The organism is uncultured Mediterranea sp., assembly GCF_902493215.1.
Classification (GTDB): domain Bacteria; phylum Bacteroidota; class Bacteroidia; order Bacteroidales; family Bacteroidaceae; genus Bacteroides.
The window spans coordinates 1-54136 of record NZ_CABUOL010000020.1 but is presented as its reverse complement, the minus strand read 5'-3'; the positions used below and the strand labels follow the sequence as shown (position 1 = coordinate 54136).

Below are 54136 nucleotides of genomic sequence, written 5' to 3'. Positions count from 1 at the left end.
CAACGTACATTTGACACACAGCTTGCTTTGTTTTGAATTCGTCGAACTCACGTTAATATAATAAAGTTATTACAGGAATCGACTATTCCTTATTGTATTCAGGAAAACAGACAAAATAACAAATATTACTATGCTCAATTTAGTTTTGAGTTCGCTCCACGTGTTGGCGATCATTTGTTTTACCGTAAGTCAGATGGCAAAAGCTTTTTCTTTCGTCAGACGACGGAGGGTGTGGTACTCAATCCGATGTATTTCTGTGACGACTTCCTGTTGTCTTTGGCCTCTTATGAAGATATGGAAACTTACAAGCATGTGCTGGATGAACAGGAATTTGCCAAATTGAAGGGTCGTACCGAGGAGGACAATCCGTTTCTTGTAAAATGTTATTTCAAATGAGAAAATTGTTGTCTGTTGTATGTGTGCTGGGATTGTTGTCAGTCTTCTTATCGTGTAAGGAGAAAACGGAGAAAGACCAGATTGGACAATTGCTGAAGGAATGGAGTGGAAAGGAAATTAAATTTCCGGAAGGATGCGTGTTCAGTGTTTACGGTAAGGATTTTGTGTATGACACGGTACCCCGGACGGAATATAAGATTGTCACCTACATTGATTCTTTAGGATGTTCCAGTTGCAAGTTGCGGCTTCCGGCTTGGAAGGAGTTCATCCGTCAGCTGGACTCTCTGGAGCTGGATGTTCCTGTCTTGTTTTTCCTGTACCCGAACAATGTCCGTATCATGAAGGGCGTGCTGAGAATGGAAAAGTTCGATTATCCGGTTTGTCTGGATTTGGAAGATAAAATGAACCGGTTGAATCATTTCCCTTCAGAATATCCTTATCAAACATTCTTGCTTGACAAGGACAACCGGGTGGTTGTTGTGGGCAATCCGGTGTACAGTTCGAGAATGAAGGAATTTTATTTGAACAGGTTAATGTCTGTTCCTAATAGAAGGGTACAAGCGCGGACTACCGTTTCTGTTCCATCACAGGTGATAGATTTCGGTGAGTTCCATCAGGAAAAACGGGACACAACGATTTATCTGAAAAATGTGGGGGAGAATCCCTTGATTGTTTTGGATGCTGTTTCTTCCTGCGGTTGTACGATTGTTGATTATGAGCGGAAACCTGCCTCGCCAGGTGATAGTTTGGCAGTTCATTTGTGTTATAAGGCGGAACAAAAAGGCTTATTTTATAGAACGGTTCATATCTATTGTAACATTGACGAATCGGTTTTGCAATTTGAACTTACCGGAAAGTCTGTTTAATATGGATTGCAGTATGTGTGTTTTGTATGATTACTTACATACGGAGTATTGATGAGAAGCCGATTTTGCCAGGTGGGAGGAAATGATAATAAGAGAGGAATGAGTGGGAACTGCCTGAGGTTAGGGCTCATAATGGGTTGAGAATAAGCTTGCTGTATCTTAATTAAATACATCTTGTTTTTTTGAGATACAGCATCTGTCTTAATGTTGTAAAAATAGTTTTATGGTTAACAAAATATGGATTTTAGCTTTGACCTTCATTGTTTATGCTTGTGATGTTCAAAAAGGAAATCGTACTTATGTGGATTTGTTTGACGAAGCGGAGGAGGTCACTTTATCTGAATTTTATTCAGAGTTGGTTGATTCATTAGGACAGCCAAATATGTTACTTTCTTGTGGTGATTTTGTCATTTTCTCAGAGCCTCAGTTGCCAATGTTATTGATGGGTTATAATATTAAAACAGGTGATATTCAACGTGTTCTTCCTCATGGTCAAGGACAGAATGAGGCATTGAGTATTCAAACAATCGGTGTAGGAAATGAATCAACTTCTTTTTATGCTTATGATTTGTCATTATCTTCTGTTTTCCATTTTATACAAAAAGGCGATAGTATACAATTTGTAAAAATAGATAATAGAGCACCTAAGCATTCATCTTGCGCGGTAGCATATGATGGAGATATGGCTTTCTTTTTAAATATAGCGGATGAAAAGAGATTTACTTGTTATCATAAAGAGAAAACGGTTAAATTCGGAGATATGGTAAATCTTTCCAATTTATCATCTTTGGCAGTTTCTCATGCTTTGCAAGGACCTTGTTTGGTTAACCCATTCACTAAAAAAATCGCATGGTTTTCTGTATATGGGGATGTCATGGAAATTTATAATTATTCGGATATAAATCAGATAAAACTGGAACTTTCAAATGTGATTTGTCCACCTGTATTTGCATCGGCTTCTATGGAAGCAGGAGTAATGGACCCGAAGACAAAACTAAGTGTTTCTTCTGTCGTTTCAGATGGGAAATATATATATGCTTTGTATAATGAGAAAACATTGCTTGAAATTATGCAGAACAATAGGGAACAAGCTTTTTTTGCCGATAAGATTTTGGTGTGGGATTGGCAAGGAAATGCCTGTAAGATGTTACATTTGAATAAACAGGTAAAAAGTATAACTTATAGTCCTTCTGAAAATATAATTTTGTGTTTGGGTTTGGATTCTGATTTGGATTATGCACTCTACGGATTCCCTGTTTTGGAATGAAATATAAATTATATAAATAAATTGTTGTATTCAAAGTGTTTAAATTGGATGGTTAGAATGAAATTTTAGTTTATAATTTTATTATTTCTTCTTTTCTTTTTTTCGCCCGAAAAGGAACGGGATATTATAAGTATGTTGCATATGAATGATTTTACTTATCCTATATGTATTGATCAAAATAATAGGTTAAATGAAATGAAGGCGGCATCCGCTGGTGATTTTCGACACTTATGTTTCGTGCGGCTGCACGCGTGTGGAGTACGACGGGAAACCGGCCCGTCCGGGCGAAAGCCTGGTGTTGCGGGTGACTTACAAGGCGGACAATCCGGGACATTCATAAGAAGCTATTTGGTCGTCATCCACTTCCAGGCAGGAACTATTTCAATGCTTTTCCCAGACGGAGTTGTAATGGCATCTTCTTCTTCCAGTGTTACGATTGTCATCTTTTCAAGGGATTCGAGTTGGTCCAGTTTTGTCAGTGCACCGATTTCTCTGTTTTTTGTTTCTTCATCGTGCAGAGTTACGCACGCTTGAATGGCGTATTTTTCTTCAGGGACATAAAAGTCCACTTCTATGTTTTTATTGTAGAAATACAACTTTTCTTCATATTTCCGGTATAGATGGATGACGCATAGATTTTCCAGTAGTGGGGCTGTTGATTCGGAAAGGAAAATGCTGAGAAGGCCGTTATCGATGAAATAGTGTTTCTTGATGGTTTCCTTTTCCACAAATTTCGATGCGTAATTTTCAAGTGCCAGAATTATGCAGGCCTCTTTGGCAAACTCTACATATTGGATGACGGATGCGGTTGATGTGTTTACGCCTGTCCCCTTTACCAGATTGGCAATTTGGTTCCCAACCGTCTATATTCTGAATTTCGTCAAACAGAAGTATCGGTTTGTACGGATATACGGCTTTATAAGTTTGTAAAATGGTATCGAAGTCGTCGGAAGTCATTTCAATCAGCCGTTCGTCATCAAAGTATTTCTTTGGATATAGCCATATTTCTTTTAATTGTTACTTGCTGTAAAAGTAAGGATTTTATTTATTGGAAACAAATAAATGAGTATCTTTTTATTTATTGTCAATAAATAAATTGAGTCTCTATTTTAAGCAATGCATAAAAAAACAGGTGGCCTTTGTAACAAAACACTTCGTCCCTACGTCTGATGGGTATAGGACTGATAAAAGAAGAATAGAAGAAAGAGCACATGGATGCCGAGAGTTTCAAACGAATGTTTCTGCCCTGCCACGCCAAGCTGTACGGAGTGGCCTGCAGGTTGCTGGAGAACGCCGAAGACGCCGAGGACCTCATTCAGGAAGCTTACCTGAAGCTGTGGAGCAAACGCGAGGAGTTGACGCTCATCAGCAATCCCGAAGCTTTTGCCGTCACGCTGGTGAAGAACATGTGCTTCGACCTGCTGCGATCGGGCAAATACCTTTCCGACAGGCAGCACCTGCCCCTGACCGAAGCACAGAACGCACTGCCTGCCGACGGCCGGGAAGCGAAGGACGACGCACAGCTGGTGAGGATGCTGATAGCCCGTCTGCCCCAGCAGCAGCGGATGGTGATGATGCTGCGCGACGTGAAGGGATGCTCCTACGAAGAGGTGGAGAGGCTGACGGGACTGAACGCGGTGAACGTCCGTGTGCTCCTGTCGAGGGCGAGAAAGAAGATACGTGAAGAATTTACTAAATGGAACAACTATGAAAGTCGATGAAATGGAACGGTTGCTCGCTGCCTACTACGACGGGGCGACGGATGAGCATGAAGAAAACAGGTTGAAGGAAGCCTTGCGTACGGAGGACGTACCCGAACATCTGGAGGCCGACTGCAGGCTGTTGGCGGCTCTGGAGGAGGAGAGTCCGCAGGAAGTATCCGTGCCTGAAGGGTTGGAAGAGAAGCTGTCGCGCCTGATAGACCGCAAGGACGAGGAGCTGCCGCACTTCCTCCGTCCCAACCGCACACGCCGCAACTGGCGTTGGGTGGCTGGCGTGGCAGCCACGTTCCTGGTGCTGATAGGCATCGGGTGGGGCGTGGCCACGATGGAGAAGAAGTCTGTGCCGCCTACGCCGCTCGACACCTTCAGCGACCCGCAGGACGCTTATCGTGTGCTGCAGGCTACGTTCAGTGAAATGTCGAGCAACTGGAGGGCCGGTATCGAGCAGATGCAGGAAGTACAGTCGCAGATGGACGTGGTGCAGCAGGAAGTGAAACAAGAATTATCCAAATAAAAAAACATCAATTGTTATGAAAACCATCAAAATGCTTTTGGTCAGCCTACTGCTGGCATTACCGCTGCTGGGCCAGGCCCAACAGGAGTTGTTCAAGAAATACAGTGACAGGAAGAATGTGTCGTCCGTCTATATCTCCAAAGCCATGCTGGAGATGAACCCCAGCTTATTCACGAAGGACATCTACATCGGCAAGGCGGCTTCGCAGTTGAACTCGGTGCAGATTGTCTCGACGATGGATAAAATGATCAAAGTGGATTTGCTGAAAGACATTCGCGATTGGGTGAAGTCCTCGCGCTACGAGCTGCTGATGAAGCAGAAGGGAACGGTGTCGTCTTCCGAGTTCTACGTCAACCGCAAGGGCGACAAGGTGAAGGAGCTGATAATGGTAACCAACGGGCCCGCCTCGCTGAAATTCGTTTACCTGGAAGGGGAGATGACAACCAAGGACGTGCAGAACATCCTGCTCTACCAGAACACCAGTGGATACGTCACCCCTTCCCGAGTCTATCGTTTGGAAGACTTGCAGGCCATGGGCATTCAGGGATCTCATATCGATTTGAAGGATCTGGAGCGTGCGTTCAGCTCCGACGAGTGGAAGAAATTCATTGAAGACATGAAGAAGCTGGGCGACGACATGAAGTCGCTTCAGGATTAAATGGGTCCGGCAACAGTGCAGTGTTTTTACGTTCGCTGATACTCCTGCGGCGTCATGCCCGTCATCCGCTTGAAGAACTTGCTGAAGAACGAAGGGTTGGGGAAGTGTAACTCGTCGGCTATCTGATAGGTGAGCAGGTCGCTGTGCTTCAGCAGTACTTTGGCTTCGAGGATGATGGCCTGGTTGACCCACTCCACAACGGTGCGCCCGCTGACGTCGCGGATGACGGTGCTCAGGTAGCGGGGCGACAGGCAGAGGCGGTCGGCGTAGAAGGCGGTGGTGCGCTGTGTCTTGCAGTGCTCGTTGACCAGCGTGATGAAGCGGCGGAACAGTTCTTCCTGACGTGACGGACGAAGCTGCTCGTCGCGGTGGTTGTCGGCCTGCAGGTAGTGGAAGTGGTAGAACAGCGATGTGACCAGATGGCGTACTGCTTCACGCCGGTATGGGTACAGATGGACGGCATCCCATATCAGCGAGAAATAGGTACCTGTCCGTTGCCATTCTTCCAGATTGTCGCTCATGCAGAAGGCTTGTCCTGTATATTGGTCTGTCAGGACGACGTGCTGGGGCGTAGGAATGAAGTTGCTGTCCACAGCCAGCACTTGGAAGTCGAACTCTTCGTCGAATTCGAGGAACTCCAGGAGAGAGTCCGGCGGGATGATACCGAAGGAGTGTTCTCCCAGCGTGTGCTCGATGAGGTTGACCGAAGTACGTGCCTTGCCCTGCTTCACGTGGAATATCCGAACTTCCTTGGCCCGATAGGGCTGGCCGGTCTTGAAGAGGCGGTTGTTCATGCCGCACATGCTGCTCACAATGCCCATTTCGCGGTTGATGAAGGCGTAGTCGTTGTTGGCGGCTACACCGATTCCGTTCAGAAAGTCGAGTGTCAGGTGGATGGGTTTCTGGTGTTCCATGATGCTTTCGTTTGGTAATGATGCCGCAAATATGCGGATAAAAACAGAAAAAGGGGAATGTCGGCGGACATTTCTACCGAAAATCGTACAAATGGGACAGAGATACTGCGCGAAAGAATGTATATCTGTCCCGTTTCCTTTTATCTTTGCAACATGATTGGTTTACTTAACCCTTGTTGTTTATGAAAAGAAACAGATTGTTCCTCTCTTTATTATTGTCTGCTCTGTGCCTGCCGCCGCTCCGTGCGCAGCTCTCGCTGGAAGAATGCCGTCGTCAGGCACGCGACAATTATCCCCTTATCCGCCAGTATGGCCTGATTGAGCAGGCAGCGCAATACGACGTGGCCAATGCCGCCAAAGCCTATCTGCCGCAGGTCAGCCTCTCGGCCAAGGCGTCCTATCAGAGCGACGTAACCAAACTGCCTTTCGAATTGCCGGGCATCGACGTCAACTTCATGCCCCGCGACCAGTATCAGGTGACGCTGCAGGTGCAGCAGTCCGTGTGGGACGGCGGCGAAACGAAATGGCGCAAGCAGTTGGTGAGGGCCGGAGCCGAGGTCGATACGGAGAAACTGAACGTGGACCTCTATGCGCTGGACGAGCGGGTGAATCAGCTCTACTTCGGTATCCTGCTGCTGGACGAACAGCTGGAGCAGAACCGCCTGTTGCAGGACAACCTGGAACGGACGCACCGCACCGTGAGCGCCTGTGTGGACAACGGAACGGCCAACCGCAGCGACCTGGATGAGGTGGTTGTGGAACAGCTCAGCACTCGTCAGCAGCGTGTGGCGATGGAGGCTTCGCGCCGTGCCTATGCCGAAATGCTCCTGCTTTATCTGGGCCGTCCGTCCGAAGAAGAGCTGATGCTGGAGAAGCCCCTGGCCGCGGAACCGGAGGACGGGGAGAACCGTCGCCCCGAGCTGAGGTGGTATGACGCACAGACGGCCCGGCTCACAGCGCAGGACGCTTCGCTCCGCACGGGCTATATGCCCCGGCTAGGCCTCTTCGTACAGGGCGGATATGGCAACCCCGGCCTGAACATGCTGGAGGACAAGTTCAAGGCTTACTACGTGGCGGGCGTCAGCCTGTCGTGGAACCTGGGACGGCTCTACACGCTGAAGAACGACCGCCGCCTGATAGAGAACAACCGCCGGATGCTGGAGGCGGGGCGAAGCACCTTTCTCTTCAACACCGGCTTGGAAGCCACCCGTCAGGAAGCCAATGTGCGTGCCCTGCGCCGCCAGATGGCGGATGACGACGAAATTATCCGCCTGCGGACCCGTATCCGTCAGGCTTCGGAAGCCAAGCTGCAGAGTGGCACGTACACGGTGAACGACCTCCTGCGAGACATCACCGCCGAGAGCCTGGCCCGCCAGCAGAAAGCCATCCACGAGATACAGTGGCTGATGAGGCTGTACGACTGGAGGCACACGCTGAATAATTGAGAATTGAAAATTGAGAATGGAGAATTAATCGTTCGTCATAAACCATTTACCATTGATCATTAACCATTAACCATTTTGTATGAAACCCTTTGCAACAATTTTTATTCTTCTGACTTTGGCCGCCTGTTCGGGCGGCGGCGACCGTTACGACGCTACGGGTACCTTCGAGACGACCGAGGTCGTTGTGTCTGCTGAGGCTTCGGGCAAACTGCTCCGCATGGATGTGGAGGAAGGCATGAAGCTGGAAGCCGGTCAGGCGGTGGGGCTGGTGGATACTGTGCAGCTCTACTTCAAGAAACTGCAGCTGGAGGCCAGCGCGCGTTCCGTATCGGACCAGCGTCCTGACATCCGCAAGCAGATAGCCGCCACGCAGGAACAGATTCGTCAGGCCGAACGGGAGCGCGACCGCGTGAAGCGTCTGCTGGAGGCCGATGCGGCCAACCGCAAACAGTTGGACGATGCCGAGTCACTGCTCCAAGTGCTGCGCAAGCAGCTGGCGGCGCAGAACTCCTCCTTGCAGAACAGCGACCGCAGCCTGTCGTGGCAGTCGTCGTCCGTCGATATCCAGGTGGCGCAGGTGGACGACCAGCTGGCCAAGTGCCGTGTCTGCGCTCCCGTGGCAGGAACCGTCTTGGCGCAGTATGCCGAGGCGGGCGAGTTCGTGGCACCCGGCACGCCGCTCTTCCGGCTGGGCGATATGGAGCGGATGTACCTGCGTGCCTACGTCACCGGCGAGCAGTTGGCCGAAGTCCGGTTAGGGCAGACGGTGACCGTCGTGGCCGACTACGGTGGCGGGCAGCAGCGTGAATACGAGGGGCAGGTGACGTGGATTTCGGACACCTCGGAGTTTACGCCCAAGAACATCCTGACGCGTGACGAACGGGCCAATCTGGTCTATGCCGTCAAGGTAGCCGTGCGCAACGACGGCGGACTGAAGATAGGCATGTACGGCGGCTTGCGCTTTTGAGTCATTGTAAATTGCATGATGATGGAAACCATACTGACAGCAGACAGACTGACGAAGAGCTACGGTGCGTTGAAGGCTGTGGATGGCGTATCGTTCGCGGTGCGCCGTGGCGAGATCTTTGGGCTCATCGGTCCCGACGGGGCAGGGAAGACCACATTGTTCCGCCTCCTGACCACCCTGCTCCGGCCGGACAGCGGACGGGCCATGGTGGCGGGCTTCGACGTGGAGCGGCAGTACAAGGAGATACGCCGCCGTGTGGGCTATATGCCCGGACGCTTTTCGCTCTATCCCGACCTGACGGTGGAGGAGAACCTCCAGTTCTTTGCCACCGTCTTCGGTACCTCCATCCGTGAGAACTACGACCTGGTGCGCGACATCTACAGTCAGATAGAACCCTTCCGCACACGCCGTGCCGGAGCCCTCTCGGGCGGCATGAAGCAGAAGCTGGCCTTGAGCTGCGCCCTCATCCACAAGCCTGAGGTGCTGTTCCTGGACGAACCTACCACGGGCGTGGACCCTGTGTCGCGCCGGGAGCTATGGGACATGCTTCGCCGCCTGAAGGAGCAGGGCATCACCATTGTTGTCTCCACCCCTATCGTGGACGAAGCGCGTCAGTGCGACCGCATCGCTTTCCTCAACCGGGGACAGGTGCACGGCATTGACACGCCCGACCGCATCCTGACGTGCTTTGCCGCCATTCTCTGTCCGCCGGGCCTCAGTCACGACGAGACGCGACATGCCGACCGTCCGGTTATCGAGGTGGAGGAACTGACGAAGCAGTTCGGCTCGTTCGTGGCTGTGGACCACATCTCGTTCAGCGTGGGGCGGGGCGAAATCTTCGGCTTTCTGGGTGCCAACGGGGCGGGGAAGACTACCGCCATGCGCATGCTCACGGGCCTGAGCCGGCCTACGGGCGGACGGGCTACGGTGGCTGGCTTCGACGTGGAACGGCAACCCGAGGAGGTGAAGCGCCACATCGGCTACATGAGCCAGAAGTTCTCGCTCTACGAGGACCTGAAGGTGTGGGAGAACATCCGCCTCTTCGCGGGAATCTACGGCGTGAAGGAGGCCGACATCGCTCCGCGTACCGACGAGGTGCTGCGCCGCATCGGGCTGGAGGCGGAGCGCAACACACGGGTGGGCAGCCTGCCGCTGGGCTGGAAACAGAAGCTGGCCTTCTCGGTGGCCGTGTTCCACGAACCGGAGATTGTTTTTCTGGACGAACCGACGGGTGGGGTGGACCCTGCCACGCGCCGCCAGTTCTGGGAGCTCATCTATCAGGCGGCCGACCGCGGCATCACGGTCTTCGTCACTACCCATTTCATGGACGAGGCAGAGTATTGCGACCGCATTTCCATCATGGTGGACGGGCGCATCCGTGCCCTTGACTCGCCCGACGGACTGAAACGAACCTTCCATGCCGCCACGATGGACGAAGTGTTCCGGCGGCTGGCGCGCGAGGCGGAGCGGGTGACTTGAAACGATGCATACGACTATCGGCCTCTAACTCCCCCTTAACTCCCTCTAACTACTTTAACTCCTGATTGAAATGAAACAGTTTCTCATATTTGCCGGCAAGGAATTCCGCCACATCTTCCGCGACCGCAGGACGATGCTCATCCTGCTCGTGATGCCTGTGGTGCAGATTATCCTGTTCGGCTTTGCCATCACCACCGAGGTGCAGAACGTGCGCATGGCCGTGCTCGACCCTTCGGACGACGTACTGACGCGCCGCATCGTCGAGCGGCTGGACGCTTCGGAGTATTTCACGCTGACGGCCCGCTTCCACACACCGCAGGAGATGGATGAGGCCTTCCGCCGCTCGCAGGTGGATATGGTTGTGGTGTTTAGTCCGGGCTTTGCGGACGGGCTCTATACGGGCGACGCCGCCGTGCAGCTGGTGACCGACGCTACCGACCCCAACACGGCCACCATGCAGACCAGCTATGCCACGGGCATCATCACCGCTGCGACCCGCGAATTGCTGCCTGCCGGAGTGAACGTCCCTTTGCTGCAGCCCGAAGTGAAGCTGCTCTACAATCCGCAGATGAAGAGTGTCTACAACTTCGTGCCCGGTGTCATGGGGCTCATCCTGATGCTGATTTGTGCCATGATGACGTCCGTCTCCATCGTCCGCGAGAAGGAGATGGGCACAATGGAGGTGTTGCTCGTCTCGCCCGTGCGGCCCATCTTCATCATCCTGTCCAAGGCCGTGCCCTACTTCGTGCTGTCGTTCGTCAACCTGACGACCATCCTGCTGCTGTCGGTCTACGTGCTCCATGTGCCTGTGGCGGGCAGTCTGCCGTGGCTGGTGGCCGTGTCGCTGGTCTTCATCTTCGTGTCGCTCTCGCTGGGGCTGCTCATCTCTACCCTGACGCAGACGCAGGTGGCGGCCATGCTGGCTTCGGGACTGGTACTGATGATGCCCACCATGCTGCTGTCCGGCATGATTTTCCCGGTGGAGAGCATGCCTTGGGTGCTTCAGGGCATTTCGGCGGCCATTCCGGCGCGGTGGTACATCCAGGCCGTGCGCAAGCTGATGATACAGGGCGTCGATGTGGTGAATGTGCTCACCGAGGTGGGCGTGCTGCTGGGTATGGCGGTGGTGCTGGTCACGGTCAGCCTCAAAAAGTTCAAGAACCGGTTAGAATGAAAGTCGTATGATAAAGTATCTGATAGAAAAAGAATTCAAGCAGCTCTTCAGGAATCCGTTCATCCCGAAGCTCATCCTGCTGTTCCCCTGCATGATTATGATTCTGATGCCATGGGCGGCCAGTCTGGAAATCAGGAACATCCGGCTGGACATTGTAGACGGCGACCACAGCCCCCTGTCGCGGCGGCTGGTGGAGAAGGTGGCGGCATCGGACTACTTCCGTGTGTCGGCCTTTCCTGCGACTTACGATGAGGCCCTGCGGCATGTGGAGGCGGGTTCGGCCGACATTGTGCTGGAGATTCCGCGCGATTTCGAGAAGGACTGGATGCGTGGCGGAGCGCCCCGTGTACTGGTGGCTGCCAATGCGGTGAACGGCACGAAGGGCGGTATGGGCAGTTCCTATCTGTCGTCCATCATCTCGGATTACGCCCGCAGCCTGTCCGCTACCGAAGGGCGTTCCATGGCGCCCGCTTTCAGGTTGCCGCAAGTGTCGGTGCGGACGCTGAACCTCTACAATCCGCGGCTCAACTACAAGCTCTTCATGGTTCCGGCTCTGATGGTGATGCTGCTTACCCTTATCTGCGGTGCCCTTCCGGCCTTGAACGTGGTGGGCGAGAAGGAGGCGGGCACCATCGAGCAGATTAACGTGACGCCTGTGCGCAAGTTCACCTTCATCTGTGCCAAGCTGATACCCTACTGGCTGACGGGACTGGTGGTGCTCACCATTGCCTTCGTGCTGGCGTGGCTGCTCTACGGCATTCTGCCTGTGGGCCATTTCGGGACGCTCTATTTCTTTGCAATCATCTTCCTGTTGCTTGTGTCGGGCTTCGGGCTGGTGGTGTCCAATTATTCGTCCACGCTCCAGCAGGCCATGTTTGTCATGTTCTTCTTCATGCTGATTCTGGTACTGATGAGCGGTCTGTTCACCCCCATCCACAGCATGCCCCGCTGGGCGCAGTCCCTGACTTACGCCAATCCGTTGCGTTACTTCGTGGAGGTGATGCGTACCGTCTACCTTCGTGGAGGCGGTGTGGCCGACCTGCTTCCGCAGCTGGGCATGCTTCTGCTCTTTGCCGCAGGCTTCAATCTGTGGGCGGTGAAGAGTTACCGCAAGAGCGGTTGAGTGCCTGTTTGCAGAGAGAAACGGGCACGAAAGGTCTGGTTTCTGGGGATGATATCCGTTTCCTCTATGTGGAAACGCCCGTTTCCTGTACAAGGAAACGCTCGTTCCCTTTAAAGGAAACAGGCGTTCCCTTTGAATGGTAACGACCGTTCCCTTCAATGGTAACGGCCGTTTCCTCCTATAGGATACGCGTTCCCCTCTGAGGGAACGGGTACATCCATACGAATTTATGCCGGACTGACGAGCTTGAAGCGGATGCGCCAGCGCTTCTCCGCTTCGTCCCAGTCGTGGCTGATGATGCGGAAGGTTCCGATTTCTGCCGTGTTGGCCACGTGCGTGCCGATGCAGAGGCATTCGTCGTAGTCGCCTACCTTGACGATGCGCACCGTCTGCGAGGCGTCGTCGGGCAGACGTTGCAGGTCGAAGCGGCCGCGGGCCTCCTCCTGCGTGATGAATTCCGTAGTGACATCCAGATGCCGGCCGATGACTTCGTTCACGGCATCCTCCAGCCGCTTCACGTCTTCTTCCGTCGGCTGCTGCTCCAGGCGGTAGTCCAGCTTGCTCTTCTTCCGTTCGATGTGGGCTGATACCGACCTTCCGCACCCGAAGAGGCGTATCATGGTTTGGTTGATGATGTGTTCGCAGGTGTGCATGGGCGGGTATTCCTGCTTGTTGTGCTCGTTGAGTTGGGGTTGTTGTTCCATATTTAACTGATTTATTCGGTGCCAAAAGTACAATATTCTTTCAGACAGAAGAATAAAAGAACGTAAATTTCAGATAGAAGAACAAAAGAACAGAAGAATATTATATCCTCCATAAATAATTATGTACTTTTGTTCTTCTGTCTAAACCTTCATGCATAATTATTTTTGTGCTTCTGTTCTTTTGTCTGAACGTAAAATTCCATAGCTTTGTACCATCGAACCATTTAAATAAAGAAAGAATATGTTGGCATATACCTATGTGGAGCACGGGCACTTCGAATTGCAGGAGAAGCCCGTGCCCCAACTGAAAGACCCGCATGACGCCCTGGTGCGCGTCACGCTGGGCAGCATCTGTACGAGCGACCTGCACATCAAACACGGCAGCGTGCCCCGTGCCGTGCCCGGCATTACCGTCGGCCACGAGATGGTGGGCGTTGTCGAACAGGTGGGCGAGGGCGTCACCTCCGTAAAGCCCGGCGACCGGGTGACGGTGAACGTAGAAACCTTCTGTGGTGAGTGCTTCTTCTGCCGTCACGGCTATGTGAACAATTGCGAAGACCCCGACGGAGGCTGGGCACTGGGCTGCCGCATCGACGGCGGGCAGGCCGAGTACGTGCGTGTGCCCCATGCCGACCAGGGACTGAACCGCATCCCCGACGGCGTCAGCGACGAGCAGGCCCTCTTCGTGGGCGACATCCTGGCCACCGGCTTCTGGGCCGCCCGCATCTCGGACATCCGGCCGGACGACACGGTACTTATCATCGGAGCGGGACCCACGGGTATCTGTACCTTGCTGTGCGTATTGTTGAAACGGCCGCGGCGGGTCATCGTCTGCGAGAAGTCGGAAGAACGCGCCCGCTTCGTGCGCGAACATTATCCCGACGTGCTCGTTGTGTCGCCCGACGCGTGCCGGGAGCAGGTGCTCGAACATAGTGCGCACGGCGGAGCCGACGTGGTGCTCGAAGTGGCCGGAGCCGACGACACGTTCCGCCTGGCCTGGGAGTGTGCCCGTCCCAATGCGGTAGTTACCGTCGTGGCCCTGTACGACCGGCCGCAGGTGCTGCCTCTGCCCGACATGTATGGCAAGAACCTGACCTTCAAAACCGGCGGAGTGGACGGATGCGACTGTGCGGAGATTCTCCGCCTGATAGCCGAAGGGCAGATAGACACCACGCCGCTCATCACCCACCGCTTCCCCCTCGACCGCATTGAGGAAGCCTACCGCATCTTCGAGAACCGCCTGGACGGAGTGATCAAAGTAGCCATCACCGGAAAACAGCAGTAAGCCCATGCCAGTCATAGAAATCCAGTCGCTGGACCATCCCGGAGTGGAGGTGTTCAGTACCCTGACCGAAGCGCAACTGCGCAACCGCCTCGACCCGCAGCGGGGCATCTTCATTGCCGAGAGTCCGAAGGTCATCCGTGTGGCCCTCGATGCCGGCTATGTACCTGTGGCTCTGCTGTGCGAACGCCGGCATCTGACGGGCGATGCGGCCGACATCCTTGCGCGCGTAGGTGATATTCCTGTCTATACGGGCGAACGCGATTTGCTGGCCCGTCTTACGGGATATACCCTGACGCGCGGCGTGCTTTGTGCCATGCGCCGCCCCGTTCCATCTGCGGTGGAGAAAGTTTGCCGGGAGGCCCGCCGAGTAGTGGTCATCCACGGTGTGGTCGACGCGACCAACATCGGTGCCATCTTCCGTTCGGCCGCCGCATTGGGCATTGATGCCGTGCTGCTCACCACCGACTCGTGCGACCCGCTGAACCGCCGTGCCGTGCGCGTGTCGATGGGTTCGGTCTTCCTCGTGCCGTGGACGTGGGTGGAGCAGCCGCTCACTTGCCTGCACGAACTGGGTTTCCGTACCGCCGCCATGGCACTGACCGACCGTTCCATACCGCTGGACGCCCCGATACTGAAGGAAGAGCCCCGGCTGGCACTGGTGATGGGGACCGAGGGCGACGGCCTGCCCCGCGAAACCATTGCCGGAGCCGATTATGTGGTACGCATCCCCATGGCCCACGGAGTCGATTCGCTGAACGTGGCGGCTGCTTCGGCCGTCGCTTTTTGGGAACTGCGCTCCCTGCCGGTGTAAACGGAAGCTTGAAGAAAAGCTAATACTTGTTACTTTTTCGGGGCAATGCTCAAAAAAAGTGAAAGAAACTTGCTTCTTATAGTTCAGGCTGTTACTTTTGGAGTTATATTTTTAAAACCATTAAAGCAATATGAAAAAATTAATCTTATCTCTTGCACTCTGTTGTGCAGCTACAACATTTTTCGCTCAGGAAGCAGACCTTGCAAAACTGAGAAACGACGGCATCGCAGCCTTGGAAGCCAAAGATTATCAGTCTGCCTACAACAATTTCAGCTCTTATCTGAACCAGACCAATAATCAGGATTCTGTAATCGCTTTCAACTGTGGTCTTTGCGCCGACAAAATCAAGAAACCCGCTGACGCCCTCAAGTATTTTGATATCGCCGTTCAGAAGAAATATAATCTGGTAAACGCATACATCGGCAAGGCCGGTGCCCTGAAGGATCTGAAGAAGACCGATGAATACCTTGCTACCATCAAGGAAGGTCTGAAAGAAGTTCCGGGCGACAAGTCGCTGACCAAAATGTATGTTACTCATTACCTGAATACAGGTATCATTGCCCAGAAAGCCGGTAAGACGGCTGCTGCCGAAGAAGCTTTCAAGGAAGTGCTGAATGTTCAGGAAAACAATACCAATGCCCTGTTCAGCCTGGGTGTATTGAAGTATAACGATGCCAGCAAGACTTTGGCTACAGACAGAGCAAAGGCCAAGACCATCTATACGGAAGCCAAGGGTTATCTGGAGTCAGTTTCCAAACTGTTGACCAATCCGAAGCAGAAATCCATGCTGGACAATGTAAACACGATGTTGAAGCAGATCGATATCCAGCTGCAGGCTGAATAATCCTGACGATACGGAACTTGTGCCGATGTTTGGCCGGCACAATGTCTACAGACAAAAAAACGAGGGTGCACCCACAGTTGAAGTGCACCCTCGTTTTTTGTCTGTATAGTTCCGTTTATTTCTTCCGTTTGAGCACCATGGCCGTGCGGGCGGGGAGATACAGCTTCATCCACTCCTTCTTCTCTTTTTTGTAGAGTGGGTCGGGCAGGGTGAAGTGTTTCACCGTGTCGTCATTGAATCCGTTTCCGCCGTAGATTGGGTTGTCCGTGTTCAGAATCACTTCGTAGCAGCCGGCAGGCACCAGGAAACCGTAGTCGGTAAACGATTGCTTCGGGTTGAAGTTGAAGACAAACACCAGATCCTTGCGCATGTAGGCCAATACCTGATCGCCGTCATTGTGCCAGATTTCCTGTACGGGCGTAGCCTGGAAATTCTTGATGCTCTTGATGACCTGCAACATGGCGGTATCAAAATCGCCCAGATAGTGGTAAGCCAGGTTCTTGTTGTCCACGAGGTTCCACTGGCGGCGGGCATACTTGCACGACCATCCGTTGCCTTCGCGGGGGAAGTCAATCCATTCGGGGTGTCCGAACTCGTTGCCCATGAAGTTCAGATAGCCGCCGTTGATGGTGGTGGCCGTCAGCAGGCGTATCATCTTGTGCAGGGCAATACCACGCTTCACGACGTAGTTTTCGTCACCCTTCTGCATGTGCCAGTACATGTCTGCGTCTATCAGGCGGAAGATGATGGTTTTGTCGCCCACCAGAGCCTGGTCGTGACTTTCGGCGTATGAGATGGTCTTCTCGTCGGAGCGGCGGTTGGTCACTTCCCAGAACATGCTCGAAGGTTTCCAGTCCTCGTCAATCTTTTCCTTGATGGTCTTGATCCAATAGTCGGGGATGTTCATGGCCATGCGGTAGTCGAATCCGTATCCGCCGTCTTCGTATTTCGCGGCCAGTCCGGGCATGCCCGACACTTCCTCGGCAATGGTGATGGCTTTTGGATTAACCTGATGAATCAGGCGGTTGGCCAGCGTCAGGTAGCAGATGGCATTGTCGTCCTGATGACCGTTGAAGTAGTCGCCGTAGTTGCAGAACGCCTCTCCCAGTCCGTGGCTGTAGTAGAGCATGGAAGTTACGCCGTCGAAGCGGAAACCGTCGAAGTGGTATTCCTCCATCCAGTATTTGCAGTTGGACAGCAGGAAGTGCAGCACCTCATTCTTTCCGTAGTCGAAGCAGAGCGAATCCCATGCCGGATGCTCGTGGCGGTCGCCCGGATAGAAATACTGGTTGGGGTCGCCGGCAAAGTTGCCCAGACCCTCCACCTCGTTCTTCACGGCGTGCGAGTGGACAATGTCCATGATGACAGCCAGCCCCATGCTGTGGGCCGTGTCAATCAGTTCCTTCAGTTCGTCGGGCGTACCGAAGCGCGACGAGGCGGCAAAGAAACTCGATACGTGGTAGCCGAAACTGCCGTAATAAGGATGTTCCTGGATGGCCATAATCTGGATGCAGTTGTATCCGTCGGCTGCGATGCGCGGCAGTACCTTCTCCTGGAACTCCCGGTAGCTTCCCACCTTTTCTTCCTGCTGGCTCATGCCGATGTGGCATTCATAGATCAGCAGCGGGTCGGTGGCAGGCTTGAAGGCACGCTTCTTCATCTTATAAGGTTTGGCAGGGTCCCACACCTGTGCACTGAAGATTTTGGTCTCATCGTCCTGCACCACGCGGGTGGCCCATGCCGGTATACGTTCGCCGCATCCGCCTTCCCAGTACACCTTCAGCTTGTAGAGGTCTCCGTGCTTCAGCGTGTCGGCCGGAAGTTTCAGTTCCCAGTTGCCGTTGCTTTTGCGCTTCAGGCTGAACTTCTTTTCTTCCTTCCATCCGTTGAAGGTTCCGGTCAGGAAGATTTGGGTGGCGTTGGGTGCCCATTCGCGGAATACCCAACCCGTGTCTGTGCGGTGCAGGCCGAAGTAGAGGTAGCCCGAAGCAAAGTCAGCAAGCGTCTTTTTCCCCTTGTTGGTCAGTTCGGCTTCCTTGTCTATGGCATGCTGGTGGCGTCCGTTGATGGCCTCGGCGTATGGCTCCAGCCATGGATCATTTTTAATCAGGTTCAGTGTTTCCATAACGGATGAATTTTTATGGTTTGTTACTCTATAGGTTTGTCAGGCTTTCACTTTTACGATAATCTTCTTCACACCGTCGGGCGTGATGCCGGGCGCATGTCCGTCCTGCGGGAAGAAGATGGCAAACATGCCGGGCTTCACGGCAATGTAGCTTTCCGCCAGCCCCTCGAAGAAGGTGATGTCCTTCTCTTCATTGTAGGGCGCGTCGGCCGGCAGACAGGCTGCGGCGGGTGTGTACCCCATCACTTCCGTCCCCGAGAGCGGTATCTGTATGTCAATGAAGTCACGGTGCGTCTCCAGGCGTGCCTGTTCCTTGGCCTTGGGCTTGGTTTCGGTCACGTTCACAAGGAGGTCCTTGCCCTGCAACTCTGTCTTTCCCGGTTCGAGCGCAGCCAGGTCATTAGATTTCAGAAACTCGATTGCCCGTGCGAAGAGCGGGTTCAGCGATGCATATTTTTCCAGGTTTTCCAGTCTGTCTATAATCATAATTCCAATGTATTAAGTTAGTTATAATCGTTTTTTATTCTCATTCAAAGTCATCGATGGTATAGTTTACGAAGTCGGCAAAGCGCTTCATCTGCCGGAAGATGTCCGCCGTCCGGTCCAGGAAGTCCGGTTGCAGGAAAAAGTCATCGGGCAGCGGGCAGTTCACGGTGTACTCCTTGCATTGCAGGTACTTCAGGTAGGGGAAGTCCTTTGGAAATCCTTTGGGTGCTGTTTTCAGGAACGTTTCGCCCACTGTAGGGAAATATTTCCGGAAGTCGGGATCTTCCACGATGCTGCGGAATTCGTCGATGTTGTCATATACCGCCTGTCGCAGGGCCTTCAGCAGGGCAGGAGGGGGGCAGTAGCTTCCTCCGGCCAGCAGGCAGTTGCCCGGTTCCAGGTGCAGGTAGTAACCGCAGTGGTCCGATTTTTTGCCTTTGGCGTTGATGTACCCTCCCATGTGGGTCTTGTAGGGAGTCTTGTCTTCGGTGAAGCGGGTGTCGCGGTAGATGCGGTAGGTGCAGTCCTTGGCTTCGATGCCTTTTACCGTTTCGTCGAACTGCGAGATACGTGCGATGACGGCCGTCAGCAGGTTTTCGAATTCGTGGCGTGCCGCTTCGTACCGTTCGCGATGCTGCTGGAACCATTCCCGGTTGTTGTTGGCAGCAATTTCCTTCAGGAATTGAAATATCACGGGTATATTCATATACTGCTGTTTCTTATCGATGGACAAACTTACAAATAAAATTTCTAAACTGCCAATAAGTAGACAAAAAAAAGCATCGGCTTGGGGAAAACCGATGCTTTAAAAAGCATTCATTGTTCCAACAGACGCTTCTGTTGTGCCGTAGTCTACTTTCACAAGCAAACCCGATGCAAATTAATCTTATATCTAATACTATGAAAAACACATCTATATAACAACGGCGTTTTTATTTTGTTCAATGGAAAAATGATTTTTTTTGTGTTACCTTTGCAAAACGGTAAAAAAACAGCAGTTTTATGAAAGAATACGCTTACGACGAAGACAGTGTACGCGCCCTGACGGACTGGGCGGAAAAGGCTTCTTTCCCTCAGGAAGTGAGCCTGAACGAGGCCGAACATATATTCGATGTGCCGCGTTTCGTGCAGGCCAACCTGAACGATATCAAGGCGCATTATCCCGATCCGTTCTACAACCCGGCTATCACGCGGCTGTATTTGTTGAAAGAAGTACTGGGAGAATAGGCCTTTGACAGGAAGAATATTCGGACAGAAGAACAAAAGAACAAAAAAGAGTATGTATATCTCTCAAAAGATGTTGTTCTTTTGTCCTTCTATCCGAATCTGAACAAATTTTACAGTGTGAACTTTAATATCTTTGCGCCATAGCCGCGGACGCTGGTCTCTGTAGCCTTGTAGGGCAGCAGGCAGACCGCTTCCCGTTCACCTGTGAGCAGGTCGACAGCCTGGTAGTGTTCCACTTGCGGTATCTGCAGGAAGCTGAAGGCATGGGAGGGGATGTTGACCGCCACTTCCGCAGGCACGGGGTCGAAGTTGATGACGAAAAGCAGTACTTCGTTCCCGTACTTTCGCAGGAAGGTGAACTGGCGGTGTTCGTTGAAGCGCCAGCCACCGATATTGGCATACATCAGGTCGAAGAACTGGCCTTGAGAGATGGCTTTCTCTTCACGGCAGAGGGTGAGGACGCGACGGTAGGCGGCTTGCAGGCGTTTCTCGTCGTCGGTCAGCATACGGCCGTCGAACTTGCCTCCGTTTCGCCAGCGGCGGATGGTGTCTACGCTCCAGTAGTCGAAGATGGTGGTGCGGCCGTCGCATCCGCTGAAACCTTCGTGGTCCATACCCCGTTCGCCCAACTCCTGTCCGAAGTAGACCATCATGGGGTTGGTGTTCATGCAGGCTGCTACAATCAGGGCGGGGATGGCTTTCCAGGGAACGCCGGCAAAGAAATCGGAGGCGATGCGCTGTTCGTCGTGGTTCTCCAGGAAGTTGAGCATGCGCTGTTCGATGCCTCCCAGGCTCTGCCAGCAGCGGGTGATGGCGGTGGCCGATTCGTGGCCGCATACGATGGCACGGAGTGTGTCATAGAGTCCTACCTTGTCGTACAGATAGTCGAAGTGGCCGCGGAACAGGTAGTTGTGATATTCGTTCGGATTGTAGACTTCGGCGATGAAGAGTACGTCGGGGTATTGTTCCTTTACTTGCGGGATGGCCCATTCCCAGAACTCAACCGGTACCATCTCGGCCATGTCGCAGCGGAAACCGTCGATGTGTTTGGAGGCCCAGAAGAGCAGGATGTCCAGCATCTTGCTCCAGGTGTCGGGTGTCGGGTCGAAGTGCCGGGTGCCTCCGTTCTGATAGTCTACACCATAGTTAAGCTTGATTGTTTCGTACCAGTCGTCGATGCCGGGGGTGGCGTCAAAACGGTTGTTCCCAGTAGCTTTGGCCGGGTATTCGTGGTAGGGCTCGGCGGCGCTGCCTTTCATGTCGAACTGGCCGTGGAGCTCGCTCTGCGGGATGTAGTAGAAGTTGTTGTAGGGACTGAAGGCATAGTGCGGGTCGTCGTTGGCGCCGAGCTGAGTAGTGCCGTCGGGCTGTGTGTCCGAATGGTATTGGCGTGCCACGTGGTTGGGTACGAAGTCGATGATGACTTTCAGGCCGCTGCGGTGGGTGCGCTGCACCAGATTTTCGAATTCCTTCATGCGTCCGGGCACGTCTTTGGCCAGGTCGGGGTCTACATCGTAGTAGTCCTTGATGGCGTAGGGCGAGCCTGCCTTCCCCTTGACGATGGCCGGATGGTCGGGGCGGATGTTGTAGCGGCGGTAGTCGGTCTGCGTGGCGTGCTCGATGATGCCCGTGTACCATACATGCGTGGCACCCAGACGCTTGATTTCGTCCAATGCCTTGCCGGTAAAGTCGGCCATCTTGCCGCAGCTGTTCTCGGCCATGCTTCCGTTGTGGATGCAATGATTATTGTTGTTACCGAAGAGTCGGGTGAACACTTGGTAGATGATGAGTTTGTTGTCGTCGTTGTTCATATTCTTTATAATATTAGAGGTCATTATGGTATAATCTGTCTTATTCTGTTTTCCACACGCTCCCTTTCTCTTCCAGCAGGCGGGCAAGGGTTTCGCGCGCGGTATCGTATCCGTGCATGAAGATTTCTTCCGCCTTCTCCAGTTCCCGGTTGCTGTATTCGGCCAGGTTGGTAGGCTCGATGAGCAGGTCGGCCTTCTCGCGTTCGGGGAAGGTGTTGGAACGGAACATGAAGTTATAGGAGCGCAGGGCGATGCTCACGATGTTCATCTTGTACTTGGGAGCCATGAGGGGGCTGACGTTGATGGCCACTACCTTCTCGCACACGCGGCGGATGATGCTCACGGGCAGGTTCATCAGTACACCGCCGTCCACGTAGTTGGTACCGTCGATGCACACGGGCGCGAAGAGTACCGGCATGCAGCACGAGGCGGCTACGCGTTCGGCTATTTCACCCTTGTGGAAGTTTACCAGCCGCCCGTGGTCCAGATCGGTGGCAGTCACGATGAGGGGGGTCTTCAACTCTTCCAGCCGGCGGGCTTTGAGGTTACTTCGCAGGAAGTCGATGAACTCTTCCAGCTCGAACAGGCCCACTTTGGGGATGACCAGCTTGGTGAGGTCCTGAAACGTGTGGCCGGCAAAATATTTCAGTACTTCGTGCGGTTCGTTTCCGTCGGCATAGAAGACACCTGCCAGTGCTCCGGCACTGACTCCCGCCAGGATGTCGGGCTTGATGTCGTGCTCCAGAAGAGCCTGCATCACGCCCAGATGGGCAAATCCCTTGATGAAGCCTCCGCTCAGGGCGAAGCCTGTCGGATATTTGTTGGTGAAGTAGTTGTTGGCAGTCGCTTCCATATACAATCTGTTTTTCTTGGCACGAAGATACGGAAATTCTGAAAAGAAGAAAGAAACTTGGGCAAATTAATCGTACAGAAAATGAATTTGTTTCCAGCTGTTTTTGACAAAGTGACATTTTGTTTTCCCAATGGCCTGAGAATCGCTTGTTTCGAACTGTCGGAGGACGCGACGGAAAAGAACGAAGCGGAACAGGGCTTTCTTGCTTGTAATGAATGGGATAGCGAAATCTTTACATTTGAAATAGACGAAAAATAGGCTCTCATCGGCTGAAAATGAAAAGAAAACGGGCAGATGGAGCTGTAAAAAGGTACGTTTTGGGGCAAAAGATGCAATGTTTTTGCTCCTATCATGCAATGTCTTGTTCCAAAACATGCGATGTAAACGTCAAACATATACAATCTTTTGCCCAAAAAACGGTAATGTTCCGCTGGTTTGCGGGCTTCCTTTCGCACATATAAAGACTTTCAGACACCTTTTCGGTGCTTTCTAGTATAAGCGCTTGTCAGCAGAATGGTTTAGTTTGCGTCAATATGTCGGATATTTCCACTGAAGGGTAGCAAACTGATGGACTTCAGATTTTTCTGCAGGCCCAGTTTCCACGGCAGATATACCGATGGCAGAAGAGCAGGATGAAGGCAGCATAAACCAGTTCGGAAGTCCAGCACAGGGCTACGTCGAGCCGCAGGTAAAGGATGATGAACGTGATATAGGCCACATAGATGACCAGCACGCCGAGTTCCAGGCACAGGGCTGTGCGTGTATTACCCGTACCGGAGACTGCCTGGAAGTAGACATTGGCCGGAACCAGTAACAGATATGTCGCACACATGACCCACAACGAGGGGACGGCAGCCTGACGCAACTCTTCAATGTCGGTATAGATGCCCAGCACTGCATGGGGGAACAGGCTGAAAAACAGGGCCAGCGGTAACACCAGCCAGTAGGCCAGGCGGATGTGCTGGCGGATAGTGGGGCGTACACTGTCAGCATGGCCTGCTCCTATAAGGTTGCTGACCAGCGAGCCGCAGGTCGAGGCAAAGGCCATCATGACCATGAACAAGATACCGCTGACGCTGCGGATGATGTTGGTGACAGCCAGCGGCCTTTCGCCCAGATGCTCGATGTAGAGGAAGAAAAGAAACCACGTAGAGAGTGAAATGAAGTTCTGCAACATGGTCCAGAATGATACGTCCAGCATACGGCGCAATACTGGTAGCTGTAACCGTGGAATGCGGTCGAGGCCATACTTGCGGCAGTCGATGCGGCAGCGGGTATAGACGATGAAGAACACGAGCGATACCAGCTCGGCGAGCGACGAACCGATGGCTGCTCCCGCAATACCCAGCGCAGGCAGGCCCAGTTTACCGAAGATGAGGACGTAGTTGAACACCACGTTGCTCAGCACCATGACCACAGAGTTCAGTGTCAGTGTGCGTGTCTGTGTAGTACCCAGGAAGAAGGCACGGAAGATGACGGCGCTGAATGAGAAGAAGGCACCGAACACGCGCCAATGCAGGTAGGATGTGGCTGCTTCGTAAATCTGTGGGGAAGCAATGATGCGCTTCAGCAGCAGGGGCGAGAAGCAATAGGAGAGGAGGAACAATACGGCAGCAAGTCCCGTCTGGAAATAGATGCCCTGATAGAACAGAGACCCTATCTCGTGGTATTGCTGCTCGCCGTTGCGGCGGGCGATGAGTATCTGCGTCCCGATGCTGAATCCGAACGCGACCATGAAGATGACCATGTAGAACACTCCGGCAATGGCGGAAGCTCCCAGTTCCACTTCACCGACCCGGCCCAGGAAGGCGGTGTCGGTCATTCCGATCATCTGTTCCATAATCAGGCTGATGAGAATGGGGTAGGCGATGAGCCAAATCTGCTTGTCGGTATAATGGGTAGAGGATGTTGTTTTCATGTTTCGTCTTTTTCATTGGATTAAAAAACAAATGACGCGGACAACACAGATTTGCTTTTATCCGTGTTTTCCGCGTCATCCGTGTCAGGAGAATAGCTCTTATAGTTTGCTTGAATGCTTTACCATATATATTCCTGGTCTCTTATTTACGGTTTTGCCGTTGTCTCATCAGTTCTTCCTGCTGTTTCTGCATAGCCTCGAGGCGTGCGGCAAAGCCGGATGTCTTCATCTTCTTGGGATCCTTCTTGTTGGCTTCCAGCTGGGCGAGCAACTTCGCCTCGTTGGTTGTCTTGCGCAGTACGATAGTCGTTATCACACTGATAAGGGTAGAGATGAAGTAGTAGTAGTTCAGCCCCGACGGATAGTCGTTCAGGATGAACAGGAACATGATGGGCATCAGATAGGACATCCATTTCATGGCAGCCATCTGCGGGTTGGCACCGGTATCCTGTTGTTGCATCATGTATTTCGTGTTCAGGATGTTGGTCACAGTCATCAGCACACAGAACAGGCTGAGGTGATCACCCAGGAACGGAATGCGGAACGGGAAGGTGACGAAGGCATCATAGGTTGAAAGGTCGTCGGCCCACAGGAAACCCTGCTGACGCAGTTCGATGGCACTCGGGATGAACATGAACAGCGCAATCAGTACCGGCATCTGAATGAGCATCGGCAGACAGCCGCCCATCGGGCTGACACCATACTGACTGTAGAGGGTCATAATCTCCTGCTGCTTTTTCATGGCATCTTCCTGTTTGGGATACTTCTGGTTGATGACATCGATTTTCGGCTTCAATACACGCATTTTGGCCGATGACAGATAAGTCTTCCATGTAGCGGGGAATACCACAGCCTTGACGATGAGCGTCAGGAAAAGCAACACCATACCCATGCTGAGACCCCAGCCCGAGAGCCAGTCGAAAATGTTGATGATGAACCATTTGTTTACCCATCGGAAGAGAGGCCAACCCAGGTAAACCAGTTTGTTCAGTTCCCACTCGTTGTCGCGGTCGTTGTCGAGTGCGGTCAGAGTCTTGTAGTGGTTGGGACCGAAGTAGAAATACATCTGTGTGGCGTCTTTTCCACTCGGATCGAACAGCGTATTCATTTCGGCCGAGTAGTCTTTGATATAACCACTGCCCTGTGTCTCCATCTTGGAGGCCAGTTTGGCTTTCTCAAAGTTTGCATCTGTGATGAAGACCGATGAGAAGAACTGGTTCTTGAATGCAATCCAGTTCAAGGGTTCGGCTACTTCCTTTTCGTCGTTCTTGGCGGCGGAAAGATAGTCGGTGCCTTCACCGCTGATTTTATAGGTCAGTTCGGCCAGGCGGTTTTCGTAAGTATATCCTTTTTCAATTTGGCGGGCACGCTGTGACCATTCGATGTCCACGTGCTTGTTGCCCGATGCTAACTTGCCTTCCATACCTACGGCCCGAATGCTGAAGTCTACCAGATAAGAACCTTGGCGCAAGCCGTAGTTGAAATCAATGTAGCTGTCGGCACTGGCAGAAAGACGCATGGTGAGCGTGCTGTCCGTGTGGTTGACAGCCTTGAAATAATAGTTCCGGCTCTGGATGGTTTCCTGTTTGTTGTAGAACAGGAAATTCAGATTGATGTCATTGCCATTGAACAAGGTAACGGGAGTCTTCTTGTCCTGCTCCATATATTCCTTTAAGGTAACCGAGAACGGTGTACCACCTTTGGTGCAGACGGCCAGTTCCATTACATCGTTCTGGAGGGTAACCAGCGAATCTGCTCCCTGCAGGGCTCCGAAGAACAAGGAGGTGGAGTCGTTGACGGCTTCGGCCTTTTCGTTGGCAAGGGCTGCTTCGGCTTTGGCTTTCAAGTCGGCTTCGCGCTGTTGTACCAGAGCGATGGAGTCGTAGTAACGTTTTTGGGCTTCCAGCTGCTCCTTGCTGGGACGGCTCAGGAAACTGAAACCGACCAGAAGGATAGCTATCAGCACAAGTCCGGTAATGGTATTTTTATCCATTGGGATCTTTTCTGTTTAATATGAATATGATTAAGATGAATTAGTTGTTCGTCTGTTTCTTTTTCTCGTCTTCGTGATATTCGATGGCTGCTTTTACGAAGGATACAAACAGCGGGTGCGGATGGAGCACGGTACTGCTGTATTCGGGGTGGAACTGTGTACCGATGAACCAGCGGAGCGTAGGAATCTCTACGATTTCCACGAGGTCGGACTCAGGATTGATACCCGTGCATTTCATGCCGGCCGCTTCGTATTCAGCCTTGTACTGGTTGTTGAATTCATAACGATGGCGATGACGTTCCTGAATGTGCTCCGTTCCGTATGCTTCGTAAGCCTTGCTTCCCTTTTGCAATACACATTCGTATGCGCCCAGACGCATTGTGCCGCCCATGTTGGTGATGGACTTCTGCTCTTCCATGATGTCGATGACATTGTGGGGCGTCTTTTCGTTCATCTCGCGCGAATTGGCATCGGCATATCCCAGCACGTCACGTGCAAATTCAATGGCGATACACTGCATACCCAGACAGATACCAAAAGTCGGTATGTCGTGAGTGCGGGCATATTTGATAGCTACAAACTTACCGTTGATGCCACGTTCGCCGAATCCGGGGCCGATAAGTACTGCAGACATTCCCTTCAGGGCTTCGGCAATATTGTCGTCCGTCAGCTTTTCGCTGTTCACGAAGTCAACGGATACTTTGCGGTCATTATAGGTACCGGCCTGTGAAAGAGCTTCGCGGATGGATTTGTAGGCATCCTGCAGGTCGTATTTTCCAACCAAAGCGATGTGAATCGGTTCTGTATTTTCGGCCTTGTGGCGGCGTTCCAGGAAGCTGCGCCAAGGTCCCAGCCCCGGCGTATCGCCAACAGGAAGACCCATTTTCTTCAAAATGGTTTCGTCCAGCTTCTGTGCCTGCATCAGGATGGGCACTTCGTAGATGGTAGGAGCGTCAATACTCTGTACTACAGCGTCGACATCTACATTACAGAACAGCGCTACTTTCTTACGGAGGTTCAGGCTCAGTTCGTGTTCTGTGCGCAGTACCAGTACGTCGGGCTGTATACCCGCACTCTGCAGTTCCTTTACGCTGTGTTGTGTCGGCTTGGTCTTCAGCTCTCCAGCTGCTGCCAGGTAAGGTACATAAGTAAGGTGGACACACAGAGCATCTCTTCCAAGTTCCCACTTCAACTGACGGATGCTTTCCAGATAGGGCAACGACTCAATGTCGCCTACGGTACCACCGATTTCGGTAATGACAAAGTCGAATTTATATTTGTTGCCCAGCAGTTTGACGTTACGCTTGATTTCATCCGTGATGTGCGGAATGATCTGGATGGTCTTGCCCAGATAATCGCCACGGCGTTCCTTGTCGATGACACTCTTGTAGATGCGGCCTGTCGTAATGTTGTTGGCCTTGGTCGTCTGGATGCCCAGGAACCGTTCGTAGTGACCTAAATCGAGGTCGGCTTCATGACCGTCTACTGTTACATAGCATTCACCATGTTCGTAAGGGTTCAGTGTTCCCGGGTCGATGTTGATGTACGGGTCAAATTTCTGGATAGTTACTTTGTAGCCTCTTGCCTGAAGCAGCTTGCCGATGGAAGATGAGATGATTCCCTTGCCTAACGAAGAGGCAACGCCACCGGTGACGAAAATATACTTTGTTTCTCCCACAACTATAATAGGTTTTAATTTGTTATATGTCTGATGTCGAGTGCAATTGTGTATGCAATTGCATTTTTAAGCTGCAAAATTACAAAAAAAAGAGGATGAAGTAAATATTTTAAGCTAATTTTGTGCCCGTATCGTGATTTTAGGGCTTTAAACAGATATTATGACTCGTATGAAGAATGGACATCTTTGGGCGTGGACAATGATAGTGATGATTTCCACGCCGCTATCAGCACAGGTACCTGTCGGACAACTGGACAGGACAGGGTATGGACAAGTGGAAGACAGTGTGATATTGGGTGATACTGTCAAACAGCACTTGGTTGTGGATTCTGCATCAGTAGCCGATTCTTTAAAAGTTGATTCGTTACGACCTGACACGTTGCAGGCCGACTCCTTGAAGCTTGTTCCGCTTCCGGCTGACACGCTGAAAGCAAATAAGAAAGTAACGAAAGGAAAGGCGAAAGTCAAAAAAGAGAGTGAGCCCAAGCTGTCGGACTTCTTGGCGCAATATTGTTTGTTGAAACTGAATAAGACGTCGGATACGGCTACGGTGGCGCAGCTCGATACGGTCTCCTTTTTGTATCAGAAGCATTTGGGCGTTTTGGAGTACTTGAACGATCCTTCGACGCCGGAGCGTTATATCGTGTCCGATCCCAAATATTTCAGGTTATTCTTGCCTTTTACTTTCTACTATTCACCGATGGAGCGAATTTCAAAGTTGAACTGGAAACCATCGTACGTGAATGATACGATATCGGATTCGGAACTCAATGAAAAGTTGTTGCCGATTGACAAGCAGACATTCCAGACATTTGAGCAGACGAACAGCGCGGTTGACCGTGCTCTGTTGGCTGCTTATGTGGAGTGTCCGAACAAAATCGTGTTGACGGAAGACGAAGTGATGGAAAAGAAAGTATTCAAGGATGATATTGAAGGGGAAATTTCGTCGAAACCTTCAGTTACCAAGCTCATCAAGAAAAAGGATATTACGTTCAATGAAGAGGCAGGAGTGGTAATTCACAAGCCCAATTGGTGGGTAACATCGGGAAGCGGATCGCTGTCGTTCTCACAAAACAGTATTTCCCGCAACTGGTATAAAGGTGGTGAAGGTTCCAATTCGTTCCTTATCAATTTGCTGTTGAGAGCCAACTATAATGACAAGGAAAAGGTGGAATGGGAAAATCTGTTGGAAATCAAAACCAATATCAACTCGGCACCTTCGGATACCGTACATAAGTTCTTGGTAACCAGCGACCAACTCCGTCTTTATAGTAAATTGGGTATCAAGGCAATAGCCAAATGGTACTATACCATATCTACAGAGTTGAAGACGCAGATCTATAATTCGTATGGTACAAACAGCAAGGACTTGAAAGCGGCGTTCCTGGCACCTTTGGATTGGGCAACCAGTATCGGTATGGACTATAAGCTGGAAAAAACCAAATATAAATTGTCTGTATTTATGGCGCCTTTCACGCACTCTATGCGTTATGTCGGCAATAGCAAAGTGAATGAGGTCGGTTATGGCTTGGAGGAAGGGGCATCAGTGAAACACAGCTTTGGTTCTCAGGTTCAGACAAATTTTGAGTGGACGATTATTCCTTCCATCAAACTGAGGTCGCGTCTCGATTATTTGACGAGTTATGAATGGGTACGTGCAGAATGGGAAAACAACATCGACTTTATATTGACCCGTTTCCTCTCTGCCAAACTCTACGTATTGGCGCGTTATGATGACAGTACGAAGCCGACAGTAGGCGATGACTATTTTCAGGCTACTGAGACGTTAGGATTCGGACTCAATTATTCGTGGTAATTCGGAACAAGCTATTGTAATTATGATATCAGGTATGGGCAAAGCGGGTAATGGCCCGCTTGTTCATACCTGATTTATTTTTTAACGGATGGAAAAACAGTGCTTTTTACTGAAAGAAAGACTGCTTTGTGAGCGTTAAACCAATGTTTTTTTGAAAAAAGAATGTTTGCGCACACAGAAAATGCATAAGAATGACTTGTAGTTCATAAATAATGCTTAAATTTGCCGCGATTTGTAATGCGCACTTTGCAAAATGACAGATATTATAAGACATCAAGGTATTGTGGAAAACATAGAAGGGTCCCACTTGCAGGTCAGAATCGTTCAAACTTCTGCCTGTGCTGCCTGTAGTATCAAGGGACATTGTTCTTCTGCCGATTCCAAAGAAAAACTGATTGACGTGGTCGATGCAGCTTTTGCCCGAACTTGTCATCCTGGCGAGCATGTGTGGGTGACGGGGAGACTTTCCATGGGGTATATGGCTGTGTGCCTGGCCTTTGTCCTGCCTTTCCTTTTGTTGGTGACAGCGCTTTTTGCCTTTATGGCGTTATGGCACCATGAATTGTATGCTGCTTTGTGTGCTTTGGCGTTGCTGATACCCTACTATTTTGTATTGTGGTTGGGCAGAAACCGCTTGAAACGGAAATTCTCCTTCTCTATCCAACCGATGAACTAACTAAAATTCAAATAATTAATAAACAACAAACATTATGAATGTAATTCTGATTGCAGTAATTTCGTTGGGCGTGATTGCGTTGGTACTGGCTGCCATCCTTTATGTCGCTTCCAAAAAATTTGCTGTGTATGAAGATCCGCGGATTGCTCAGGTTGCAGCTGTGTTGCCTCAGGCAAACTGCGGTGGATGTGGTTACCCAGGTTGCAGCGGATTTGCCGATGCTTGTGTCAAAGCCGGATCGCTTGAAGGCAAGCTTTGTCCGGTAGGTGGACAACCTGTTATGGCGAAAGTGGCCGATATCCTTGGATTGGCTGCTGCTGTATCCGAACCAAAAGTAGCCGTAGTGAGATGTAATGGTACGTGCCAGAACCGTCCCCGTCTCAATCAGTATGATGGTGCTAAAAGTTGTGCCATCGCTTCTTCACTTTATGGTGGTGAAACAGGTTGCAGTTACGGTTGTTTGGGATGTGGTGATTGTGTATCGGCATGTCAGTTCGGCGCTATCCGTATGAATCCTGAAACGGGACTTCCCGAAGTAGATGAAGCCAAGTGTACGGCTTGTGGTGCTTGTGCCAAGGCATGTCCGCGTAATATCATCGAGATTCGTCCGCAAGGGAAAAAGTCGCGTCGTGTGTATGTTCAGTGTGTGAACAAGGATAAGGGTGCTGTGGCCCGCAAGGCTTGTACGGCAGCTTGTATCGGTTGTGGAAAGTGTGTGAAGGTATGTCCGTTTGAAGCCATTACACTGGAAAACAATTTGGCTTATATCAATCCGGACAAATGTAAGTCTTGCCGTAAGTGCGAGGAAGCCTGTCCGCAGAATGCCATCGTGGCCTTGAACTTCCCTCCGCGCAAACCTAAGACAGAGGAAGCTGAGGTCGCATCTGCTCCCAAAGTGGAGAAACCTCAAACGGAGGCTCCTGCAGTGAATCCTGAAGCTCCGAAGGCAGAAGCATAATCAATCAAGAATAATAAACGACTAAATACAAAATTTGTATGTTGAAGACATTTTCAATCGGTGGAGTTCATCCACAAGAAAATAAACTTTCAGCACATCAGCCTATCATTAAAGCTGAAGTTCCGGCAAAGGCTGTCATTTTGTTGGGACAGCATATCGGTGCTCCGGCCAAGCCTATTGTAGCTAAGGGTGATGTCGTGAAGGTGGGTACAAAGATTGCCGAACCGGGTGGATTTGTATCTGCAGCCATCCATTCTTCCGTGAGTGGAAAAGTGGCCAAAATAGATACGATAGTCGATGCAAGCGGTTATCCCAAACCGGCTATCTTTATAGATGTGGAAGGAGATGAGTGGGAAGAGAGCATTGACCGTTCTGAAACATTGGTAAAGGAATGCACGCTTTCGTCGGAAGAAATCGTAAAGAAAATAGCCGACGCAGGTATTGTAGGTATGGGTGGTGCTTGTTTCCCCACACAAGTAAAACTTTGCCCTCCTCCGGCATTCAAGGCCGAATGTGTCATTATCAATGCGGTTGAATGTGAGCCTTATCTAACGGCCGACCATCAGCTGATGCTTGAGCACGCCGAAGAGATTGTGGTAGGTGTGACTATTCTGATGAAAGCAGTCAAAGTAAACAAGGCGTTTATCGGAATTGAGAACAACAAGCCCGATGCCATTCAGCTGATGACAAAGGTGGCTTCTTCCTATCCGGGCATTGAAGTTGTACCGTTGAAGGTGAAATATCCGCAGGGTGGTGAAAAGCAGCTGATTGATGCAATTATTCAGCGTCAGGTAGCTGCTGGGGCATTGCCTATTTCTACAGGTGCTGTTGTGCAGAATGTAGGTACGGCTTTTGCTGTTTATCAGGCTGTGCAGAAAAACAAACCCTTGTTCGAACGTGTCATTACGGTGACTGGAAAATCACTGGCCAAACCGTCCAATTTCCTGGCTCGTATCGGTACACCCATGAAGCAGCTGATTGATGCCTGTGGGGGTCTGCCCGAAGATACTGGCAAGATTATCGGTGGTGGTCCTATGATGGGAAAAGCGCTTGTCAATACAGATGTACCCACTGCTAAAGGAAGTTCCGGCATCTTGATAATGAATGACAAGGAGGCCAAGCGTGGTGCTGTGCAACCTTGTATCCGTTGTGCCAAATGTGTGAGTGCCTGTCCGATGGGCCTGGAACCATTCTTGCTTGCAACCGTATCGGCTCATGGTGATTTTGAACGTTTGGAGAAAGAAGATATCATGTCATGCATTGAATGTGGATCGTGCCAGTTCACTTGCCCCTCCAATCGCCCGATGCTTGACTTTATCCGTTTGGGTAAGGCGAAAGTAGGTGCAATAATACGTGCACGCCAAGCCAAAAAGTAAATAGTAATATATAGAATTAATAAACATCTATGAATAAGTTGATTGTATCCCTATCGCCTCACGTTCATGGGGGTGACAGTGTGAAGAAGAATATGTATGGCGTGCTTGTAGCCTTACTGCCGGCTTTTCTCGTGTCGCTCTACTTTTTTGGAGTGGGTGCATTGATTGTTACTTTGACTTCCGTGCTGGCTTGCGTATTTTTTGAGTGGGCCATCGGCAAGTTTATCATGAAGAAAGAAACGACAACCATTTTGGATGGCTCGGCCATTATTACAGGTGTGCTGTTGGCGTTCAATCTGCCTTCTAATCTGCCTGTTTGGATTATTATCATCGGTGCCCTTTTTGCCATTGGCGTGGGCAAGATGTCTTTTGGTGGCTTGGGTTGTAATCCGTTTAACCCTGCATTGGTGGGACGTGTGTTCCTTTTGCTTTCTTTCCCTGTGCAGATGACGAGTTGGCCGGCTGTCGGACAGATGGTTGCCTATACTGACGCAGTGACTACTGCTACTCCTCTGGCTATTATGAAAGGTGTGGCCAACGGTGCGCCGGGCTTTTCAATGGATCAGCTTCCCAGCGCATTGGATTTGTTCTTCGGTAATAACCCCGGATGTATTGGTGAAGTAAGTGCTTTGGCTCTGTTGATCGGGTTGGTTTACATGCTTTGGAAGAAAATCATTACGTGGCATGTTCCTGTATCCATTTTGGTGACAGTATTCGTCTTTGCTTCTATCATGCATTGGGTAGATCCGGCCCAATATGCTTGCGGTGTTACCCATCTGTTGTCAGGAGGTCTGATGTTGGGTGCTATTTTTATGGCAACCGATTATGTAACTTCGCCTATGAATCATAAGGGAATGCTTATCTACGGTGTCTGCATCGGATTGCTGACAGTCATAATCCGTCTGTTCGGTGCTTATCCCGAAGGTATGTCTTTCGCCATTCTCATTATGAATGCGTTCACTCCGTTGATTAATACGTATGTCAAACCTAAGCGCTTCGGGGAGGTAGCAAAGAAAAAATGAAAAAGTTAGAATCGTCTTTAAAAAATATGTTGTTGGTGCTGACGGGAGTTACAGCTATCTCCGTCGCATTGTTGGCATGGGTTAACGAACTGACTAAAGAGCCTATTGCCGCTGCTAATGCAAAGACACTGAGTGATGCAGTAAAGGCTGTTGTCCCAGGTTTTGATAACGATCCGATTGCTGAAAAGAAAATGCAGGATGTGAACGGTGTTGAATATGCTGTATATCCTGCTACGAAAGGTGGCGAATATATTGGTGCTGCCGTCGAGGCAGAGGCAATGGGATTTGGTGGCAATCTGAAGGTTCTTGTCGGTTTTGATGCTCAGGGTAACATCATCGATTATTCATTGCTTTCCCATGCTGAAACTCCTGGATTGGGTTCCAAGGCTACCGATTGGTTTAAGAAAGGGAATAAGGGTGACATTACAGGTAAGAATCCTGGTACAGCCCCGCTTACTGTGAGCAAAGATGGTGGCGAGGTTGATGCCATTACGGCTTCGACCATCACTTCTCGGGCTTTCTTGAATGCTGTCAATACAGCTTATGCAGCCTATGCAGGTCAGAATACGGCCGATGGTGCTACCGGCGCTACTCAAAAGAATGTTGAACAACCCGCTACAGAATCTGCAGCAGATTCTGTCAGTGTCAAATAAAGAAAGGAGCCTGACTTATGAATAACTTTAAAGTTTTGATGAACGGCATTGTCAAGGAGAATCCGACGTTTGTGCTTTTGCTGGGTATGTGTCCTACATTAGGTACTACTTCCTCTGCCGTCAACGGTATGGGCATGGGATTGGCCACAATGTTTGTGCTTATCTGTTCGAATGCAGTTATATCTGCCATCAAGAATCTGATACCCGATATGGTACGTATTCCTTCTTACATTGTGGTTATCGCTTCGTTTGTAACTTTGCTTCAGATGGTAATGCAGGCATATGTACCGGCATTGTATGCTACATTGGGCCTTTTCATTCCGCTGATTGTAGTGAACTGTATCGTGCTGGGGCGTGCTGAAGCTTTTGCTGCCAAAAATAATCCGATAGCTTCTTTGTTCGACGGTATCGGTATTGGTTTGGGCTTTACCATTGCTTTGACACTTCTGGGTGCTGTACGTGAGTTTTTGGGTACCGGCAAAATTTTTGGCCTGTCAATTATTCCTGAGGAATATGGTATGCTGATTTTTGTGTTGGCTCCGGGTGCTTTCATTGCCTTGGGTTATCTCATTGCATTGGTAAATCGACTGAAGAAGGCATAAGAGCTTCATTGTTTATTCTTAATTAAAGCAATATGGAATATATTCTGATATTCATTTCGGCAGTATTTGTCAATAACATTGTACTGTCACAATTTTTGGGAATCTGTCCCTTCTTAGGAGTTTCCAAAAAAATCGATACGGCACTGGGTATGTCGGCAGCAGTGGCATTTGTGCTTACTATTGCTACGATTGTAACTTTCCTGTTACAGAAATATGTACTTGATGCCTTTGGTTTGGGTTATTTGCAGACAATCACCTTTATTCTTGTAATTGCAGCCTTGGTACAGATGGTAGAAATTATCCTGAAGAAAGTTTCTCCTTCGTTGTATCAGGCTTTGGGTGTATTTTTGCCGCTGATTACAACAAACTGTTGTATTTTGGGTGTGGCTATTCTGGTTATACAGAAAAACTATGATCTGTTGACCGGAGTTGTTTATGCTTTCTCTACGGCTTTAGGCTTTGGATTGGCACTGACTTTGTTTGCCGGTTTGCGCGAACAAATGAGTCTGGTCAATATTCCCAAGGGTATGCAGGGGACTCCAATCGCATTGATTACAGCTGGATTGCTGGCTATGGCTTTCATGGGTTTCTCTGGAGTCGTAAAGATTTGATAGAATAGAATAATTGTTATTCATGCCGGTTTGTTAGTCTGTGTACAGATAAGTGTCTGTCACAAAATAACAGACCGGCATGTTTTTTTTTCCTATTTTTCTGTATATAATGAAAAATGTTTGCTACTTTTGTAGCTATAAAAATAACCGAAAAACTAAAAACGTCTCTATTTATGAAAGGAAGAATATTAGTGACAGGTGGAACCGGATATATTGGTTCTCATACCGTTGTAGAGCTTCAGAATGCAGGTTATGAGGTGGTAATCATCGATAATTTGTCCAATTCTAGTGCCGATGTGGTAGATAACATAGAAAAGGTATCCGGTATACGTCCGGCTTTTGAAAAGCTTGACTGTCTGGATCTGGAAGGACTTGATGCCATGTTCACTAAATATAAAGGTATTAAGGCTATTATTCATTTTGCTGCCAGCAAAGCAGTGGGTGAATCTGTAGAAAAACCTTTGAAATATTATCGGAACAATCTGGTTTCCTTGATTAATTTGCTTGAGTTGATGCCCAAACATGGAGTGGAGGGAATCGTATTCTCTTCTTCATGTACGGTTTATGGTCAGCCGGATGTATTGCCTGTAACTGAGTCTGCACCGATAAAGAAGGCAGAATCTCCTTATGGCAATACAAAGCAGATTAACGAAGAAATCATTCATGATACGGTTGCTTCAGGTGCTCCTATCAATGCTATTTTGTTACGTTACTTTAACCCGATAGGTGCTCACCCCAGTGCATTGCTCGGTGAATTGCCGAACGGCGTTCCTCAGAATTTGGTACCTTATCTCACTCAAACGGCAATTGGTATCCGTGAAAAGTTGAGTGTATTTGGTGATGATTATGATACCCCTGATGGCTCATGCATCCGTGACTTCATCAATGTGGTAGATTTGGCTAAAGCGCATGTTGTAGCCATTAACCGTATTCTTGAAGGAAAGCAGAAAGAGAAAGTCGAGGTCTTTAATATTGGAACAGGTCGTGGACTTTCTGTACTTGAATTGATTCACGCATTTGAATCGGCTACAGGCGTTAAGTTGAACTATCAGATTGTAGGTCGTCGCGCCGGTGATATTGTGAAGGTATGGGCCGATCCTACATTGGCTAATAATGAACTTGGCTGGAAGGCTGAAACTTCAATAGAAGACACTGTACGTTCAGCATGGAATTGGCAGTTGAAGCTTCGTGAAAGAGGTATTCAATAAAAAAAGTACAAAAAAATATCAAGTGCATTGAACAAATACAAGAAAGTATTTGTTTTATGATAGCAAGAAGCCTTAACCGGTATGTATATGTGAATATCCATATTTGGCCATTTATGCTAAGCATAAAAAGGCAATTGCATAGTAGTTTTGTCGTGTTTTATTTTGTGTTTGTGTTGTGAATAGGCTTTGTCGAGACGACAAGGCCTATTTTTTTATCAATTTCTGCTGAATGATAGAAGGATTTTGCTTGATAATGGTAGGATTTTGATATTTCTTTTTCTTTGTACCTTGCTGATTGAGTGGTCTGTCTTGCGATTTGATGGATGGAATAATATTGTATGTTTCTGATAGGATTTTGAATCCGTTCTGTTGGATGTTTCACTTATTTTGCCTGCGATTAAAAACATTTCGCTTATGGTAAAATTGAAATCTTCCGAATTGGCTAGACTGATTGATATCAGTGCCGTACGGGCAGAATCAACTTTGGCAGAAGTCAACTTGATTGTTGAAAGTGCCCGATTATACAATTTTGTTTGTGTGTTTTCTATGCCTTCCATGCTTCCATATGTCTTTTCAGGATTAAAAGGAACGAATAGTGTAGGTATAGGTGGTATTGTTGGTTTTCCCTCTGGTGGCGATACGACAGAAAGTAAAGTGTGGCAAGCTGTCGACTTGAAAGCTCAAGGATGTAATGAAATCGATATGGTGATGAATATCGGTAAATTGAAGTCAGGTTTGTATGAGGATGTACTTCAGGATATAAAGCGGGTGAAAGAAGCTGTGCAACCATTGCCTTTGAAAGTTATAATTGAAGTACCGCTATTGAATGATGATGAAGTTGTAAAGGCTGTTTCTATTGTTCTGGACTCGGGAGCTGATTTTGTAAAAACGGGTACAGGATGGGCTGGTACAACAGATATGCATCATGTAGAACTGATCAAACAAACGGTAGGTAATCGTATTAAATTGAAGGTAGCTGGGGGGGCCGTACATTAGAAACATTGGAAACTATGTATGAAGCTGGTGTCTGTCGTTTCGGAATCGGTTATAAATCAGCCTTAAGTATCATGAAAGAATGTATAAAGCGCGAATCGGATGAATGATGTAGTAATAGCTTATGATTTGGGGACTGGAGGAATAAAATCTTCTATTGTAAATGAGGGTGGACAAATAGTGTGTTCTACCTTTGTACCCTATCAGACATATTATTCGGCGAATGGTTGGCAGGAACAGGCACCAGAAGAGTGGTGGCAAGCATTGGTTTTGTCAACCCGTCGGTTGCTTGATCAAGGAAGGATACCATTGAAGGCCATTCGGGCATTGGCTATATCCGGTCATAGTCTGGGAGTTGTTCCGATGGGGGCTGATGGTAGTTTGCTACGTTGCAAGACACCAATCTGGTCTGATATGCGTGCTCTTGATGAAGCTGAAGACTTTTTTCGTAAAACTGATTATCAAGAATGGTATGAGGTGACAGGTAACGGTTTTCCACCTGCTTGTTATTCTTTGTTCAAGATAGCGTGGTACAAACATCATGAACCTGAAATGTACGCTAAAGTAAACAAGATTATCGGTACTAAGGATTATTGCAATTATCGTTTCACAGGTCGTTTGTGTACAGATTATTCTTATGCTTCGGGTAGTGGTGCTTTTTCTTTGTCTACCTGGTCATATCGTGAAGATTATATTCAGCTGGCTGGGATTTCACCGGAAGTTTTTCCGGAAATTATTCCATCTGATGGAATTGTTGGTGAGATTACCCAAGAGGCTTCCGACGAGACGGGTTTGCCAATGGGGGTGAAGGTCGTGTGTGGAGGAGTGGACAATTCGTGTATGGCCTTGGGAGCTAAAGGTATTGTTGATGGAAGAATCTATACTTCTTTGGGATCTTCGGCATGGATTGCATTGGTTTCGGAGCATCCGGTTCTTGATTTTAAATATAAACCTTATGTTTTTGCTCATGTTATCAAGGGAATGTATACTTCGGCAACTTGTATATTTTCTGCCGGCTTGAGTCAACAATGGGTACGGAATACGTTCTGTACAGATTTGTTGGAACGCGAAAAGAGTGGGGAGGCCGATGCCTATGAATTGATGAACCGTTTGGCTGAAACTTCAGTACCAGGAGCACATGGTATCCTTTTTAATCCGAGTTTGGCTGGAGGTTCTATGATGGAGCCTATTCCGCAGATGACAGGAGCATTTTTCGGGTTAAAACTCGAACATACTCGTGCAGATATTCTTCGTGCAACTCAGGAAGGTATTGCTATGAATTTGCGAATGGCGTTGGATGTATTATGCCGTTATCAGGAGGGTTTGGAAAAGATGCTGATCGTTGGTGGAGGTGCTAAGAGTTCTGTATGGATGCAGATTTTCGCTGACATTTATAAACTTCCTGTGGAAAAGACATGCATTGATCAGGAAGCTGCAAGTTTAGGGGCTGCAGCACTGGCATTGAATGCAATAGAATTATGGAATGGTTATGGAATGATTGATGGAATTCATCGTTTGGAAAGGATGTACATTCCACGTCAGGAGGTTCGTTCAATCTATGATTCTGCTCAGGAACGTTTTGAAAAATTAGTAAATTATATTGCAGAAATGAATAAATGAAAAAGCTATGAATAATTTTGAATATTATAATCCTGTACACATAATATTTGGTGCAGGCGAATTGAAACGGATTGGTGAAGAAGCAAAAAGAATAGGAAATAATGTATGTTTGGTTTCTTATAAAGATCTGAACTTCCTTGAGCCGTTGATGAATAGAATTGAAAAGCTATTAAAGGAAAGTGGGCTGAATGTTTTCACCTTTTATGAAGCAGAACCTAATCCTGAAATAACGACCATAGCTCGGGGGGCAGAATTTTGTCGGAAAATGCAGGCTGATATGGTAATAGGTGTCGGTGGAGGAAGTGCTATGGATGCGGCCAAGGCTATAGCGGCAGGTGTTTTCTACGAGGGTGATTTGTGGAATATGGTCTTTAGTAGGCATGATCATATTAACGCTGTTCCTCCTCAAAAATCTTTGCCTACCATGATGATACCTACCTTGCCTGCAACGGGTAGTGAAATGAATAATTGTGCCGTGGTAAGTAATGCGGCATTACAAGAAAAATCCTATATTTGGAGTACGTGTCTTTATCCGAATACTTCAATTATTGATCCTGAACTGACGTTGACTTTACCGCCGTTCCAGACGGCCTGTGCTGCCGCTGATACCATTTCTCATGTATTGGAAATCTATCTGAATGGAGAAGAAGACAGCGATTTACAACATTACTTTCAAGAAGGTGTCATGCGCACCGTTATTGACAATGTTGATAAAGTATTGAAAAATCCATCTGATATATCCGCACGTTCTCATTTGCAATGGGCAGCTACTTGCGCTATAAATGGTTGGGCGTCTCCTGGTGATGCGTGGACACCTATTCACCAGGTTGGCCACGTATTGACTTCCCGTCATAAAGTGCCACATGGGGCTTCATTGGCTATATTGATGCCTGCCTGGATGGAATATATGTGTACACGCCGTCCGGAGCGTTATTTCCGTTTTGCCAAAAACGTGATGCAAATTGAGACAAAAGGCAAGAGTGAGGAACAGGTTATTCAAGAAGGTATTGAACATTTTAAAAGTTTCTTAGGTTCTATTGGAGTTCCTCAGACACTTCACGAAGAAAACATAGGTAGGGAAGATCTGCCATTTATTGTTGATGGTGTGGTAAAAGTTAGTTTTGGACAAGATGGAATGCTGAAATGTATTCCGCCTGTGAGTCGTGAAGATATAATGGAAGTTTTGAAAATTGCATTTTGATTAAAGATGGAAAAATAAATTTCCCCTCATCTCAGATTGTGTTATAAAAGAGATGGGGGGATTATTTTTAAGGTACCAGTCAGAATTGTAAAATCATATCCTTTAGTTCTGCTGGTGTAATTTGTTGTTGGGCATCTGATAAGGCTTTTGAAGGACAAGTGTGGCATTCGATAAAAAGCCCTTCGTAGTTCCGTTTGAGTGCCTCTGTACAAAGTTCATATACCAGTTCTTTTTTTCCTGCTATGTGGCTTGGGTCACAATACATCGGTAGGTCAGGAAACAGATTCTTCATTTTCCAAGGTAAATCCCAAAGCGGAGAATTCCTATAGGGCTCGTTGTCCAATATGCAGAATCCTCTGTGTATTAGACGCAGCTGATTTACACCGGCTAGCTGTAAACGTTCTATACTGCCAATCCATAGATTTAGGTCTGGGCAAATGGAATTTTTTAGGAAAACAGGAATCTGTGTTCCTTTTAAGGCAGCAGCCAATTCGTTCATCATAAAGGGATTTGCTGTTGTACGTGCACCAATCCATAGCATGTCCATTCCAGCTCGTAGAGCTGCTTCAACATGTATAGGTAGTGCCACCTCTGTCATTACTTTCAATTTACAGACTTGTTGAACTTCTTGCAGCCACGGTAGTGCTGCTTCACCTGCGCCTTCGAATCTCCCGTATCGTGAACGTGGTTTCCATACTCCTGCACGCATGGTTCTGATACCTATTGTTTTTAAGGCAAGTGCTGTTTGGATTACTTGTTGCCGGTTTTCTGCACTGCATGGTCCGGCTATGATGTCTGGTAAACTCGTTTTTCGATGTTCATTCATGGTTTGTTATATTTCAGTATGTTTTAAAATGTACGTAGAATTTTCGGAAAGCAACGATACTGAGTATAATTGTTGCCAGAAAGACTATGGAGAGAATATAGGATACCATCGGTATATTTCCACTTCCGTAGGAATGCATTCCAGTTAAATAATAGTTAACACCCAAATAGGTCATCAGAACGGTGGCGAATCCGAATACAGATAAAGCGTGTAGAACAAATTCATTGTTCAGTTTCGGAATATAACGGGTATGTAAAATTGCAGCATAGGCTAAAATGGTAATAAGTGCCCATGTTTCTTTGGGATCCCATCCCCAATACCTTCCCCATGCTTCATTGGCCCAAATAGCACCTAGAAATGTACCGGCTGTCATTAGGCACAATCCTATAAGTTGTGATAGTTCGTTAATATAAGCAATTTTTTTTATTTCTCTTATGATGATTGGAGTTGGGCAGGGTATAGTCATAAGGGAAAGACCTGTAATGCCTAAAAGAAAACTTATGGCCAGGAATCCATATCCTCCCATGATAACAGCCACGTGAATCATCAGCCAATAGGATTGCAGGACAGGAACCAAAGGTGTGATGGCTGGATCCATTTGATTCATGTGGGCAACGAATAAGATGATGCCGGAAAAGATTGCTCCCAATGACAAAGTGATAAGTGAACGTCGGCTGAAGATGAAGCTACCTCCCAATGTACACCAGGCCGCGTAAATCATAGATTCATAGGCATTGCTCCACGGTGCCTGCCCGCTGATATACCAGCGGGTAATTAATCCTGTTGTTTGAAGCAGAAAAAAACAGAGAATAATGATTGTGATTGTTCGTTGAGTCAGTTGTAGAAAAGATTCTTTCTTTTGACAAGCCATTTGTAGAACGATGGATAATAACAGAAAAATTCCCCCACTGATATATCCAAATGCGGAAATGTAAAATGGACGTATCTGGTTATATAACAATTCCATCTTCAATTGGGTATCAGTGAGAAGAGGGCAATTGGTCTTTTTTTGTTGGTAAACCGATATCATATCTATAATGTCCTGCTTGGGCTCGCTGAAATACCAAGGTATAATGTGGCTGACGAACAGTGAGTCTTCTCCAACAAATTCAGTCAAACTATCTCCTGGTGAAAACCATCGCTGCTTTTCATCATTGGGCAATGGAAATATAGGGAGCATTTTTCCTTGTTCTAAGCTGAGAAGAATGTTGATTCTTTCATCCAATTTCAATAAATCTTTCTGGAGTTTACTGTGGCGTTTTGAAGGGACATTGTAGGTGTTTTCAATTTCATCTTTCAACAGATAGTTACCTTCTGTATCAAATAAATCATTGAAGCATACATAATCACCTTCCTGTTTCAGAATTTTCCGGATATCCTTGTTGGGCTGGTATATAATAGAACGTTTGTTCCAGTAATCCGGTTTTATCAACAGGTCCCAAATGAATGAGGTCGCATTCAGTGAATCAACCGTTTCTGAGTGATGTATTTTGCGTACCAATGTTCTGCAATATGTATCTAATGGCTCGATGCGTCCGTTAGGATTCTGTACCTGAATCCGGCTCCAGTCCGTTTGGGCTTGAATCACACTGCATGGTAAAAATAAGAGCAACATTGACAAACTTTTAATTTTACTGAACAGAAGTCTTATTCGTGATTGCCTTTGGAAAGGAAGCCACAATATTCCCATAAACAAAAGAATATAGCCTATATATGTTACAGTCATACCTATCGGGTCATAGCTGACAGTAAGAATCGTACCTGCTTCATCTTCATCATAAGCTGTTTGGAATAACCGATAGTTTTGTATGGAAATAACTTTATTCATGTATATTTCCATTTTCGAGTATGTGTTTTTTTCGTAAATGGTTACGATACTTTTATAGGAACGCGGACTGGCAGATCCTGGATATCGCAATAGTTGGAAGTCGTTCAGATAGACTTGAAATGGTAGAACTACTTTTTCTTTTTGATCTGTATATATAACGTTAGTTTGTTCTCCTTCACGTACATGTAGCATTCCTTCTACACTGGTATAGTGACTGAATAATGCTCCTCCAATCAGAAAAATGAATGAGATATGCAATAAATAATATCCCAAACGTCTTTTTACAGGAATTCTATTACGAAAGGTACGGATTAGCCAATTGGCGATTAACAATATCCATAAAACGCCGACCATCGGATGATGATAAATATTACTTGCCGCAGAAGTACCATAATATTTTTCAATCCCTGTAGCAATGCCAATCAATATTGCATAAATGGTTAGTAAAATAAGCGTTGTTTGCCAAGATCCTATGGCTGTAATAACTTTTTCTTTCATTTGGTAATATCTGAATTATTATGGGGAAAAAGAATATGACAAACCCTCTTGTACATCTTATTAATCCATGTGCATAATAGAACAGTCTGATGGATTGCCTATCTTGTGATGGAATATTTGTTTTTTTAGAGTGAATTCACATATTCTACCAGTTCATCTATTTCTTTGGTTGTAATTTTACTCTTTTCTAGCCCATGTTTGTGTACGGTGAATACTTCTTCCATTGTAGCAGCCCGACCATCGAACAGGTAAGGAGCCGTTCGCCATACTTCTCTTAATGTAGGAGTGTCCCAACCTTTTTCAAATTCAACATCATCTCCGATTCTATGCATCTGGCGGTCTGTAAAGTACGGTCCGCTGTGACAATAGTCACAATTATATTTTTTGAAGACAATCTTTCCTCTTTCTGCTTTCTCAGATAGCTTCCCGTTTATCAAATAGGGGCTGGGAACGGGCAGTAAATGCTTCAGATATTCGTCTACACATTTGGCGATATCTTCCGGAACTTCATTGAACTGTATGTATTTATAGCCTGCCCTGACAGCTTTTTCTGCATTTTCGCGTATTCCAGATATCATACAGGGGGCTGTAACATGTGAGAAAAGCATGCTTTTGCAGTTCTTGGAATTTCCGATACCGTCATTCATAAGATCCCAATTCAGACCGTCTGTACGTGCGTCACCCGGATGACATCCATTGCACGATTGCCAGTTTTGAAAACAATAGGTGGCATCATTGAAATATTTTTCTCCCTTATCAATATCGTTTTCTGTTCTGTTGTTGACCAATGCTACCGTTTGAATATTGGTTGGATTATCCAGACTGACAATGTTCAGGGTGTCAGAAAAATAAGTTGGAATGTAGGCATATTTATCATTGAGTATAAAATCTCTGGGCCCATTTCCTTGTAATGCAATTCTTTGCCGCAATCCTACCATGAATTTTAAGTCATATGATAGGGTACTTTTATCAGCGACTTGCTGATACTTATTCAGAAATGCAGGGTAGTCTATAATGCTGATTTCATGTGTTCCACTGTGTGTAATGACAATCTGCTTTGCTGTACACTTTATGTCCCATATTCCGGCTGCCCCTCTGTCTGCCTCGTCCAATAGGATAGAACCACCGTAACTAAGGTCGTGTATATTTATGATACTCATTGCACTTGTGTTCATCCATCCTTGTTGCAATTGGCTGGTTGGAATCTGGAAACGTCCCAAATTGTGGGTGACGAAAACATAATTTCCATCCGGGCTAATGGTCATTCCCCGTAAGGCATTACTACCGGTTGCCAAAGGTATGTCTTTAATCTTTTTGAATGTCAGTAAGTCGATAACTGAAACAGCCGCCGATACATAATCCTGATTGGCTTTACCTGTAGGTAAAAAATTGGCGACAAACAGAAATTTCCCATCATTGGATATTACTGCACTTTTGGGTTCTCTCAGAACATAGACTTCTCTTTTTACCTGTAATGTTGTAAGATCAATTTCTGATATGGTGGTTTGAAACTGGTTACATACATATAAATATTTTTGATTTTTACTGAGAGTAGGAGAACAAGCTCCTCTTCCTGTCGGGATAAATTTTACCGGTTGTTCGGTTTCAGGTTGTATAATTTCTACTCCTCCTTTTGCATAACTGGTTGTAGCATATATTCTTTTCCCATCTGTTACAACGCCTGTGGGAGGTTCTTCTGTTTGCCAAACTTTGATTCGTTCTTTTCCGTCCGGTGAATAAAGACTGACTGCTTTCGTACCTTTTTCAGAGGTCAGAAGATTCTTTCCTAAAAAAGTTATGTCCGTCATATATAAGGGTGTTCCTTCCACTTGATTGGTTTCCCTGGTTTTGAAACTCCACAATCCTGTTGCCAGAATTGTGGAGATCATGCATGTATATATTGTCCGTTTCATATATTATTGCATATTTAAAGTTGGTCTTTATCGTATAACTTTTGTCCGTCATTGATACATTTGTTGAAATTTTCATTGTTCTTCAACTTTTCTGCATATTTTCGGAGCATAGCTTTATGGCGCTCACAGGGCACCAGTTTACTCTCGATGTCACCTCGTGGCGTTTCCTTCAGGCGCTTTTTACCTGTTTTTATGATAGACAGTGCTTTTTCATATTTTTCCTTATCTTTGCGGATACCGTCCAATATCGGACTTAACTCGGGACGGTCAAAGGCCACTTGTGCCTGCAATTGACGGGAGAAATTGTTCAGATTCCATAAACTGATTCCTGTAAGTTCGGCCAGCTGATTTACTTCCTCATTTGTCAGCGGACATCTTCCAGCCAAAGCATTGTCAAAAGCCGATTCATAAACCGGATAGTAGACTCTGTTCAAGTCCATCCAAGTATATAGTATTTCTTTTTCTTTAGAACTTAGCTTGACACCTTTATGGCCGTTATCTATGATTTTAGTCAGTTTGCTGGCATGGCTTCCCCAAGAGTACGCTTGTTGGATTTCTGCTGGTCCACCACCTACGAGATTTACAATCTTGTTTACATACAAATTAACATAGGCTGCGTTGAAAAATGGGTTCATATCCTTGGCCAATACCAGTTTCTTACGGTCATTGGTATCGAAGTCGTGACATTTTACACAATGCTTGTCCAAAATAGGTTGTACATGTTCCATGAATGAAAACTTGAATGGTTCTTTCCCCATCCATTTTGACAATTCAACAGGTTTTTTGTTTAAGGCAATCGGCCGTTTTGGCATTGGGGCCGGGATACTGAGTCGGTCTTCATGGCATCCTACACATCCGTTTATCTCTCCTGGCATTAGTGAAACACCACTTCGCATGGATTGGATCATTTTTTTATCTTTGTCCAATACCTGGAAATAAACATGTTTTCCAGCAGGTACAATGAAACTGGCTGAACCGTCTTCTTCAATAGGTACTTCTCCTAATATTTGTTTGTTTTCAAAACTGTGCCAGTTCATTCCTGGGGCTTGTTCTCCTTGTCCGAACCATCCTTGTATGGTCCAAGTTCTTTTTTCCGGAGACTCCACTACACGAAGCCATTTTGCTTCTCCCTTTTTTACACCGGCCATGTGGGTGCCTTCATAGACATTTTCTACATAAAAACGTCCGGTGTTGTCCTTGAAGTTACGCATGGTAGGCAGTATAACTGGTTTTTCACGGGATTGAATTATTTGTGGATCGTACAAACTTTTGTCACCTTCAAGAATCAACTCTTCCATGCCATCAGGTCCAAGTAGGTATATGCCTTGTTTGGAATCTTCTATGTTCCATGGACCACGCTTGAACCATATGGTACGTGATGCCAGGAGGAATTCTTTGTTGACAGGGAACGGATCCTCAAAGAAGCGGTCAATCCATTTGAACGAATCCAAGTCTCCATTTCCTACGATACTGATAGCTTCTTTGGGCCATATTTGTACAACTGCATCCCGTCCGTCCACGCCTTTTTTACGGTCGATAATGGCAATAGCACCCCAAGGACGGTCGTGGCATGAACCAAATGTACAGGCAACGAGATCTGTACCTGGAATTTGGCGTCCATCAATGACTCCGCCTGGACTGGCTGTATTATTACCATAATAGATGGAGTGTTTAGTACCGTCCGGATTGACAGTCCATAACCCTTGTGCATCACCAAAGTTACGATCTACATATTCCCATCGGTCATATAGGATGCGTCCATCGTTTAATAATGTAGAGTGTCCTTCAAAAAGAGTACTAACACCGATTTGTGTGATGTTTGATCCGTCAGCATTCATTCTAAATAGGTTTCCCATGATGTGGCGGTTACACATACAGTATTTGGGTTGGCGTGTGGAGGTGAATACAATACTACCATCAGGAAGGTAAATCGGATCTATATCCGATATACCGCTTGCCGATGTCAGTTGTTTCAATCCGGTTCCGTCCAAATTCATTTCATATATATGATAGAAGTCTTCTGCTGATTTTCGCATGGAGAAGATAACTTTCTTTCCGTCGAACGAGATTTCCGGATCGCGCACAATGCCATCTTTCAATTCGATCAAGGTCCGTGAGCTTTTTTTGTCTACATCGAATACACGCATGGCACCTCCCGGTGCAAAGCTTTTTTCATTGATTTCGCCATACTGAAACAGGGTGGCGGTATTATGATGGTCGGGAGCGTATTGGTCACGTTCGATATATAAGATTTGTTTTCCCGCCAAAACCTGTTTGGCTTTATCGGACAGGTATATACTCTTTTTGGGCAGTTGTGCCTGAAGAGGTACATTTATAATGAAAGTACCACAGGCAGCTAGCAGTAATGTTGAAATTGAAAATGTTTTCATGATCTGGTTCTTTTATATTGTCATGCAAAGAAAGGCAGATAAATTGGAAAATAGTTTCATTTTCCTTTCAAATCCTTATAAAAAACTGCAAAAGGAGTAAGTAAGTTGTTTTATGCGGAATTTTTCTTTGGGTTATAGACATTATATCTTATTATTTTGTGTCTCTTTTCTTAATGTGTTGAATAACATATATCCTGCGAACGCAGTAATGATAGGGATTACCCAGGTCCATTCGCTTTGATATTCAAATACATTTAGGAAATCCAATAATGGGTATATGGTGAAGGTCAGAACCAGGGCCATTGTAGGGGGGGCAATATGGGTGTCTCCATAATAAACGAATAAAGCAGCACACAATTCTCCTAAATAGACGGCCAATATTCCGAAAGTGATTCCCCAAGCCACATTCCCGGTAGCAGCTGTAACCATTGATGCGGACAGAGCTATATGATGAGTTACCGGAATGTTATATCCCATAATCATGAATGTATATGCAACTGTGGCGAACCCAAATACCAATCCACTGCTTCCTGGTAGGATAATTGCCATATATGCAGCCGGTGCTCCGATGGCGATAGCTAACAGTAGCATTTGAGCAGGATCAGACTGGTAGATAACCCATGCATGTTCCGGTATCGGTTTCCAACGGTTTACACCTACTGGAAGTTTACCTAATAGACCTGTTTTCCCCAGCAACAATCGGGCCAGAAACATGTCAAGTATCACGGCTAGTGCTATGGTGTTTGTCCAGGCGATGTCACGATAGTTAGGGATAAGAAAAAGTATATATAATATAATGTGTCCGATTGCTCCGAATATTCCTCCGACAATCAACACTTTCGGATTATTCAATCCGACTAGTGCCGTACAGATATCTTTCCCGTTATCTATAAGGTGTTGTTTGGCTGCATAAGCTGCAGCTGCACATCCACCGGCAAAAGACGTGTGTGGTCCCAAAAATGTTCCCCAAGCTACTAAGTTCATAAAATCGGTATTGCCGGTTGTCAGATTGATTGTTGCACCAATCAATACGGCTAATCCGCATAATACCCATACTGGGAAGGCTCCGATGGCGGCTCCGAAGATGCCGCCTGCAAATGCGATAAGTAATTCAAGAAAATTAAAGTCCATAAAATAGATAATCTAAACGGTTTATTTGTTTTTAGCAAAAATCGCCTTTATCTTTCTTTTCAACTTGTTTTATTGTCCCAATCCTTTTTCATAGACTATCTATTTAAAATAACGAAGGATTTTACTAGTTGTACTTTTGGGAATAATGTCATTATCCTACCATATACTTTTCAAATACTATTTTTATTGGTGTCGTTTGTACTTTAGGTTTGCAGAAAACAATATATATCATTATTTTTGGGACTGTTAAGATGAACTATTGACTATGGAGCGTATAAATTATCTTACTGCTATGCGATTGTCTATGCCTATGAAAACATTTTTATTGGCTTGTTTCTGTCTTTTTCTTCCATGGATATCGTGGGGGAAAAGTGGTAATAATGCTGTTTATTTCCGTTGCTATTTTGACAAATTGAATCTTCCTCAAACTAGTATTCTTCAAATTGTTTAGGATAACAGGGGATATTTGTGGCTGGCGACAGGACGGGGCGTTTATCGGTTTGATGGTAATGAAGTGGTGGCACTGGCCGATATTTTGCCCGATAATAGGGACGAACTTCGTGGGTATATTCCTTGGGTAATGATTGATGGATATGAAAATTTGTGGCTCAGTAACGGATATATTTATGAGCTAACCACAGGTAATCTGGTCAGAAATGCCATAATGGAGAAATCTATGTTCAATGCTCCTATAGTAGACAAGCTTGGTAATTATTGGTTCAACTATCCTGATAAGTTTGTAAGATACGATAGGGATGAGAAACAATGCTCCCAGGTAGAAGCATCTGTAGGATTTGGGTTTACTCAATCAGAACATTATGTTTGGGGAAGGTCTACAGATGGTTGGTTGTATCGTATGTCTATCGGTGAAGGTGATATTGCTGTGTTGAAATATGATTTGTCCCAATGGAATATTGGTGAAATATCCGTTATGCTGGCCGTCAATGACGAGACCGTTTTGATTGGAGCCAAAACGTCTGGCTTGTGGCGGTATGATTTGCGGACGCAGACAGCACGGCAGATATTTTATGAAAATTATGTCCGTGACATTTTACGTTATTCCCAGTCTGTTTGTTGGGTGGCAACAGAAAATGGCATTTATATTTATGATGTCAATACGGACGAGATTGAACATTGGAAAAAAGATCCACATGATGTTTTTGCTATTCAGGATCATGCCATTTATTCTTTCTATAAAGACAGAGAAGGTGGCGTCTGGTGTGGTAGTTACTTTAGGGGACTTTCTTATGTACCCAATAGCCAGTGTAAGTTCAATAGCTTCAAGCCTAGTAAGAAGTACCCCGGTCTGGAAGGTACAGTAGTGCGGGAATTTTGTAAAGGTCCTGGTAGCAATCTGTGGATTGGTACTGAAGATAACGGATTGAACTGTTATAATATATCCGATGGAAGCTTTGCCAACTATTCCAAAAATAATGGACTGGGAACAAATAATATTCATGGGCTTTGTTTGGACGGGCGTGAATTGTGGTGTGGAAGCTTTGATAATGGAATTGAAGTTTTTGATATTGACAAACGCCAAGTGATTCGTTCATTTAAGGTTGAGGATGGAAGAACTAATTTGAAGTCAAATTTCGTTTTGTCCGTTATGAAGTCTGACGATGGAACAATTTGGATTGGTACGGGAGCTGGAGTACAAAAGTATGACGCAAAAGAAAATCGTTTTGATGATTTGTATGAGGGGATAGCTCCATGCAGTCAGTTGTATCAAGACAGTGAAGGCAATATCTGGTGTGTATGTCTGAGTGAACTTGCGTGTATATCAGTTGACGGAACGTTGGAAAAATATCGTTTGAACAGCGGTTCGATTCAATCGATAATGGAGACACGCAGTCATGAAATTTGGGTGGCTACTTCTTCCGGTATAGCACGTTTGGATAGGTCTAAGTCATGTTTTGTCAACCATGTCCTTTCCGACCAGAATGCGTCGACCAATTATGCTTATCGTATCATGGAAGATGGGCAGGGGTTCTTTTGGATATCAACGGCTTATGGACTCGTACGTTTTCATCCGGCTTCTCAGTCTTCTTATGTGTTCACAACCTTAGAAGGTTTGCCCGAGAACCGTTTTAATGTAAGTTCATCTTTTCAAGATGTCAACGGTATTCTTTATTTCGGTACAATCAATGGATTCACATCTTTTGACCCTACGCTGCTCTTACCAAGTAAAATTGTTCCGAAACCGGCGGTTACTAAACTGATTTGTACGGGTGTAAATCTGGAACGCACTGTTTTTAACATCGATAATACCGCTTTCGAAATTGATCATACAGAAAACAATGTAACATTCGAATTCAGTTCTTTCACTTATACAGCTCCGGATGCACTGCGTTATAGATATCGTCTTGAACCTTTGGACAAAGGTTGGCATGTTCAGCAGGGATGCACTCCTTTTACCTATCCGAGTCTTTCTTCCGGTAACTATACGCTCAGAATTCAGACTACAGATTATAATGGCGAATGGGCAAATAATGAAGTCACTTACAAGATAGATATCCTCCCACCATTTTATGCATCCTGGTGGGCTAAGTTGGTGTATGGATGTATAGTGACAATGGGGATTCTGTTTTTACTATGGAGATGGCACAATCAGATGAAGAAGAAACAACAAATTCATATTCAGGAGGTAAAAGACGCAACAGAAAAAGAACTTTATCATACAAAAATTAATTTCTTTACGACTATTGTGCACGAAATACGCACTCCGCTTACTTTGATTAAGGCTCCTCTGGATAAAGAATTGGAGAAGAATCAGAGTGAAAATCTACTGTTGGTAGAAAAAAATGTAGACCGGTTGCAGAATTTGTGTACCCAACTTCTTGATTTCCGGAAAATGGAATCAGAACAGTTGCAATTGAATTTTGTCAAGACCAATTTGCCGGATCTTTTGAAAACCATTCTTTATCGTTTCTCTGCCCAAATCAAGCAAAATGAGTTATTGTGTGAACATAACCTTGATCAGATTACATTGGAAGCTCCGGTCGATCGGGAAGCATTTACCAAAATTGTCAGCAATTTGTTGAGCAATGCAGTTAAATATGCTACTCACATCATTAAGATTGAGTTAGGTATGGCTGGAGATAATTTCTATTTGTCTGTATGCAATGATGGTCCCAAAATTGAAGGTACCGACCGTAGTAAAATTTTCAATATGTTTTATCGTACAGAGGATGTTAAAGAAAAGTCTGGTACAGGTATAGGTCTTGCTTTTTGCCGTTCGTTGGCAGAAATGCATAATGGACATTGGGATTTGGTTGATGATAGTGATTATACGCATTTCAAGTTGATGCTTCCAATGACACAGCAGTTGGTTTTCTCAATAGAGGCTGTATCAGACGATGGCGAAATACCGGATATTGTAGATAAATCAACTTCAGAAAATTCTGATACGGTGGTTCTTGTAGTTGAGGATGAGCCGGAACTTCGTTCTTTCCTTAAAAAAACACTGTCTGAGCAATATCAGGTATTAGTGGCAGGTAACGGCCTTCAGGCTTTGGAGATTATTGGGAAAAAACCAGTTTCCATCGTTGTTACCGATGTGATGATGCCCAAAATGGATGGATGTGAATTGTGTCGCTCTCTTAAGAACGATGTCGAACTCAGTGGTATACCCGTTGTAATGCTGACGGCCAAAAATAATGTTGAAGCCAAATTGGAAGGCTATATGGCCGGGGCTGAAGAGTATATTGAGAAGCCATTTTCTATGAAATATTTGTCGGCTCGTATAGCGGCCATTGTCGGAAAGAAGAAGAAAGAAGCGGAGATACATTTCAATTCGCAACCTTCTGTTCGCATCGATAATCTGGCTGGTAAGTCCGATAAGGCGTTGGTGGAACGGTTCCGTAAATTGGTAGAGGAGAACTTGACTAGTGATAAGCTGAATATCTCTTTCTTGTGCGAACAGCTTGGAGTAAGTCAGACGACTTTTTTCCGTAAACTAAAGTCTGTGATGGATATTTCACCTAACGATTATATCCGAATGGCTCGTGTGGAGCGAGCCGCGTCCATATTATTGGAAGTTGAAGACGTTCGGATATCGGATGTCGCCTATGAACTGGGCTTTTCCAGTCCAAGTTATTTTACCCGTTGTTTTATTCAGCATTTTGGGATGTCACCCAAAGATTATGTGAATCGTAAAAGGTCTGGAGACGATTCGGCACAAATGGTAGAATCGGAACGATAATCAGAAAGTATTTTACCATTTTCAGATAAAAAGTCCTCTTGCCTGTATGTCTTGTTCGTTTTCAGGAGATTTATGGTAAGAGGATTTTTTCATAACCGTTGTTTGGATTCGTTTATAATAAGTATTTTATCGCTGAGAGGCAGATCCTTTTTTAAAATTCTCCCATTTCTTATATTATTCTTTCGTTGGTAGGATTGTTTTAACATGTGAAATGTTTTTTTGGATGCTTTTACCATATTGTAGGTTCCTTTGCATAGCGAATCAAATGAGTATTTGCTATGTGATTAATAAAGTTAACCCACTACTGTCCCGTAAAAGTGGATAAATAGTTCTTTGAAATTATTGAAATATAGT

Annotated in this window: 44 protein-coding genes; 28 read left to right on the top strand and 16 right to left on the bottom strand. The window is 47.2% G+C overall.

Features of this window, described 5'->3' with window-relative positions; genetic code table 11:
- Positions 1–485 precede the first annotated feature (485 nt).
- The 3 genes from RDO88_RS11200 to RDO88_RS11190 all read left to right on the top strand — a co-directional run bounded on the left by RDO88_RS11200 (position 486) and on the right by RDO88_RS11190 (position 2869).
- A complete protein-coding gene (locus tag RDO88_RS11200) occupies positions 486–1262 on the top strand; it encodes a DUF1573 domain-containing protein (protein ID WP_307759455.1) in 777 nt (258 codons plus the stop codon).
- Positions 1263–1485: 223 nt separating this feature from the next.
- Positions 1486–2529 carry a BF3164 family lipoprotein gene (locus RDO88_RS11195; RefSeq protein WP_307759454.1) on the top strand — a complete coding sequence of 348 codons (1044 nt, stop codon included), beginning with the start codon at positions 1486–1488 and terminating at the stop codon, positions 2527–2529.
- Positions 2530–2743: 214 nt separating this feature from the next.
- Complete coding sequence (locus RDO88_RS11190; RefSeq protein WP_307759453.1) at positions 2744–2869, top strand: DUF1573 domain-containing protein; 126 nt, start codon at positions 2744–2746, stop codon at positions 2867–2869.
- A gap of 4 nt (positions 2870–2873) precedes the next feature.
- Here RDO88_RS11190 and RDO88_RS11185 read toward each other — a convergent pair whose 3' ends face one another.
- Positions 2874–3368: a DUF4143 domain-containing protein gene (locus RDO88_RS11185; RefSeq protein ID WP_374043943.1), complete on the bottom strand. Its 495-nt coding sequence runs from the start codon at positions 3366–3368 to the stop codon at positions 2874–2876.
- Between the two features lie 372 nt (positions 3369–3740).
- Between RDO88_RS11185 and RDO88_RS11180 the strand changes: the two genes are divergently transcribed.
- Genes RDO88_RS11180 through RDO88_RS11170 form a run of 3 tightly spaced genes read left to right on the top strand, consistent with a single transcriptional unit; the run spans position 3741 to position 5422 of the window.
- Positions 3741–4250 (top strand): RNA polymerase sigma factor, encoded by a 510-nt coding sequence (locus RDO88_RS11180; protein WP_288314851.1) that lies wholly within the window; start codon positions 3741–3743, stop codon positions 4248–4250.
- Positions 4237–4764, top strand: coding sequence for a hypothetical protein (locus RDO88_RS11175; protein ID WP_307759451.1), 528 nt, complete (start codon positions 4237–4239; stop codon positions 4762–4764). Before RDO88_RS11180 ends, RDO88_RS11175 begins: the two co-directional genes overlap by 14 nt.
- A 16-nt stretch (positions 4765–4780) precedes the next feature.
- Positions 4781–5422: a DUF4252 domain-containing protein gene (locus tag RDO88_RS11170; RefSeq protein ID WP_307759450.1), complete on the top strand. Its 642-nt coding sequence runs from the start codon at positions 4781–4783 to the stop codon at positions 5420–5422.
- Positions 5423–5448: 26 nt separating this feature from the next.
- Here the strand turns inward: RDO88_RS11170 and RDO88_RS11165 are convergent, their stop codons facing one another.
- The gene (locus RDO88_RS11165; RefSeq protein ID WP_307759449.1) at positions 5449–6336 is read right to left on the bottom strand and encodes a helix-turn-helix domain-containing protein; all 888 of its coding nucleotides are present in this window, start codon (positions 6334–6336) and stop codon (positions 5449–5451) included.
- Positions 6337–6512: 176 nt separating this feature from the next.
- Here RDO88_RS11165 and RDO88_RS11160 point away from each other — a divergent pair, with 176 nt between their 5' ends.
- The 5 genes from RDO88_RS11160 to RDO88_RS11140 all read left to right on the top strand — a co-directional run bounded on the left by RDO88_RS11160 (position 6513) and on the right by RDO88_RS11140 (position 12524).
- Positions 6513–7781 (top strand): TolC family protein, encoded by a 1269-nt coding sequence (locus tag RDO88_RS11160; RefSeq protein ID WP_307759448.1) that lies wholly within the window; start codon positions 6513–6515, stop codon positions 7779–7781.
- A 79-nt stretch (positions 7782–7860) separates the two neighbouring features.
- Positions 7861–8748: an HlyD family efflux transporter periplasmic adaptor subunit gene (locus RDO88_RS11155; RefSeq protein WP_307759447.1), complete on the top strand. Its 888-nt coding sequence runs from the start codon at positions 7861–7863 to the stop codon at positions 8746–8748.
- 21 nt (positions 8749–8769) lie between these two features.
- A complete protein-coding gene (locus RDO88_RS11150) occupies positions 8770–10227 on the top strand; it encodes an ATP-binding cassette domain-containing protein (protein ID WP_307759456.1) in 1458 nt (485 codons plus the stop codon).
- 70 nt (positions 10228–10297) lie between these two features.
- Positions 10298–11401: an ABC transporter permease gene (locus RDO88_RS11145; protein ID WP_307759446.1), complete on the top strand. Its 1104-nt coding sequence runs from the start codon at positions 10298–10300 to the stop codon at positions 11399–11401.
- 7 nt (positions 11402–11408) lie between these two features.
- Positions 11409–12524: an ABC transporter permease gene (locus RDO88_RS11140; RefSeq protein WP_307759445.1), complete on the top strand. Its 1116-nt coding sequence runs from the start codon at positions 11409–11411 to the stop codon at positions 12522–12524.
- A 227-nt stretch (positions 12525–12751) separates the two neighbouring features.
- Here the strand turns inward: RDO88_RS11140 and RDO88_RS11135 are convergent, their stop codons facing one another.
- Entirely contained in the window at positions 12752–13228 is a 477-nt protein-coding gene (locus tag RDO88_RS11135; RefSeq protein ID WP_022020549.1) for a threonine/alanine tRNA ligase second additional domain protein, read from the bottom strand.
- Between the two features lie 241 nt (positions 13229–13469).
- Here RDO88_RS11135 and RDO88_RS11130 point away from each other — a divergent pair, with 241 nt between their 5' ends.
- The 3 genes from RDO88_RS11130 to RDO88_RS11120 all read left to right on the top strand — a co-directional run bounded on the left by RDO88_RS11130 (position 13470) and on the right by RDO88_RS11120 (position 16168).
- Complete coding sequence (locus RDO88_RS11130; protein ID WP_307759444.1) at positions 13470–14513, top strand: alcohol dehydrogenase catalytic domain-containing protein; 1044 nt, start codon at positions 13470–13472, stop codon at positions 14511–14513.
- 4 nt (positions 14514–14517) lie between these two features.
- The gene (locus RDO88_RS11125; protein ID WP_307759443.1) at positions 14518–15324 is read left to right on the top strand and encodes a TrmH family RNA methyltransferase; all 807 of its coding nucleotides are present in this window, start codon (positions 14518–14520) and stop codon (positions 15322–15324) included.
- Between the two features lie 130 nt (positions 15325–15454).
- Positions 15455–16168, top strand: coding sequence for a hypothetical protein (locus RDO88_RS11120; protein ID WP_307759442.1), 714 nt, complete (start codon positions 15455–15457; stop codon positions 16166–16168).
- A gap of 115 nt (positions 16169–16283) precedes the next feature.
- Here the strand turns inward: RDO88_RS11120 and RDO88_RS11115 are convergent, their stop codons facing one another.
- The 3 genes from RDO88_RS11115 to RDO88_RS11105 are packed head-to-tail and all read right to left on the bottom strand — an operon-like array spanning position 16284 to position 19485.
- Positions 16284–18293, bottom strand: a complete 2010-nt coding sequence (locus RDO88_RS11115; RefSeq protein ID WP_307759441.1) for an alpha amylase C-terminal domain-containing protein — start codon at positions 18291–18293, stop codon at positions 16284–16286.
- 39 nt (positions 18294–18332) lie between these two features.
- Positions 18333–18779 (bottom strand): YhcH/YjgK/YiaL family protein, encoded by a 447-nt coding sequence (locus tag RDO88_RS11110; RefSeq protein WP_307759440.1) that lies wholly within the window; start codon positions 18777–18779, stop codon positions 18333–18335.
- A 40-nt stretch (positions 18780–18819) separates the two neighbouring features.
- Entirely contained in the window at positions 18820–19485 is a 666-nt protein-coding gene (locus tag RDO88_RS11105; protein WP_307759439.1) for a TIGR02453 family protein, read from the bottom strand.
- A 296-nt stretch (positions 19486–19781) separates the two neighbouring features.
- On the opposite strand from RDO88_RS11105, the gene RDO88_RS11100 reads away from it, so the two are divergent.
- Positions 19782–20006, top strand: a complete 225-nt coding sequence (locus tag RDO88_RS11100) for a hypothetical protein (RefSeq protein ID WP_307759438.1) — start codon at positions 19782–19784, stop codon at positions 20004–20006.
- A gap of 110 nt (positions 20007–20116) precedes the next feature.
- Here RDO88_RS11100 and RDO88_RS11095 read toward each other — a convergent pair whose 3' ends face one another.
- The 5 genes from RDO88_RS11095 to RDO88_RS11075 all read right to left on the bottom strand — a co-directional run bounded on the left by RDO88_RS11095 (position 20117) and on the right by RDO88_RS11075 (position 28259).
- Positions 20117–21817: an alpha-amylase family glycosyl hydrolase gene (locus RDO88_RS11095; RefSeq protein ID WP_307759437.1), complete on the bottom strand. Its 1701-nt coding sequence runs from the start codon at positions 21815–21817 to the stop codon at positions 20117–20119.
- Positions 21818–21857: 40 nt separating this feature from the next.
- Positions 21858–22670, bottom strand: coding sequence for a patatin-like phospholipase family protein (locus RDO88_RS11090; protein ID WP_307759436.1), 813 nt, complete (start codon positions 22668–22670; stop codon positions 21858–21860).
- 574 nt (positions 22671–23244) lie between these two features.
- Complete coding sequence (locus RDO88_RS11085; protein ID WP_307759435.1) at positions 23245–24588, bottom strand: MATE family efflux transporter; 1344 nt, start codon at positions 24586–24588, stop codon at positions 23245–23247.
- Positions 24589–24730: 142 nt separating this feature from the next.
- The gene (yidC, locus tag RDO88_RS11080; RefSeq protein WP_307759434.1) at positions 24731–26581 is read right to left on the bottom strand and encodes a membrane protein insertase YidC; all 1851 of its coding nucleotides are present in this window, start codon (positions 26579–26581) and stop codon (positions 24731–24733) included.
- A 40-nt stretch (positions 26582–26621) separates the two neighbouring features.
- Positions 26622–28259 (bottom strand): CTP synthase, encoded by a 1638-nt coding sequence (locus tag RDO88_RS11075; protein WP_307759433.1) that lies wholly within the window; start codon positions 28257–28259, stop codon positions 26622–26624.
- A 169-nt stretch (positions 28260–28428) separates the two neighbouring features.
- On the opposite strand from RDO88_RS11075, the gene RDO88_RS11070 reads away from it, so the two are divergent.
- The 12 genes from RDO88_RS11070 to RDO88_RS11015 all read left to right on the top strand — a co-directional run bounded on the left by RDO88_RS11070 (position 28429) and on the right by RDO88_RS11015 (position 40995).
- Entirely contained in the window at positions 28429–30075 is a 1647-nt protein-coding gene (locus RDO88_RS11070; protein WP_307759432.1) for a DUF3078 domain-containing protein, read from the top strand.
- Between the two features lie 253 nt (positions 30076–30328).
- Positions 30329–30751, top strand: a complete 423-nt coding sequence (locus RDO88_RS11065) for a SoxR reducing system RseC family protein (protein WP_307759431.1) — start codon at positions 30329–30331, stop codon at positions 30749–30751.
- 34 nt (positions 30752–30785) lie between these two features.
- On the top strand, positions 30786–31709 hold the full coding sequence (locus tag RDO88_RS11060) for a Fe-S cluster domain-containing protein (RefSeq protein WP_307759430.1): 924 nt from the start codon (positions 30786–30788) through the stop codon (positions 31707–31709).
- 38 nt (positions 31710–31747) lie between these two features.
- Positions 31748–33085, top strand: a complete 1338-nt coding sequence (gene rsxC, locus RDO88_RS11055) for an electron transport complex subunit RsxC (RefSeq protein WP_307759429.1) — start codon at positions 31748–31750, stop codon at positions 33083–33085.
- Positions 33086–33114: 29 nt separating this feature from the next.
- The gene (locus RDO88_RS11050) at positions 33115–34107 is read left to right on the top strand and encodes an RnfABCDGE type electron transport complex subunit D (RefSeq protein ID WP_307759428.1); all 993 of its coding nucleotides are present in this window, start codon (positions 33115–33117) and stop codon (positions 34105–34107) included.
- Complete coding sequence (locus RDO88_RS11045) at positions 34104–34760, top strand: RnfABCDGE type electron transport complex subunit G (protein ID WP_307759427.1); 657 nt, start codon at positions 34104–34106, stop codon at positions 34758–34760. Before RDO88_RS11050 ends, RDO88_RS11045 begins: the two co-directional genes overlap by 4 nt.
- A gap of 17 nt (positions 34761–34777) precedes the next feature.
- Positions 34778–35362 (top strand): RnfABCDGE type electron transport complex subunit E, encoded by a 585-nt coding sequence (locus RDO88_RS11040; protein ID WP_307759426.1) that lies wholly within the window; start codon positions 34778–34780, stop codon positions 35360–35362.
- Positions 35363–35394: 32 nt separating this feature from the next.
- The gene (rsxA, locus tag RDO88_RS11035) at positions 35395–35973 is read left to right on the top strand and encodes an electron transport complex subunit RsxA (protein WP_307759425.1); all 579 of its coding nucleotides are present in this window, start codon (positions 35395–35397) and stop codon (positions 35971–35973) included.
- A gap of 173 nt (positions 35974–36146) precedes the next feature.
- Positions 36147–37181 (top strand): UDP-glucose 4-epimerase GalE, encoded by a 1035-nt coding sequence (gene galE, locus RDO88_RS11030; RefSeq protein ID WP_307759424.1) that lies wholly within the window; start codon positions 36147–36149, stop codon positions 37179–37181.
- A 414-nt stretch (positions 37182–37595) separates the two neighbouring features.
- Positions 37596–38177: a deoxyribose-phosphate aldolase gene (deoC, locus tag RDO88_RS11025; RefSeq protein WP_307759423.1), complete on the top strand. Its 582-nt coding sequence runs from the start codon at positions 37596–37598 to the stop codon at positions 38175–38177.
- 99 nt (positions 38178–38276) lie between these two features.
- Positions 38277–39794 (top strand): FGGY family carbohydrate kinase, encoded by a 1518-nt coding sequence (locus tag RDO88_RS11020; protein WP_307759422.1) that lies wholly within the window; start codon positions 38277–38279, stop codon positions 39792–39794.
- Positions 39795–39801: 7 nt separating this feature from the next.
- Entirely contained in the window at positions 39802–40995 is a 1194-nt protein-coding gene (locus tag RDO88_RS11015; RefSeq protein WP_307759421.1) for an iron-containing alcohol dehydrogenase, read from the top strand.
- Between the two features lie 79 nt (positions 40996–41074).
- Here the strand turns inward: RDO88_RS11015 and RDO88_RS11010 are convergent, their stop codons facing one another.
- The 5 genes from RDO88_RS11010 to RDO88_RS10990 form a co-directional block, all read right to left on the bottom strand.
- Positions 41075–41821, bottom strand: coding sequence for a phospho-2-dehydro-3-deoxyheptonate aldolase (locus tag RDO88_RS11010; RefSeq protein ID WP_307759420.1), 747 nt, complete (start codon positions 41819–41821; stop codon positions 41075–41077).
- Positions 41822–41834: 13 nt separating this feature from the next.
- Positions 41835–44147, bottom strand: a complete 2313-nt coding sequence (ccsA, locus tag RDO88_RS11005; protein ID WP_307759419.1) for a cytochrome c biogenesis protein CcsA — start codon at positions 44145–44147, stop codon at positions 41835–41837.
- Between the two features lie 125 nt (positions 44148–44272).
- Complete coding sequence (locus tag RDO88_RS11000; protein ID WP_307759418.1) at positions 44273–46060, bottom strand: cytochrome D1 domain-containing protein; 1788 nt, start codon at positions 46058–46060, stop codon at positions 44273–44275.
- Between the two features lie 14 nt (positions 46061–46074).
- A complete protein-coding gene (locus tag RDO88_RS10995; RefSeq protein ID WP_307759417.1) occupies positions 46075–48450 on the bottom strand; it encodes a hypothetical protein in 2376 nt (791 codons plus the stop codon).
- Positions 48451–48591: 141 nt separating this feature from the next.
- A complete protein-coding gene (locus RDO88_RS10990) occupies positions 48592–49581 on the bottom strand; it encodes a hypothetical protein (protein ID WP_307759416.1) in 990 nt (329 codons plus the stop codon).
- A gap of 466 nt (positions 49582–50047) precedes the next feature.
- Here RDO88_RS10990 and RDO88_RS10985 point away from each other — a divergent pair, with 466 nt between their 5' ends.
- Positions 50048–53782 (top strand): response regulator, encoded by a 3735-nt coding sequence (locus tag RDO88_RS10985; RefSeq protein ID WP_307759415.1) that lies wholly within the window; start codon positions 50048–50050, stop codon positions 53780–53782.
- Positions 53783–54136: the final 354 nt, after the last annotated feature.

Coding starts and splice junctions, on each gene's coding strand:
- rsxA (WP_307759425.1), top strand. CDS start 35,395: ATGGAATATATTCTGATATTCATTTCGGCAGTATTTGTCAATAACATT.
- RDO88_RS11140 (WP_307759445.1), top strand. CDS start 11,409: ATGATAAAGTATCTGATAGAAAAAGAATTCAAGCAGCTCTTCAGGAAT.
- RDO88_RS11165 (WP_307759449.1), bottom strand. CDS start 6,336: ATGGAACACCAGAAACCCATCCACCTGACACTCGACTTTCTGAACGGA.
- RDO88_RS10990 (WP_307759416.1), bottom strand. CDS start 49,581: ATGGACTTTAATTTTCTTGAATTACTTATCGCATTTGCAGGCGGCATC.
- RDO88_RS11085 (WP_307759435.1), bottom strand. CDS start 24,588: ATGAAAACAACATCCTCTACCCATTATACCGACAAGCAGATTTGGCTC.
- RDO88_RS11195 (WP_307759454.1), top strand. CDS start 1,486: ATGGTTAACAAAATATGGATTTTAGCTTTGACCTTCATTGTTTATGCT.
- RDO88_RS11130 (WP_307759444.1), top strand. CDS start 13,470: ATGTTGGCATATACCTATGTGGAGCACGGGCACTTCGAATTGCAGGAG.
- RDO88_RS11120 (WP_307759442.1), top strand. CDS start 15,455: ATGAAAAAATTAATCTTATCTCTTGCACTCTGTTGTGCAGCTACAACA.
- RDO88_RS11100 (WP_307759438.1), top strand. CDS start 19,782: ATGAAAGAATACGCTTACGACGAAGACAGTGTACGCGCCCTGACGGAC.
- RDO88_RS10995 (WP_307759417.1), bottom strand. CDS start 48,450: ATGAAAACATTTTCAATTTCAACATTACTGCTAGCTGCCTGTGGTACT.
- RDO88_RS11135 (WP_022020549.1), bottom strand. CDS start 13,228: ATGGAACAACAACCCCAACTCAACGAGCACAACAAGCAGGAATACCCG.
- RDO88_RS11105 (WP_307759439.1), bottom strand. CDS start 19,485: ATGAATATACCCGTGATATTTCAATTCCTGAAGGAAATTGCTGCCAAC.
- rsxC (WP_307759429.1), top strand. CDS start 31,748: ATGTTGAAGACATTTTCAATCGGTGGAGTTCATCCACAAGAAAATAAA.
- RDO88_RS11180 (WP_288314851.1), top strand. CDS start 3,741: ATGGATGCCGAGAGTTTCAAACGAATGTTTCTGCCCTGCCACGCCAAG.
- RDO88_RS11040 (WP_307759426.1), top strand. CDS start 34,778: ATGAATAACTTTAAAGTTTTGATGAACGGCATTGTCAAGGAGAATCCG.
- yidC (WP_307759434.1), bottom strand. CDS start 26,581: ATGGATAAAAATACCATTACCGGACTTGTGCTGATAGCTATCCTTCTG.
- RDO88_RS11020 (WP_307759422.1), top strand. CDS start 38,277: ATGAATGATGTAGTAATAGCTTATGATTTGGGGACTGGAGGAATAAAA.
- RDO88_RS11125 (WP_307759443.1), top strand. CDS start 14,518: ATGCCAGTCATAGAAATCCAGTCGCTGGACCATCCCGGAGTGGAGGTG.
- RDO88_RS11065 (WP_307759431.1), top strand. CDS start 30,329: ATGACAGATATTATAAGACATCAAGGTATTGTGGAAAACATAGAAGGG.
- RDO88_RS11170 (WP_307759450.1), top strand. CDS start 4,781: ATGAAAACCATCAAAATGCTTTTGGTCAGCCTACTGCTGGCATTACCG.
- RDO88_RS11150 (WP_307759456.1), top strand. CDS start 8,770: ATGGAAACCATACTGACAGCAGACAGACTGACGAAGAGCTACGGTGCG.
- RDO88_RS11050 (WP_307759428.1), top strand. CDS start 33,115: ATGAATAAGTTGATTGTATCCCTATCGCCTCACGTTCATGGGGGTGAC.
- RDO88_RS11175 (WP_307759451.1), top strand. CDS start 4,237: ATGAAAGTCGATGAAATGGAACGGTTGCTCGCTGCCTACTACGACGGG.
- RDO88_RS11110 (WP_307759440.1), bottom strand. CDS start 18,779: ATGATTATAGACAGACTGGAAAACCTGGAAAAATATGCATCGCTGAAC.
- RDO88_RS11010 (WP_307759420.1), bottom strand. CDS start 41,821: ATGAATGAACATCGAAAAACGAGTTTACCAGACATCATAGCCGGACCA.
- RDO88_RS11095 (WP_307759437.1), bottom strand. CDS start 21,817: ATGAACAACGACGACAACAAACTCATCATCTACCAAGTGTTCACCCGA.
- RDO88_RS11015 (WP_307759421.1), top strand. CDS start 39,802: ATGAATAATTTTGAATATTATAATCCTGTACACATAATATTTGGTGCA.
- deoC (WP_307759423.1), top strand. CDS start 37,596: ATGGTAAAATTGAAATCTTCCGAATTGGCTAGACTGATTGATATCAGT.
- RDO88_RS11070 (WP_307759432.1), top strand. CDS start 28,429: ATGAAGAATGGACATCTTTGGGCGTGGACAATGATAGTGATGATTTCC.
- RDO88_RS11115 (WP_307759441.1), bottom strand. CDS start 18,293: ATGGAAACACTGAACCTGATTAAAAATGATCCATGGCTGGAGCCATAC.
- RDO88_RS11145 (WP_307759446.1), top strand. CDS start 10,298: ATGAAACAGTTTCTCATATTTGCCGGCAAGGAATTCCGCCACATCTTC.
- ccsA (WP_307759419.1), bottom strand. CDS start 44,147: ATGAAAGAAAAAGTTATTACAGCCATAGGATCTTGGCAAACAACGCTT.
- RDO88_RS11155 (WP_307759447.1), top strand. CDS start 7,861: ATGAAACCCTTTGCAACAATTTTTATTCTTCTGACTTTGGCCGCCTGT.
- RDO88_RS11060 (WP_307759430.1), top strand. CDS start 30,786: ATGAATGTAATTCTGATTGCAGTAATTTCGTTGGGCGTGATTGCGTTG.
- RDO88_RS11000 (WP_307759418.1), bottom strand. CDS start 46,060: ATGAAACGGACAATATATACATGCATGATCTCCACAATTCTGGCAACA.
- RDO88_RS11090 (WP_307759436.1), bottom strand. CDS start 22,670: ATGGAAGCGACTGCCAACAACTACTTCACCAACAAATATCCGACAGGC.
- galE (WP_307759424.1), top strand. CDS start 36,147: ATGAAAGGAAGAATATTAGTGACAGGTGGAACCGGATATATTGGTTCT.
- RDO88_RS11045 (WP_307759427.1), top strand. CDS start 34,104: ATGAAAAAGTTAGAATCGTCTTTAAAAAATATGTTGTTGGTGCTGACG.